This window comes from Marinifilum sp. D714 (assembly GCF_030851345.1).
Lineage (GTDB): Bacteria > Bacteroidota > Bacteroidia > Bacteroidales > Marinifilaceae > Marinifilum.
The window spans coordinates 1-57,671 of sequence record NZ_JALPNU010000024.1 but is presented as its reverse complement, the minus strand read 5'-3'; the positions used below and the strand labels follow the sequence as shown (position 1 = coordinate 57,671).

The 57,671-nt window shown below is 36.4% G+C and carries 53 protein-coding genes and 2 tRNA genes (1 of these 55 running past the window's edge); 31 read left to right on the top strand and 24 right to left on the bottom strand.

Features of this window, described 5'->3' with window-relative positions; genetic code table 11:
- The 4 genes from pyrE to M0051_RS16570 form a co-directional block, all read left to right on the top strand.
- A protein-coding gene (pyrE, locus tag M0051_RS16585) for an orotate phosphoribosyltransferase (RefSeq protein WP_306742636.1) crosses the window boundary here: on the top strand, positions 1 to 398 show its 3' portion. It extends 235 nt beyond the left edge of the window; the window shows 398 of its 633 coding nt (coding positions 236-633); its start codon lies beyond the left edge, outside the window; the stop codon is at positions 396 to 398.
- Between the two features lie 86 nt (positions 399 to 484).
- Positions 485 to 982, top strand: a complete 498-nt coding sequence (locus tag M0051_RS16580) for a hypothetical protein (protein ID WP_110361056.1) — start codon at positions 485 to 487, stop codon at positions 980 to 982.
- 83 nt (positions 983 to 1,065) lie between these two features.
- Entirely contained in the window at positions 1,066 to 1,392 is a 327-nt protein-coding gene (locus tag M0051_RS16575; RefSeq protein ID WP_306742635.1) for a hypothetical protein, read from the top strand.
- A 108-nt stretch (positions 1,393 to 1,500) separates the two neighbouring features.
- Positions 1,501 to 3,837, top strand: a complete 2,337-nt coding sequence (locus M0051_RS16570) for a TonB-dependent receptor (protein ID WP_306742634.1) — start codon at positions 1,501 to 1,503, stop codon at positions 3,835 to 3,837.
- A 76-nt stretch (positions 3,838 to 3,913) separates the two neighbouring features.
- Here the strand turns inward: M0051_RS16570 and M0051_RS16565 are convergent, their stop codons facing one another.
- Positions 3,914 to 4,663 (bottom strand): biotin--[acetyl-CoA-carboxylase] ligase, encoded by a 750-nt coding sequence (locus M0051_RS16565; RefSeq protein WP_306742633.1) that lies wholly within the window; start codon positions 4,661 to 4,663, stop codon positions 3,914 to 3,916.
- A 213-nt stretch (positions 4,664 to 4,876) separates the two neighbouring features.
- Here M0051_RS16565 and rsfS point away from each other — a divergent pair, with 213 nt between their 5' ends.
- The 5 genes from rsfS (at position 4,877) to M0051_RS16540 (ending at position 9,559) form a co-directional block, all read left to right on the top strand.
- The gene (gene rsfS / locus M0051_RS16560) at positions 4,877 to 5,260 is read left to right on the top strand and encodes a ribosome silencing factor (protein WP_306742632.1); all 384 of its coding nucleotides are present in this window, start codon (positions 4,877 to 4,879) and stop codon (positions 5,258 to 5,260) included.
- Positions 5,261 to 5,276: 16 nt separating this feature from the next.
- Complete coding sequence (gene ftsH / locus M0051_RS16555; protein ID WP_306742631.1) at positions 5,277 to 7,301, top strand: ATP-dependent zinc metalloprotease FtsH; 2,025 nt, start codon at positions 5,277 to 5,279, stop codon at positions 7,299 to 7,301.
- 225 nt (positions 7,302 to 7,526) lie between these two features.
- Complete coding sequence (locus tag M0051_RS16550) at positions 7,527 to 8,351, top strand: phosphatidate cytidylyltransferase (RefSeq protein ID WP_306742630.1); 825 nt, start codon at positions 7,527 to 7,529, stop codon at positions 8,349 to 8,351.
- 87 nt (positions 8,352 to 8,438) lie between these two features.
- Positions 8,439 to 9,215, top strand: coding sequence for an SDR family oxidoreductase (locus M0051_RS16545; RefSeq protein ID WP_306742629.1), 777 nt, complete (start codon positions 8,439 to 8,441; stop codon positions 9,213 to 9,215).
- A gap of 80 nt (positions 9,216 to 9,295) precedes the next feature.
- Positions 9,296 to 9,559, top strand: a complete 264-nt coding sequence (locus M0051_RS16540) for an SEC-C metal-binding domain-containing protein (RefSeq protein WP_306742628.1) — start codon at positions 9,296 to 9,298, stop codon at positions 9,557 to 9,559.
- 39 nt (positions 9,560 to 9,598) lie between these two features.
- Here M0051_RS16540 and M0051_RS16535 read toward each other — a convergent pair whose 3' ends face one another.
- Positions 9,599 to 10,036, bottom strand: a complete 438-nt coding sequence (locus tag M0051_RS16535; RefSeq protein ID WP_306742627.1) for a cytochrome c — start codon at positions 10,034 to 10,036, stop codon at positions 9,599 to 9,601.
- 225 nt (positions 10,037 to 10,261) lie between these two features.
- Here M0051_RS16535 and M0051_RS16530 point away from each other — a divergent pair, with 225 nt between their 5' ends.
- The 7 genes from M0051_RS16530 (at position 10,262) to M0051_RS16500 (ending at position 15,871) form a co-directional block, all read left to right on the top strand.
- Positions 10,262 to 11,044, top strand: coding sequence for an SCO family protein (locus tag M0051_RS16530; RefSeq protein WP_306742626.1), 783 nt, complete (start codon positions 10,262 to 10,264; stop codon positions 11,042 to 11,044).
- Positions 11,045 to 11,118: 74 nt separating this feature from the next.
- A complete protein-coding gene (locus M0051_RS16525; protein WP_306742625.1) occupies positions 11,119 to 12,729 on the top strand; it encodes a cbb3-type cytochrome c oxidase subunit I in 1,611 nt (536 codons plus the stop codon).
- The gene (locus M0051_RS16520; RefSeq protein WP_306742624.1) at positions 12,722 to 13,339 is read left to right on the top strand and encodes a cytochrome c oxidase subunit 3 family protein; all 618 of its coding nucleotides are present in this window, start codon (positions 12,722 to 12,724) and stop codon (positions 13,337 to 13,339) included. Before M0051_RS16525 ends, M0051_RS16520 begins: the two co-directional genes overlap by 8 nt.
- 10 nt (positions 13,340 to 13,349) lie before the next feature.
- Complete coding sequence (locus M0051_RS16515) at positions 13,350 to 13,637, top strand: cytochrome C oxidase subunit IV family protein (protein ID WP_306742623.1); 288 nt, start codon at positions 13,350 to 13,352, stop codon at positions 13,635 to 13,637.
- Between the two features lie 3 nt (positions 13,638 to 13,640).
- Positions 13,641 to 14,591 carry a cytochrome c oxidase subunit II gene (coxB, locus tag M0051_RS16510; protein ID WP_306742622.1) on the top strand — a complete coding sequence of 317 codons (951 nt, stop codon included), beginning with the start codon at positions 13,641 to 13,643 and terminating at the stop codon, positions 14,589 to 14,591.
- A gap of 1 nt (position 14,592) precedes the next feature.
- Entirely contained in the window at positions 14,593 to 15,459 is an 867-nt protein-coding gene (locus M0051_RS16505; protein ID WP_306742621.1) for a protoheme IX farnesyltransferase, read from the top strand.
- Positions 15,460 to 15,550: 91 nt separating this feature from the next.
- Positions 15,551 to 15,871: a cation transporter gene (locus M0051_RS16500; RefSeq protein ID WP_306742620.1), complete on the top strand. Its 321-nt coding sequence runs from the start codon at positions 15,551 to 15,553 to the stop codon at positions 15,869 to 15,871.
- A gap of 66 nt (positions 15,872 to 15,937) precedes the next feature.
- Here M0051_RS16500 and M0051_RS16495 read toward each other — a convergent pair whose 3' ends face one another.
- The 7 genes from M0051_RS16495 to M0051_RS16465 form a co-directional block, all read right to left on the bottom strand.
- A complete protein-coding gene (locus tag M0051_RS16495) occupies positions 15,938 to 16,513 on the bottom strand; it encodes a cytochrome c (protein ID WP_306742619.1) in 576 nt (191 codons plus the stop codon).
- A gap of 23 nt (positions 16,514 to 16,536) precedes the next feature.
- Positions 16,537 to 17,700: a quinol:cytochrome C oxidoreductase gene (locus tag M0051_RS16490; protein WP_306742618.1), complete on the bottom strand. Its 1,164-nt coding sequence runs from the start codon at positions 17,698 to 17,700 to the stop codon at positions 16,537 to 16,539.
- A 19-nt stretch (positions 17,701 to 17,719) separates the two neighbouring features.
- The gene (locus M0051_RS16485; protein ID WP_306742616.1) at positions 17,720 to 18,241 is read right to left on the bottom strand and encodes a DUF3341 domain-containing protein; all 522 of its coding nucleotides are present in this window, start codon (positions 18,239 to 18,241) and stop codon (positions 17,720 to 17,722) included.
- A gap of 4 nt (positions 18,242 to 18,245) precedes the next feature.
- Positions 18,246 to 19,625, bottom strand: a complete 1,380-nt coding sequence (gene nrfD, locus M0051_RS16480; RefSeq protein WP_306742614.1) for an NrfD/PsrC family molybdoenzyme membrane anchor subunit — start codon at positions 19,623 to 19,625, stop codon at positions 18,246 to 18,248.
- Positions 19,626 to 19,635: 10 nt separating this feature from the next.
- Complete coding sequence (locus tag M0051_RS16475) at positions 19,636 to 22,611, bottom strand: 4Fe-4S dicluster domain-containing protein (RefSeq protein ID WP_306742613.1); 2,976 nt, start codon at positions 22,609 to 22,611, stop codon at positions 19,636 to 19,638.
- A 57-nt stretch (positions 22,612 to 22,668) separates the two neighbouring features.
- Positions 22,669 to 23,820 (bottom strand): cytochrome c3 family protein, encoded by a 1,152-nt coding sequence (locus tag M0051_RS16470; RefSeq protein ID WP_306742611.1) that lies wholly within the window; start codon positions 23,818 to 23,820, stop codon positions 22,669 to 22,671.
- A gap of 391 nt (positions 23,821 to 24,211) precedes the next feature.
- A complete protein-coding gene (locus M0051_RS16465) occupies positions 24,212 to 24,979 on the bottom strand; it encodes a TIGR00266 family protein (protein WP_306742610.1) in 768 nt (255 codons plus the stop codon).
- Between the two features lie 166 nt (positions 24,980 to 25,145).
- Between M0051_RS16465 and M0051_RS16460 the strand changes: the two genes are divergently transcribed.
- Positions 25,146 to 26,063 (top strand): NAD(P)-dependent oxidoreductase, encoded by a 918-nt coding sequence (locus tag M0051_RS16460; RefSeq protein ID WP_306742609.1) that lies wholly within the window; start codon positions 25,146 to 25,148, stop codon positions 26,061 to 26,063.
- Positions 26,064 to 26,181: 118 nt separating this feature from the next.
- On the opposite strand, the gene M0051_RS16455 is transcribed toward M0051_RS16460, so the two are convergent.
- The 7 genes from M0051_RS16455 to M0051_RS16425 form a co-directional block, all read right to left on the bottom strand.
- Complete coding sequence (locus tag M0051_RS16455; protein WP_306742608.1) at positions 26,182 to 27,282, bottom strand: AI-2E family transporter; 1,101 nt, start codon at positions 27,280 to 27,282, stop codon at positions 26,182 to 26,184.
- A gap of 134 nt (positions 27,283 to 27,416) precedes the next feature.
- Positions 27,417 to 29,870, bottom strand: coding sequence for an endopeptidase La (gene lon, locus M0051_RS16450; RefSeq protein WP_306742606.1), 2,454 nt, complete (start codon positions 29,868 to 29,870; stop codon positions 27,417 to 27,419).
- A 172-nt stretch (positions 29,871 to 30,042) separates the two neighbouring features.
- A complete protein-coding gene (locus tag M0051_RS16445) occupies positions 30,043 to 31,233 on the bottom strand; it encodes a GlmU family protein (protein WP_306742605.1) in 1,191 nt (396 codons plus the stop codon).
- A 179-nt stretch (positions 31,234 to 31,412) separates the two neighbouring features.
- Positions 31,413 to 31,664 (bottom strand): type B 50S ribosomal protein L31, encoded by a 252-nt coding sequence (locus M0051_RS16440; RefSeq protein ID WP_171595720.1) that lies wholly within the window; start codon positions 31,662 to 31,664, stop codon positions 31,413 to 31,415.
- Positions 31,665 to 31,751: 87 nt separating this feature from the next.
- A complete protein-coding gene (locus M0051_RS16435) occupies positions 31,752 to 32,966 on the bottom strand; it encodes a GNAT family N-acetyltransferase (protein WP_306742604.1) in 1,215 nt (404 codons plus the stop codon).
- A gap of 32 nt (positions 32,967 to 32,998) precedes the next feature.
- Positions 32,999 to 33,760 (bottom strand): Bax inhibitor-1/YccA family protein, encoded by a 762-nt coding sequence (locus tag M0051_RS16430; protein WP_110361086.1) that lies wholly within the window; start codon positions 33,758 to 33,760, stop codon positions 32,999 to 33,001.
- A gap of 127 nt (positions 33,761 to 33,887) precedes the next feature.
- Positions 33,888 to 34,562: a DNA alkylation repair protein gene (locus tag M0051_RS16425; RefSeq protein ID WP_306742603.1), complete on the bottom strand. Its 675-nt coding sequence runs from the start codon at positions 34,560 to 34,562 to the stop codon at positions 33,888 to 33,890.
- Between the two features lie 121 nt (positions 34,563 to 34,683).
- Here M0051_RS16425 and M0051_RS16420 point away from each other — a divergent pair.
- Both M0051_RS16420 and M0051_RS16415 read left to right on the top strand, forming a co-directional pair.
- Positions 34,684 to 34,759 (top strand) — tRNA-His (locus M0051_RS16420).
- 24 nt (positions 34,760 to 34,783) lie between these two features.
- Positions 34,784 to 34,859: transfer RNA gene (locus tag M0051_RS16415), tRNA-His, on the top strand.
- 44 nt (positions 34,860 to 34,903) lie between these two features.
- Here M0051_RS16415 and mscL read toward each other — a convergent pair.
- Positions 34,904 to 35,332: a large-conductance mechanosensitive channel protein MscL gene (mscL, locus tag M0051_RS16410; protein WP_306742602.1), complete on the bottom strand. Its 429-nt coding sequence runs from the start codon at positions 35,330 to 35,332 to the stop codon at positions 34,904 to 34,906.
- 277 nt (positions 35,333 to 35,609) lie between these two features.
- Entirely contained in the window at positions 35,610 to 36,674 is a 1,065-nt protein-coding gene (locus M0051_RS16405) for a PorV/PorQ family protein (protein ID WP_306742601.1), read from the bottom strand.
- A gap of 123 nt (positions 36,675 to 36,797) precedes the next feature.
- Between M0051_RS16405 and M0051_RS16400 the strand changes: the two genes are divergently transcribed.
- The gene (locus M0051_RS16400; protein WP_306742600.1) at positions 36,798 to 37,541 is read left to right on the top strand and encodes a phosphatidylcholine/phosphatidylserine synthase; all 744 of its coding nucleotides are present in this window, start codon (positions 36,798 to 36,800) and stop codon (positions 37,539 to 37,541) included.
- Between the two features lie 67 nt (positions 37,542 to 37,608).
- On the opposite strand, the gene M0051_RS16395 is transcribed toward M0051_RS16400, so the two are convergent.
- The 6 genes from M0051_RS16395 to M0051_RS16370 all read right to left on the bottom strand — a co-directional run bounded on the left by M0051_RS16395 (position 37,609) and on the right by M0051_RS16370 (position 44,739).
- Positions 37,609 to 38,454 (bottom strand): CPBP family intramembrane glutamic endopeptidase, encoded by an 846-nt coding sequence (locus M0051_RS16395; protein WP_306742599.1) that lies wholly within the window; start codon positions 38,452 to 38,454, stop codon positions 37,609 to 37,611.
- Positions 38,455 to 38,464: 10 nt separating this feature from the next.
- Entirely contained in the window at positions 38,465 to 40,402 is a 1,938-nt protein-coding gene (locus M0051_RS16390) for a DUF3857 and transglutaminase domain-containing protein (protein ID WP_306742598.1), read from the bottom strand.
- A gap of 130 nt (positions 40,403 to 40,532) precedes the next feature.
- Positions 40,533 to 41,627, bottom strand: a complete 1,095-nt coding sequence (locus M0051_RS16385) for a chorismate mutase (protein WP_306742597.1) — start codon at positions 41,625 to 41,627, stop codon at positions 40,533 to 40,535.
- 223 nt (positions 41,628 to 41,850) lie between these two features.
- Complete coding sequence (cydB, locus tag M0051_RS16380; protein WP_306742596.1) at positions 41,851 to 42,984, bottom strand: cytochrome d ubiquinol oxidase subunit II; 1,134 nt, start codon at positions 42,982 to 42,984, stop codon at positions 41,851 to 41,853.
- Between the two features lie 2 nt (positions 42,985 to 42,986).
- Entirely contained in the window at positions 42,987 to 44,540 is a 1,554-nt protein-coding gene (locus tag M0051_RS16375; RefSeq protein WP_306742595.1) for a cytochrome ubiquinol oxidase subunit I, read from the bottom strand.
- A gap of 4 nt (positions 44,541 to 44,544) precedes the next feature.
- Positions 44,545 to 44,739 carry a DUF4492 domain-containing protein gene (locus M0051_RS16370; RefSeq protein ID WP_306742642.1) on the bottom strand — a complete coding sequence of 65 codons (195 nt, stop codon included), beginning with the start codon at positions 44,737 to 44,739 and terminating at the stop codon, positions 44,545 to 44,547.
- Positions 44,740 to 45,417: 678 nt separating this feature from the next.
- On the opposite strand from M0051_RS16370, the gene M0051_RS16365 reads away from it, so the two are divergent.
- The 11 genes from M0051_RS16365 (at position 45,418) to M0051_RS16315 (ending at position 57,359) form a co-directional block, all read left to right on the top strand.
- Positions 45,418 to 46,353: a 4Fe-4S dicluster domain-containing protein gene (locus M0051_RS16365; RefSeq protein WP_306742594.1), complete on the top strand. Its 936-nt coding sequence runs from the start codon at positions 45,418 to 45,420 to the stop codon at positions 46,351 to 46,353.
- 49 nt (positions 46,354 to 46,402) lie between these two features.
- Positions 46,403 to 47,743 (top strand): NrfD/PsrC family molybdoenzyme membrane anchor subunit, encoded by a 1,341-nt coding sequence (gene nrfD, locus M0051_RS16360; protein ID WP_306742593.1) that lies wholly within the window; start codon positions 46,403 to 46,405, stop codon positions 47,741 to 47,743.
- Positions 47,744 to 47,755: 12 nt separating this feature from the next.
- Positions 47,756 to 48,676, top strand: coding sequence for a cytochrome c (locus tag M0051_RS16355; RefSeq protein ID WP_306742592.1), 921 nt, complete (start codon positions 47,756 to 47,758; stop codon positions 48,674 to 48,676).
- A 171-nt stretch (positions 48,677 to 48,847) separates the two neighbouring features.
- Positions 48,848 to 51,319 (top strand): heavy metal translocating P-type ATPase metal-binding domain-containing protein, encoded by a 2,472-nt coding sequence (locus tag M0051_RS16350; protein WP_306742591.1) that lies wholly within the window; start codon positions 48,848 to 48,850, stop codon positions 51,317 to 51,319.
- Between the two features lie 5 nt (positions 51,320 to 51,324).
- Positions 51,325 to 51,525: a cbb3-type cytochrome oxidase assembly protein CcoS gene (gene ccoS, locus M0051_RS16345; protein ID WP_054717010.1), complete on the top strand. Its 201-nt coding sequence runs from the start codon at positions 51,325 to 51,327 to the stop codon at positions 51,523 to 51,525.
- Between the two features lie 4 nt (positions 51,526 to 51,529).
- The gene (gene ccoN / locus M0051_RS16340; protein WP_306742590.1) at positions 51,530 to 53,674 is read left to right on the top strand and encodes a cytochrome-c oxidase, cbb3-type subunit I; all 2,145 of its coding nucleotides are present in this window, start codon (positions 51,530 to 51,532) and stop codon (positions 53,672 to 53,674) included.
- 68 nt (positions 53,675 to 53,742) lie between these two features.
- Positions 53,743 to 53,943: a CcoQ/FixQ family Cbb3-type cytochrome c oxidase assembly chaperone gene (locus M0051_RS16335; RefSeq protein ID WP_120238477.1), complete on the top strand. Its 201-nt coding sequence runs from the start codon at positions 53,743 to 53,745 to the stop codon at positions 53,941 to 53,943.
- A gap of 16 nt (positions 53,944 to 53,959) precedes the next feature.
- Entirely contained in the window at positions 53,960 to 54,523 is a 564-nt protein-coding gene (locus M0051_RS16330) for a cbb3-type cytochrome c oxidase N-terminal domain-containing protein (protein WP_306742589.1), read from the top strand.
- Positions 54,524 to 54,598: 75 nt separating this feature from the next.
- A complete protein-coding gene (gene ccoG / locus M0051_RS16325) occupies positions 54,599 to 55,999 on the top strand; it encodes a cytochrome c oxidase accessory protein CcoG (protein ID WP_306742588.1) in 1,401 nt (466 codons plus the stop codon).
- Positions 56,000 to 56,029: 30 nt separating this feature from the next.
- Positions 56,030 to 56,476, top strand: coding sequence for a FixH family protein (locus tag M0051_RS16320; protein WP_306742587.1), 447 nt, complete (start codon positions 56,030 to 56,032; stop codon positions 56,474 to 56,476).
- A 157-nt stretch (positions 56,477 to 56,633) separates the two neighbouring features.
- A complete protein-coding gene (locus tag M0051_RS16315) occupies positions 56,634 to 57,359 on the top strand; it encodes a sulfite exporter TauE/SafE family protein (RefSeq protein ID WP_306742586.1) in 726 nt (241 codons plus the stop codon).
- Positions 57,360 to 57,671 lie beyond the last annotated feature (312 nt).

The window sequence follows — 57,671 nt, the reverse complement described above, 5'->3', positions numbered from 1 at the left end:
TTGCTCAGGGAGCTTTAGTTGCTGAAGAAATGAACAAGCCAATGGTTTACATTCGTTCATCGGCAAAAGCTCACGGAATGACCAACTTAATTGAAGGTGAAATTAAGCCAGGACAAAAAGTTGTAGTTATCGAAGATTTAATTTCGACTGGCGGTAGTAGCTTAAAAGCGGTTCAGGCTTTAAGAGAAGCTGGTTGCGAAGTATTAGGTATGGTAGCTATTTTTACTTATGGCTTCCAAAAAGCAGTTGATAATTTTACTGAAAACAACTGTAAGCTTGATACTTTAAGTGATTACAATATCATGATTGATCGTGCTCAAGAAATTGGATACATTAAAGCTGAAGATGTTGATCAATTGAAAGAATGGAGAAAAGATCCGGCAAGCTGGGGAGTTTAATCACTGGTTTTCCGATAAAAAAATAATTTTAGAAAAGAGAGTATTCCTATGGAGTACCCTCTTTTGTATTCTTAATACGAAGGCTAATGTCGACAACAAAAATTGTAAGTGAAGTACATAAGATTCCACATCTGGTAGGCGATGTTTATGGTTTCTTATCAGATTTTAGAAAAATTGCCAAAGTTTTTGAACTGGCTGCAGAAAATCCTCAGGTGCAAGAGCAAATTGAAGCTCAAACCAAAAAGAAGATGAACATTAAAGAACACATCGAACATTGGGAAGCAACTGAAGACAACTGTACATTTGTGATTAAAGGATTCGGTGAAGCTGGATTACAATTTGTCGAGAAAGAAGAAAATAAAACCTTAAAATTAACTGGATACGGAAGAAGTCCATTCGAATTTTATTTATGGATTCAACTAATTGATAAGGGCCCTTACGACACTAGAGTGCGACTAACCGTGCATGCTGAATTAAATGCTATGATGAAAATGATGCTGAAAAAGAAATTGGAAAAAGGCATCAATCAATTGGCAGAAGGATTGACGCAAATTCCTTTCAGTGCACTTCAGAATATGGAATAAGATCAAACTTGATCAAAAGAAGCTGTTGAATAACTCAACGGCTTTTTTTGTGCCTTCCATTTTTTTGAATAGATTTGTTTTAAATGAATCTAAATAGTAGACATAGAATTCTTGGTTTTTTACTTGCAATGGCATTTGTTCTGCCAATTGTAATTAAAGCCCAGCACATGATGTTCCCTAATCACGAGCATCATTGTCATTCTTGTACAAATCACACACCTGATGTAGCTGACATTTGTGCTATTCAGGATTTCGACTACTTCTATTTTGATTCTACTGATATGGTTCATATACCTGCTGTTAGTAGTATTGAACTGATATCCCACAAAGCAAAACAAACCATTAAAATTCAAACTCCTCCGAGATTTGATTTTAGCTTACGTGCTCCTCCTGAGTTTTTTGAAATATAAATGCCTTAAAAAACAAGTCTTAAATTATGCATTTGAAGTGAATCTATGTTGATATCACTTATCGACTTGTATTTGTGTTTTACCAAATCAAAAAACTCTTTTCAAATTATGATCAGATATTTTCTGGCAGTATTATTACTATTGCCTTTATACGCTTTCTCATCAGTAGAGATAAGCAACAACAAATTAAGTGGGACTGTTACAGATCAAAACAATGGCACTCCCCTACCTGGAGTAAGTATTTTTGTACCTGAATTACAAAAAGGTGCAGTTAGTAATTCTGATGGTACTTATGTATTGGAACATCTTCCACAAGGGAAGTTAACGGTTCAGTTTTCTTTTGTTGGTTACGAATCAATTATCAAAACCATTAACATTCAATCCGAAAACACTCAACTCAATGTTGATTTGGAATTTACCTCAGTAACCACACAAGACATTGTCGTTTCTGGTGGTTTTCCTTCTGCTCAGCACGAAAACTCAATTAAAATTTCAGTTCTTAACAAGGAAAAACTGGAACAATTGGTCAGTCCATCGCTTGGAGAAAAGCTATCCAGCATACCAGGTGTTGATGTAATCTCAAGAAGTCCGGCGGTAAGTACTCCTGTCATCAGAGGATTATCCTTAAACAACATCATTTTCTTAAACAATGGAGTTCGATTAGAAAATTTCCAGTTCTCAACCGATCATCCATTTTTGGTTAATGAACAAGGAGCAAATCATATCGAAGTAATAAAAGGTCCTGCCTCATTACTTTACGGATCGGATGCAATGGGTGGTGTGATTAATATCCTTCGCGAAAAACCTGCACCAGCCAATTCAGTCCAAGCTGATGTTTCTTCTGAATTTCATTCTGTATCCAGTGGGTGGAATCACAACATTGGCGTAAAAGGAAGTTCGAACAGTTTGTTCTGGATGCTAAGAGCAACAAAACAATCTCATCGCGATTACAAAGACGGAAATGGTGACTATGTACCAAATACCCGTTTCAATTCAGAAGGCTTACAATTGGGTTTAGGTTTGATTAAAGACTTTGGTAGCTTTAAACTTTATTACGACTACCTACAGCCTAAATTAGGTATGACAAACAGTGAAGCTTTAGAGGTAGTAAGTGAAGGCAATCGAAAGAACCACTATTGGTTTCAGGATTTAACTCAACACCTTATTTCATCGAGAAACAGATTATTTCTGGGTAATTACAAGTTGGAAGTAAATGCAGCATATCAATTCAATAACCGACAATTAAAAGGTAATCCTAATTCGGAGCATTTCCGATTGGTGGATATGGACTTAAAAACTTTCACCTACGACAGTAAGTTGTACTTCCCAACAGGAGAAAACACAGAGTTCTTGGTTGGAATTCAAGGCATGCATCAATCCAACAAAAACCAGGGAGCTCCAAATAGAATTATTCCTGATGCGAAAATTGATGACTTTTCTTTGTTCTCTTTGCTGAAAAAAGAAATTGGCAAAGCCGATATTCAATTGGGACTTAGATATGATCACAGATCTCTTTACGTTCCTGAACAAGAAGCGGGTGGACACTCCCACGGAGAACCAGAAGATGAGCATCATGAAGAGGAAGGTGATCACCACGAAGAAGAGGGAGAAGAACATCATGAGGAAGAAGGTGAGCATCATGAAGAAGAGGAAATGGTGCATATCAATCGTAAGTTTGATAACCTGAATGCTTCCTTAGGTGCAACATTTCATCTTTCTGAATCATTATTAATGAGAACCAACTTTGCTACAGGATACCGTGTACCAAATTTGGCTGAACTTTCACAACATGGTCTTCATGGTAACAGGTTCGAGGAAGGAAATGCCGACCTAGATGCTCAAAAAAGTTTCGAAACCGATTTGGGTCTGCATTATCATACAAGTAGTCACAATATCGATTTTTCACTTTTCTACAATAAGGTTTATGATTTTATTTACCTTGCACCAACTGACGAACCTGCACCTGAAGGAGATGGATTTGTTTATGCCTACGATCAACAAGATGCGAAATTGTATGGAGGTGAAATCGCAATAAATGTAGTTCCAGTAGATTACCTAAAAATTCATTCCGACTATTCAATGGTAATTGGTAAGCAAGATGATGGCGGAAGATTGCCATTTATTCCACAACACAAGTTGAATACAAGTCTGGAATTCTTTGGTAAAGGCAACAAGCAATTTAAGAATCCTTTTATAAAATTTGAATGGAAATATGCTATGGATCAAAACGATCCTGCTCAGTTTGAAACCAAAACTGCAGCCTATCATCTGTTTAATATTCAGACAGGAACTTCTTTTAAAATTGGAAGCTTTGATGCAAAACTATTGGCAGGTGTAAGCAATTTGTTTGACAAAACTTATACAGATCATTTGTCGAGTCTTAAACCTTTGGGATTTTATAATCCGGGTAGAAACGTGAATGTAAAATTGTCATTCAATCTATAAAAGAATCCGATATAATAAAGAAACCTGATAGACAAGAAATATCTATCAGGTTTTTTATTTGGTATTAAAGCTATACTTATTTAATAAAACTCACCTCTTTAAAATTGTAAATTCTCTCCTCGCCTTCTGCAATTATTCTCAATTGTCCCCATTCTGTAATTCCAACAATTTCTCCCTTAAACACACCATTTTCATCCTCATAAGTATGAGTTTCATTCATCCAGTAAAGTGTGTCTAAATAATCTTCTTCCAATTGGTTTTTATCACCATCCTTAAGTTGAAAATATCTATTCTCAATTTTATCCAACAATTTTGAAAGCTCTGCCTCTAAATTATACTCCTGATTTGTACAATTTGAAAGAGAAATTGGATTTGGAGCATCTGATACAAACTTGCTTTGGTTAATATTTAAACCAATGCCGCATATCGATGTACTCAGTACAGATCCCAATATGGAGTGTTCTATTAAGATTCCTGCAATTTTTTTATTTCCCACATAAATATCATTTGGCCATTTAATAAATACATCCTCCAAATATTCTTTCAAATAATCATATACACCAAGAGAAATTACCTTCGAAATATTAAATTGCTGAGAGATTGGCAAAAATTCTGGCCTCAGAATTATACTAATGGTAAGGTTTTTGCCACTTTCACTTTCCCAAGAATTTGTTTGCTGTCCACGGCCTTTTGTCTGATTTAATGTCAAAACGACAGTTCCGCATGCAGGATTTGCGGATTTTATCAATTCCAAGGCAAAATTATTTGTGGAATTTATTTCGTTTTTACGTACAATCAATTGGGGAGTAAATAATTTTTGCTGCATGTAATTGCTTGTTGGTTTATGATTTGTGGAATTACTATCTTTAAAAATAATACATTCCTGATCGACAAAAATAAGAAGAAAGATTAAACAATTATAACCCTTGAAAGGTTATAAAATCGGTAGATTAGTAAATTATATCACTTTCGACAAGCAATATGCAAAAGGAAGTTATTGAGAATAAAAAAAAATTATCTTTGTAAGTAAAATTAAAATATGACAAAAAAGCAGGAGTATAACTCAGAGGAGCTGGTTGAGGCAATTATTGAAGGATTGCAAGAGAAGAAGGCAGAAGATATTGTAAAAATAGATTTAAGAAATATCGACAGCTCGGTATGTAAATATTTTATAGTCTGTAATGGAACATCTACTACGCATGTTACAGGTTTAGCTGATTCCGTTGAAGATTACGTAAGAGAAAAAATTAACGAAAAAGTATGGAAAAAAGAAGGATTACAAAATGCACAATGGATCCTTTTAGATTACGCGGATGTTGTAGTTCATATTTTCCAAAAAGAATATAGAGATTTTTACCAATTAGAAAGTTTATGGGCAGATGCTCCAATAACCCGAATGGAGGATTCTCAGCCTAATCAATAACCTTTAACTAAAAAGAATGACAGAGAATAATAATCAAAATAAACCTCCTTTTTCAAAAGGGAAAAATGGAAACAATATGATTAAGCCTCCTAAATTCAATGCTTATTGGATTTATGGTTTAATCGCAGTAGCCTTTATTGCCCTTAACTTGCTGGATTTGGGACAAAATCCAAAAGAAACCAGCTGGCAAAAGGTGAAAAATGAAATGATTCGCAACCAGGATGTTGACAGAATTGTTGTGATCAGAAATCTTTTAGAAGTTAACGTTTACCTAAGAGAAGAAAGTTTAGACAAGTATCCTGATCTTTTCGAATCTAGTTTTGATTCACCATCCAAATCAGGTCCACATTACACATTCCCGATTGGTTCTATTGAGCAGTTTGCTGAGCAATTGAATAAAGCTCAGGAAAGAATTTCTGAATACGACAGGGTTGAACCTGAATATACCACTCACGAAAATTACTTTGGTGATTTTATAGGTTGGATACTTCCGTTTGCTCTGATTATCGGAATCTGGTTCTATGTTTTCCGTAGAATGAGCCGTGGTGCCGGTGGCGGTGGAGGAGGTGGTAACATCTTTAACGTTGGTAAATCCAAAGCTAAAGTTTTCGATAAGGAATCAAATATCAATGTAAACTTTAATGATGTTGCAGGTCTTGCCGAAGCCAAACAAGAAGTAGAAGAAATTGTGGAATTCTTGAAGCATCCACAACGATATACCAAATTAGGTGGTAAAATTCCTAAAGGTGCATTATTAGTAGGACCTCCTGGAACTGGTAAAACCTTATTGGCAAAAGCTGTTGCTGGTGAAGCAAACGTGCCTTTCTTCAGTATGTCGGGTTCTGATTTTGTTGAAATGTTTGTTGGTGTTGGTGCAAGCCGTGTTCGCGATTTGTTCAAGCAAGCCAAAGAGAAAGCGCCTTGTATTGTATTTATCGATGAGATTGATGCAATTGGTCGTGCTCGTGGTAAAAACCCAAATATGGGGTCTAATGATGAGCGTGAGAATACTCTGAACCAGTTATTAACAGAAATGGATGGTTTCGATACCAATTCAGGTGTTATCATTTTGGCAGCAACAAACCGTGCTGATATTCTTGACCGCGCCTTAATGCGTGCAGGTCGTTTCGATCGTCAGATTCATGTTGAATTACCTGATTTAAATGAGAGAAGAGAAATCTTTAATGTACACTTAAAACCATTAAAACTTGATCCAAAAATTGATCAGGAATTTCTTGCAAAGCAAACGCCAGGTTTCTCTGGTGCAGATATTGCCAATGTATGTAATGAAGCAGCTTTGATTGCAGCTAGAAAGAAAAAAGATCTTATTGAAAAACAAGATTTCCTTGATGCGATCGATCGTATTATTGGTGGTCTTGAAAAGAAAAACAAGATAATTTCTGTAGAAGAGAAAAAGACAATTGCTTATCACGAAGCTGGTCACGCAACAATTTCTTGGTTGCTGGAACATGCACATCCTTTGGTAAAAGTTACCATTGTCCCTCGTGGTAAAGCTCTTGGTGCTGCCTGGTATCTTCCTGAGGAAAGAAGTATTACTACCAAAGAGCAAATGCTTGATGAAATGTGTTCTACTCTTGGCGGTAGAGCTGCCGAAGAAATTACTTTTGGTAAAGTTTCAACTGGTGCTCAAAACGATTTGGAGAAAGTAACCAAGCAAGCAATTGCAATGGTATCGATCTTTGGTATGAGCGATAAGGTTGGTAATGTAAGTTACTACGATTCATCAGGTCAGTCTGATTACTCTTTCTCGAAACCTTACAGTGAGAAAACAGCTGAATTAATTGATCAAGAAGTAAAAACATTGATTGAAAGTAGCTATGAAAGAGCAAAGCAAGTTCTTCGGGACAATGAAGAAGGTCACAACAAATTGGCTGAACTTCTTTTAGAGCGTGAGGTAATCTTTAGTGAGGATCTTGAAGAAATTTTTGGGAAAAGAAATTTCGGAAAAGGAAAAGAGGTAGAAGAAAAAAAAATTGTTCCTCCAACAGCTGAAGATGATAATGAAAGTAAAGCAGTTTAAACTGCATTAATAAAATATTTGAAAGCTGGATGATAGATGTTCATCCAGCTTTTCTTTTTGACATATTTTAAAAATATGATGACAAACCATCTGTATGATGTCGTTAATATATCATCTCAGAAGATCTTACTCAAATAAGTCGTGAAAAAACACTACTTTTGAAGGCTGAAACACTAACTGAACAAATTGATGCTTTTGCATCAAAGAACAATTAATTCTTTTCACGTGGGGAACTTTTTAACAAGAACATTATTTGGAGCGATATTCGTAATTGTACTAATAGCAGGAATAGTTATTCATCCCTTTGCTTTTTTCGCAGTATTTATGGGCATTACACTTCTAGCTAGTTTTGAATTCTACAAACTAATTCAAAAAAACAATTGCGTTCCTCAAATTACCACAGGATTAATTGGAGCAGCACTCTTGTTCACATCATGCTTTGCCTATACTCATTTTAACAACTCCGCATTATTTGCCTTGTTTGTTCCTTTACTGGTACTTATCCCAATAATTGAGATGTACCGTAAGAAGGAAAATCCTTTTGGAAATATAGCCTATACATTTATGGGATTGTTGTATGTAGCATTACCCTTTTCTCTTTTAAATTTCATGGTTTTCCCTTTTGGAGATAATGAATTTCATTGGGAGATTTTAATGGGCATTTTTGTTTTAATTTGGGCGAATGACACTGGAGCCTATTTAGTTGGAGTAAACTTTGGTAAACACCGCTTATTCGAGAGAATTTCTCCTAAAAAATCATGGGAAGGAAGTATTGGTGGTGCAGTAATTACACTTGCCATCGCCTACTTAATTTCATTATACTCAAAAGAATTAACTACTGTACAATGGATTATTAGCGGAGCTATTGTTGTGGTATTCGGATCAATGGGTGATTTGGTAGAATCCCTACTAAAGAGAAGCGTTAACATCAAAGATTCAGGAAACTTAATCCCTGGTCATGGTGGGTTATTAGATCGATTCGATGCCATACTACTTGTTTCACCAATGATTTTTGTATTTCTTCAATTTATTAACGAGTTCTTCCGTTAAAAAACTCATAATCATCCTCTCTCAAGAATAAAATCCAAAAAGAAAAAGTTATTTTTAGTAGAAATTCAATCTAAAAATAATTTCTATATGGATTTAAATATTAAGGATCAACTTTTTATAGTCTGTGGCGCAACTTCTGGTTTTGGAGCCGCAGTATTAAAATATTTGGTTCAGGATGGAGCCAAAGTAATTGCAATTGCACGTAGCGATAAAAAACTAATTAAACTAGAGAATGATTATCTCAACTCCATTGAAAGTTTTTGCGCAGATATAACCGCTCCTGAAAGTATATCACTTTTATTAGATAAAATTAATAACAGGAAAATTTCTGGTGTATTTGTGAATGCTGGTGGTCCGCCGGCTATGAAAACCTTAGAAACGAAAATTGAAGATTGGGACAATGCCTATCATCAATTACTGCGTTGGAAAGTAGCCCTTACTCAAGCTCTTGTTCCTTTGATGCTAAAGGAATCTTATGGAAGAATGGTGTTCCTGGAGAGTTCATCGGTAAAACAACCTATCGACAATTTGGTTCTAAGCACATCCTTAAGACTTTCCGTGGTGGGATTTGTAAAAACATTATCACAGGAAATTGCTGATTCGGGTGTTACCTTAAATATTGTTGGACCTGGTTATCATGAAACTCTGGCTATCAATCGTTTATTGGACAAAAAAGCTGAACAAGAAAATATCACAATGCAGGAAGCCAAAGACAAAATTGCATCAGGAATACGAATGAAAAGAATGGGAAATCCTGATGATTTAGGACAATTGGCAGCATGGCTTCTTTCTCCAGCTTCGGGATACATCTCGGGCCAAACCATTAGTGTTGATGGTGGACAAATATTGGGTGTACACGGTTAAAATTATAATTTCATTTGCTTCCAATTAGGATAAACATTAACTTAAAGGAACCCAAAATGTAATCCTAAAACTCTTGTACAATGAAGAATTTACTCGACAACATTTTAAACTTCTTCAATTCGACTAATGAGGAAGAATTTTATTACGTAAAAATGGAGCGTAATGAAAAATGTTACTGCGATAGTGGCAAAAAATACAAGTCCTGTCATTATCCAGATCATCAAAAAAGAAGCAAGATTGCAGTTCGAAAAATAGATGAGAAAACAGGCGAAGAAGAAATTAAAATCTTATCGGTAAAAAAACTAAGAAAAGAACATTTTAGAGTAAGAACCAGTGTAAATTAAAATATTCTAAAAAGAGATCATTCAATAGAATGATCTCTTTTATTTTCTTTTTACTGCCTTAACCTGATCAAGAGTAACACTTCCATAACTATTTCCCCAAGAATTTAGTATGTAATTGAATACCAAAACCAATTCCTCATCAGTTAATCCAGAGGCAGGCATTAGGCTATTGTATTTCACTCCATTTACTTTTATGGGTTTATTACTTCCAAACTTCACCATATAGATGGCCTCTTCTAAATTCTCGCTTAAATAATTCGAGCCTGCCAAAGGCGGATAAAACTTTTCTATTCCTTTTCCCGACTTCATATGACAATTCATACACTTCGCTCGATATAAAACCGCACCTTTCTCTAAGTCAGTTTCTGGCAAACTTATCTTTTGATCAGTGCTTACTGTCTTTTTTTTACCAGATCCTCCACAAGCCGTAATTAGAAAGAATAAGGAAAAGACAAATATTAGGTTTATTAATTTCATGCTACAGATTCTTGTTTAGACCTAATAAAAATAATCAACACAAGTGATATTATCAAAATAAATCCACCATCTAAATAGCTAAGTGTCGTAAAAAAAGAAAGTTAAGCATAAAAAACTACAAAATTATTTTATATATTTATATAGAACCACTTAACCGGACGAGAATAATTTTATTGGATTATTGCCTATTTTCTCTCCTTAACCCTAAAATTTGGAGGAATAACTATGAAGTTAAAACTTGCTATTTGCCTTGCCTTTCTTCTTCAATCTTTTATTTCGGTTGGTCAAAATACTAAAGAGTTATATTATGACTTTGAGGTAGGTGTAATAGAACACCTTGAAGAATATATCCCTGAGGACATAATGATAACAAATGAAGCAGGTCAATTGGTTAATTTAAAAAAGCAAATCAATAAACCTACTGCATTAATATTTGTATACTACCGATGTCCTGGAATTTGTAGTCCTTTAATGGATGGATTGGCAGAAGTCATTGAAAAAAGTGATTTAGAACTTTCGGAAGATTATCAAGTAATCACGATCAGTTTTGATCCTACTGAAACCATAGACTTGGCCATTAAAAAGAAAAACAACTATAAGTCTTTGGTAAAAGGAAAAAACACCGAAGAAGGTTGGAGCTTCTTTACCGCTGACAGTCTTAACATAGCCAAAGCAACACAAAGTATGGGATTTCGTTACAAGAAAACCGGTAATGATTATACACATGCTGCTACCGTAATTGTATTGAGTCCGGAAGGCAAGATTACCCGATATTTAAATGGAACCTATTTTCTTCCATTCGAATTTAAACTGGCCATGCTTGAGGCTTCTAAAGGACAAGCAGGGCCTACCATCAATAAAATATTACAATACTGTTATTCATATGATCCTGTAGGACAGGCCTATGTTTTAAATATCACAAAAATTACAGGTACGATCATACTAGCAATGGGAATCATCATATTTCTATTACTAGTGATCAGAAAACCACGAAGAAAAAGAAGTTAACCACGAATTACACTACTTCAAAAACAGTAAATGTCGTGTAATCTGTAGCTAAAAATAAATTAATACCTACACATATGTCAGAAACCGTAAATCAGCACACCGAGGTGAGTTACCTTGAATACAAAGGACGATTCAAAGGACTGTTTGCCTGGATTTTCTCGACAGACCATAAACGCATTGGTCTGCTCTATTTGTACAGCATGTTAGTATTGTTTAGTGTAGCCGCCCTGCTTGGACTTGCCATGAAAATTGAGCTTATCGCTCCGGGCAAAACCATTATGGATGCTCAAACCTATAACAGTTTCTTTACGCTTCATGGTATTACAATGATATTCCTGATTGTGGTACCTGGCTTGCCTGCTGTTTTCGGGAACTTCTTCCTGCCTATCATGATTGGAGCAAAAGATGTAGCTTTTCCAAAATTGAATCTTCTTTCCTGGTGGATTTATATCATTGGAGCTTTCATTGCATTATCAGCTCAGTTTTTAGGTGATGGAGCTCCAGATACAGGTTGGACATTCTACGCTCCATATAGTTTCAGAACAGGAACCAATATGCTGCCTGCTGTAACGGGTGCTTTTGTTTTAGGTTTTTCTTCCATCGCTACAGGTATTAACTTTATTGTAACCGTACACAGAATGCGTGCTCCTGGAATGACATGGATGAAAATGCCGTTGTTTCCTTGGGCACTTTACGGAACATCCTGGATTCAAGTATTAGCAACTCCAATTGTAGGTGTTACCCTTTTAATGATTGTTTTGGAAAGAACCATGCAGATTGGTTTTTTCGATCCAGCATTGGGTGGCGATCCAATCCTGTACCAACATCTTTTCTGGATCTATTCTCATCCTGCAGTATACATCATGATTCTTCCTGCCATGGGAGTAATTTCTGAAATCATTCCAACGTTTGCCCGCAAAACCATATTTGGTTACAAGGCAATTGTGGTATCTACCCTGGCAATTGCGTTTGTTGGTTACTTTGTGTGGGGACATCACATGTTTACCTCGGGAATGAGTGGAACGGCCTTGTATACTTTCTCCATATTAACATTCTTTGTAGCCATACCAAGTGCCATTAAAATCTTTAACTGGGTGGCAACCCTTCACAAAGCATCCATCGATATTCAAACTCCATTTTTATGGGCGCTTTGCTTTTTGTTTGTTTTTATGGTTGGTGGATTATCGGGAATGGTATTGGGCGCATTATCTACCAATGTCCACCTACATGATACCGCTTTTGTTGTAGCTCACTTCCATTTTATTGTATTCGGTGGAACAGGATATGCCTTCTTTGGAGCCATTCATTACTGGTATCCTAAAATGTTCGGCAAAATGTACGACAAATCATGGGCAAATATTGGTTTGGCAATATTCTTTACTGGATTCAATACCCTTTACCTTCCAATGTTCTATTTGGGCATGACAGGTATGCCTCGCAGATATTACGACTACGTTGATGAATTCCATGGTCCAAACATCGTATCATCACTTGGTGCATTACTAATGATATCAGGTTTAATCATTATTATTACCAACCTTGTACGATCTGCTAAATATGGAGCTCCTGCCGAAGCAGACCCTTGGCAAGGCAAAACTCTGGAATGGACTGTGGCAAGCCCTCCAAGTCTTGAAAATTTTGAAAAAATTCCTACTGTAACTAAACACCCTTATGGATATGAATGATCATCAAGTGCACATAGACGAACATAGAGACGATGAAGGTGCTAAAACTGGTATGTGGATTTTCATTTTTACCGAACTTCTTTTATTTGGTGGGCTGTTCATTGCCTATTCGGTTTATCGATATTTAAATCCTTTGGCTTTTCATTTGGCTGCCGAAGAACTGGATACTACTCTGGGTACAATCAACACCGTTATTCTACTGGTGAGCAGTATGACCATTGCCATGTCGATTAGTGCTATGCAGTATAAGAACAAAAAGCTTACGCTAATATTTATGACAATCACACTTTTACTGGCTCTGGCCTTTATGGTAAACAAATACTTTGAGTGGAGTGGCAAAATTTCACATGGAATTTATCCAGGAAGTATGACTTTGCAAGAAGCAAGTAGAGGTGAGTTGCTGTTTTTTGGCTTGTACTACGCCATGACAGGATTACATGCACTTCATATTGTTATAGGAATGGCATTTATTGGCTATGTTATGCATCTGGTTATTAAAAATGAAGTACAACACGATAATTTTGCCATACTTGAGAACAGCGGACTTTACTGGCATCTTGTCGATTTAATTTGGATTTTCCTTTTCCCATTATTTTATCTCATTACCTAAATAAAGAACTATGGAAAAAGACCAACATACACACATCGTAAAATACAAAACATATTTATATGTCTTGATAGCACTGTTGATTATGACATTTATTTCTGTAGCAGTTACAGGAATAGATTTAGGACCATATACAGTTACAGCGGCATTGCTCTTGGCAAGTTTCAAATCAATTTTGGTTTTACTGATTTTTATGCATTTAAAATTCGACAAGAAATTTTACGGCATTATGGTAGCGAGTGTCTTTCTGCTACTTGCCTGCGTTATAGTTATTACATTCATGGACTACTTATACCGATAGCTTATGTTTTCGAAAGGAATAGCCGATGCTTCAAATTTTGTAAAAGGAGTTGATACCTCATTCATTGTGATTTTAGGAATTACCATTTTCTTCCTTGTAGCCATCACAATTGTAATGATATACTTTGTTTTTCGATATCGCAAATCTAAAAATCCTAAAGCAACACAAATCCACGGGAGTGTTAGTTTGGAAATATTGTGGACAGTAATACCAACAGCCTTAGTTATGGTAATGTTTTACTATGGCTGGATAGGATATAAACCTATGAAGGAAGCGCCTGAAGATGCCTTTGAAATTAAAACCATTGGGAGAATGTGGAACTGGCAATTCGAATATGAAAACGGGAAGAAAACCGATACACTGTATGTTCCGATCGACAGGGCCATCAAACTGGATTTAGTGGCATTGGATGTACTTCATAGTGTTTACATTCCAGCATTTCGATTGAAACAGGATGTTGTCCCAGGTCAAGAACACATGATGTGGTTTATCCCTGGTCGCGAAGGTGAATTCGATCTGTTTTGCACCGAATATTGCGGTTTGCAACATTCATACATGCAAACATCGGTAATTGTAATGCCACAGGAAAAGTTTGATTCCTGGTACATTGATACAACCCAAACCGTGACTTTAATATCGGATAAACCTGGTGCTTTGGGCAAACGAATTGTACAAAAAAATGGTTGTTTGGCATGCCATTCCATTGATGGATCTAAACTGGTTGGACCAACCTGGAAAGGCCTTTTTGGGAAGACTGAAGTCGTAAAAACCGGAAAGGAAAAAAGAGAAGTTATTGTTGATAGTGCATATGTATTGAATTCAATTTACAATCCGAATGATGATATCGTAGATGGATATCAAAAAGGATTAATGCTTTCCTACAAAAATGAGCTTACCGAGGAAGATATCGGAGAAATAATTGAGTTTATGAGAACCCTTAGCGAAGATAAATAATATGAATATACAATCCAAAATATCAGTCCTACTGGAACTTGGGAAGGTTAAAATTGCTATCCCAATTGCCATATCATGTTTTACAGGCTTTATACTTCACACCCCTGAAATTTCCTGGCAAATGTTCTATGTAGTATTTGGGATATTTTTAATTGTGATGGGTGCATCAGCCCTAAATCATATACAAGAATACAGGAAGGATGCGTTAATGGACAGGACAAAGTTCAGACCCATTCCATCGGGAAAAATAAGCATTTCCGAAGCGGTAAGGTGGAGCGCACTTTTTTTATTGACCGGATGTGGTTTTCTTGCCTGGGGAGGAAATCTTACCAGTCTATGGATCGCAATTCTATCTATTTTCTGGTACAATTTGGTTTACACTCCCCTAAAGCAATTTACAGCATTTGCAGTAGTTCCAGGAGCTTTAAGTGGGGCTTTCCCACCATGGATTGGTTGGGTGGCAGCAGGAGGAGATTTACTGGCACCTCCCATCCTGGCTCTCTCCTTCTTCTTTTTTATAGGCCAGATTCCACATTTTTGGCTCTTATTAATGTTGTATGGAGAAGATTATAAGCAAGCCGGTTTTAAAGTGTTGACTGATGTATTTACTTTCAGTCAGATTAGGAAAATTACTCTGGTTTGGATGTTGGCAACCATAGTTGTAGCCTTATTACTTCCAGTATTTAGAGTGATCTCATCCCAAATCCTAATTTGGTCCTTATTCATTATTTCCTTGTGGATCATACCAAATAGTTTCATATTGCTTAAAAAGACAGAACGAACCTATACCCGAAAACTATTTCTAAGGCTTAATCTGTATTTCTTATTGGTAATGATCATGATTGGTATTGACCGATTGTACTTGTAGTTTTTTTGTTATCAAATTGTTATTCGGTTTAATTTACTAGACATTTAATTCGATACTACTTAAATTTATAAATCAACTAAAGCAAAATACGATGAAAAAAATATTGATTCTAATACTGGCAGTAGGTTTGTTTGCCGCATGTCAGTCGAACACGAAAAAATCAGAACAACCTGATGAAGCAAACACTACTCAAACTGTAGAATATCAAAAAATGGAATTTGATGTAAGTGGAATGACTTGCACTGGTTGCGAAAACACCGTTGTAAACGGATTAAAGCAAATCAAAGGAGTAAAAGAAGTAAAGGCTTCTCACAAGAATAACCGCGTAACCATTATGGTTGAAAAAGATAAGGTGAATCGAGAGGAAATTGCCCAAAAGATTGAAACGGTAGGTTATACCGTAAATGAATGATACAAAGTTTACTGATAAAAAAAGAGACATCTCACCAGAAATGTCTCTTTTTTTATGTGATTAGCATTACTGCCCTATGTCTTTTCCTTGAAGTTCCACCTTAATGTATTCTATAATCTTCCATCTATCGTCAGGCTTAATTTGCGGCCCATGAGCTCCCATAACACCAAATCCGGTAGTAATTACATGAAAAAACTCTCCTCTTGGCGTAGTTTTCAATATATCCGTAACCAAACTTTTGGGAGCATATGGATACTTGCCACTTGTGTATAAAAATCCTTTCCCATCTCCTTTCTCTCCATGACAGTTGATGCAAAAAATGCCAAATAACTCCTTGCCTCTTTTAACATCCTCCATACTCATTTCTGTCATGTTCACTATATTTATACCTGCCCAGGTTCTGTTTTCCGGAGTCTTCTCGAAATCGTAAGGAATCATCTCTCGTGGAACAGTACCTTCAGGCGGTAATCTCAAGCTTTTTCCATCAGTAAAATTCGGATTAGATGAATAGGGCTCGTAAGCTCTTGAATCCTGCATATCCGGAAAATACGAATAGCCAGGATGGTTGTTATCCTTATCGCAGGAAAGCATTACACTTGCCAACAAAAACACAAAAACCGATACGTATCTATATTTTTTCATAGTCAATTCATTAAAATGATGAATCAGGTTTCGTAATGGAAACTTTCTTCTAGTAAAGGATCATTTTTCACCAACAATGGTGTTTTGGACAAGGAACTAAATACCACATATAGGAATCCTCCCAAGTACAAAGCGATAAAACCAATTTCGATTAAGCCAATCTGTGCAGTTTTGCCAATGGTTCCTGGAATTACAAGCATATAAATATTCAGCCAGTGTCCAATCAATACAATCACAGCCACAAAGCTTAGCCATTTTATATTTCGTTTCGAATCCCTTGTCATTAGGGCAAGAAATGGAAATAAGAAATTGATAATCAAAACTGTAAAAAACAAGAACTTGTGATCGTTTAATCGTGGTGCAAAGTAGGCCGTTTCTTCAGGAATGTGACTGTACCAAATCAACAGATACTGAGAGAACCACAGGTACATCCAGAAAATACTAAAAGCAAACAGGTATTTGCCCATATCGTGAATGTGTTCCTTGTTGATATATTCCAAGTAGCCTTGAGATTTAAGAAAAGCAATCAGCAATATAATAGTTGCGATTCCGCATACAAACATCCCAATAAAAATGAACCAGCCAAATAAGGTACTAAACCAATGTGCATCAATGGACATGATCCAATCCCAACTCATGGTTGAACTGGAGATCGCGAAAAACACCATAAATAAAGCTGCCAGGATTTTCCCTCGCTTATGGTATTTCAAATCTGGATTAATATCCTGATCAAGTGTATTCTTCCTCAGCAGGTAAGTCAAGCCAATCCATCCCAGGAAATACAAGGCCATCCGGGCAAAAAAGAATGGAATGTTTAGATAAGCTGCTTTTCCTTCAAGAATAGGATCGTGCAATCCTTCGTGCGACCAATGATACAAATCGTGCATCCCAAAATAGATCAGGAACATTAGAGCTGCTGATATGGGTAGAAATTTGGTCAAAGCTTCAGGAATCCTTTTTAAGGCCGTATACCAGCCTGCATATGAAATCTTGTGAAGTGCCAAAAAGACGCCTCCAAAAAGTGCAATAAACAAGAAATAAAGGTTGTTGATCAGAACATTGGCCCACAATTCCTGCCTGTTTGGCGATTCGATAAAATAGCCCAAAATCAGCAAGAGAATTCCAACGCCCACTATGGATAAGATTCCATATTGTGTTTTTCGTTTTAAAGTATATTTTTCTTCCATCTCTGTGTGATTTTGAAGGTTATTTGTCAATCTCTTTCACTTTAATATCTTGTGCCTCCTCCTTTAGCAGGATTTCTTTTACCAATTCATACAGATTTCCTGCCTCATCCAAATCGACAATGATCATGAATCGATCATCGGTTATTCTTTCATCGTGAATGGGGTTGTTTGCACCGGGTCCTAATTTCGATTGAATCAGGAAAGCAAATACCATCCCAAAAGCAGCAAACAAAACAGTCAACTCAAATGTGATTGGGATAAAAGATGGAATCGCAAAGTGCGGTTTACCACCTATAAACAGAGGATAATCCACAATAAATGCCCAAGCCTGAAAACCAAAAGCGATAATGCATCCTATTGCTCCTGAAATAAAACCTACTGTTGGTATTCTGGATCGCTTAAAACCTAATATTGGATCTAATCCATGAATTGGAAAAGGAGTCAAAACATCTTGTATAGAAACTTGCTTCTCTTTTAAGTCCTTTGCTGCCCTTAAAAGATTCTCCTCATCCTCGAAATATGCTGAAATGTATCTCCTCATGTCTCTAATGTTTTTCTTTGGTTTCAGGTTTATCTTTTTGATCTCCCGAACTCTTCAATACGCTCTTCACCTCGGCAATGGCAATTACCGGGAATACACGAATGAACAGTAGGAAACAGGTAAAAAACAAACCAAGTGTTCCTATAAAAATTCCGACTTCCACTATAGTTGGTTCATACATTGACCAACTTGATGGTAAATAATCACGGTGAAGAGAGGTTACAATGATTACAAATCGTTCAAACCACATTCCGATATTAATGAATATGGAAAGTATGAAAGTAAATACCAGATTTCTTCTTAATTTCTTAAACCACAACAATTGTGGTGATATCACATTACAGGTCATCATGATCCAATACGCCCACCAATATGGTCCTGTAGCACGATTTAGGAAAGCATACTGTTCGTACTCCACTCCAGAATACCAGGCGATAAACAGCTCGGTAATGTAGGCAATACCAACAATTGAACCTGTTGCAATAATGATCTTATTCATTGACTCGACATGACCAACGGTAATATAGTTCTCAAGGTTTAATACTTTTCTGGTTATAATCAGCAAGGTAAGTACCATGGCAAAACCAGAGAATATGGCCCCCGCAACAAAATAGGGCGGAAATATGGTTGTATGCCAGCCTGGTATCACCGAAGTAGCAAAATCGGTACTTACAATACTGTGAACAGACAAAACCAAGGGTGCTGCCAAACCTGCCAATATCAAACTGATAGACTCATGTCGCTGCCAGTGTTTTGCTGATCCGGTCCAACCAAAACTCAGTAGCCCGTATATCCATTTCTTGAATTTAGATTTTATTCTGTCACGAATTGTTCCAATATCGGGAATCAAACCAACATACCAGAATAACAATGACACCGTAAAGTATGTGCTAATGGCAAAAACATCCCACAACAAAGGAGAGTTAAAATTCACCCAAAGTCCACGCGTATTGGGATAAGGAAAAACGAAAAATCCCAGCAAGGGTCGTCCCATGTGAATTAATGGAAACAATCCGGCACACATTACTGCAAACAAAGTCATTGCCTCTGCGGAACGATTGATACTGGTTCTCCATTTTTGACGGAACAATAGCAAAATTGCTGAAATAAAAGTGCCTGCATGACCAATACCAACCCACCATACAAAATTGGTAATCCCCCATCCCCAACCAATGGTTTTGTTTAGTCCCCAGGTTCCTATTCCATTCCAAATGGTATATCCCATCATAGCCAGTCCAAGTAGTAAAGCAGAAACAGTTAATGTGATACCTGCATACCATGCCTTACCAGGCTTACCTTCGATAGGAGCGGATATTTCGTCCGTTATTTTCTTATAGGTCTTGTTCCCTGTTACAAGGGGTTCTCTTATAGGCGACACATACATAAGCGTGGATTTATGAGTGGTTCATTTTTTTATTTCTAATCTTTGTCAAATAGCTTACCGATGGCAAAGTGTGAATCTCTTCCAGTAAATGGTAGTTTCTCTTGCTAGAGGTTTCTTTTACCAGTTTACTTTCTTTGTCGTTTAAATCTCCAAAAATGATTGCTCCCGAAGGACAAGCCTGCTGACAAGCGGTCTTGATTTCTCCATCTTTCACTTTTCTGCCTTTAATTTTCGCATTCAGTTTCCCTTCCTGTATTCTTTGAACACATAAAGAGCATTTTTCAATTACACCTTTGGCTCTAACTGTTACATCAGGATTCAAGACCATCCTTTTTAAGTCAATAGTCATTTCAGCCACATCATGAAGGTTGTTCGGTATTGAATCGGCTTTGGTATAATCGAACCAATTGAAACGACGCACTTTATAAGGGCAATTATTCCCACAATACCTGGTTCCAATACATCGATTATAAGCCATTTGGTTTAATCCTTCGCTGCTGTGATTGGTTGCTGCCACAGGACAAACATTTTCGCATGGTGCATTATCGCAATGTTGGCACATTACAGGCTGAAAGGATACATCAGGATTGAATTCATCTCCAGAGAAATACCTATCTATTCGTATCCATGACATTTCATGTGCTCGAATTACCTCTTTCTTTCCAACTACCGGAACATTATTTTCCGACTGACAAGCAATGGAACAAGCCCCACATCCCACACAGGAATTTAGATCAACCACCAATCCCCAATGGTGATTTGGAAACTTTGGTTTTTCGTAAATACTTGCATTTTCATACGCATGATGCGATTCATTCCCTGCTGATGGATTCTTCTTGTATTCTTCCAAGCCAGCTTCACGAACAATGGCTCTTCCTTCCATAGAATGATGCGTTTGCGTCATGGCCAAATCATATTTTTCGCTAGTTTTTGCCAGCTTGACATCTCCTAAAAAATCATCATTGGATTGTAGTAAGAAGTTTACATTTACACCTACATTCTTCCCAACAACGCCGCAAACCTGACGCCCATAGCCAGTAGCAACTGCCACTGTATTGTATGCCTGTCCTGGTAGAACATACACTGGAAGTTTTACTTGCGAATTCAGTTCAACTACATCTCCGGTTTCCAACATCATTTCTTCGGCTTGCTTCGGCGAGACACATAAATAATTGTCCCAGCAAATTTTCGTTACCGGATCTGGCATTTCCTGTAACCACGGATTATTGGCCATCTTTCCATCGCCAATGGCAATGCTTTCGTACAATTGCAGTTCTACACCTTTGTTATCTGCTGTTTTTGCCAGTTGATTCACAAGGCTGCTTATATTAGCCAAGCTAAATTGCGTATCGAATACTGACTTTATACTCGGTTCAAATACACCTTGCTGCAGTGTATGGTTCCAGAAAGTCGTAAAATTTGGATATGCTTTTTGCATTGGGTACATGTTCCTTTCCCAGTGATTTTTTATAAAATTAAGATAGTTGCTATCCTCACCAATCCAACTCAATAAACTTGACTGAAACTGTCTTGTGTCGAAAAGTGGACGAATTCCAGGCTGCATCAAACTGTATCGATTGCTTTTGGGTTCAAAATCGTTCCAACTTTCCAGAAAATGGTTATCAGGAGCAAGCAAATTCATCAATGCAGTCGTTTCATTTGGAACCTCATCCATGGCCAGACTAAAAGCAATCTTTTTCAATGATTCTGCAAATTCTTTTCCCTTATAGAAATCGAAGACCGGATTCACACCATAGCTTATTATTCCCTTAATAATACCGGATTTCATATCTTCCAATAGTTGATCCATGTCGGAATCATTGGCTTTGAAAGTATGCAGTTGTTTGTCTACCCTTAAAGTAGAACCATAATTCTCCAATTCGAAATTAATGGCGTTTACAATCACCTGTACACTGGTATCCTTCGATCCTGACACTACCAGTGATTTCCCTTTATGCGACCATAAATCTTTTGCAATTTGCTTTATATTATCATTACTTTCCGAAACTGAATAAATCTCCTTTCCTGCCAGTTTTAAAACCTCATTATAAAGCTGCACAATCAGAAGGCTTTGCTCTGAAGGCTTTACAGGAATCCTTTTATCTGCATTACTACCAGTAAGCGACAATCTTGATTCTATTTGGATATGATGAGACATGGAAGTATTGCCATTGCATAGTTTTCTTTTCTTGGTATATTGCCTGATATGCTCCAAAGGCATTAACCATGTACCCAAAAAATCGGCATCAAAACTTACAATCATATCTGCATAATCAAATCGGTAATCGGCAACACCAGCTTTACCAAAGCACATTTCGTTTGCTTGAATTAGTGCCGATGCGGATTGACTATCATATTGTACCCATTTTACGTTTGGATATTGAGCGATGAACTTCTGAATAACACTAATGGTACTTGGACTGTATATACTCGAAGTGAGTAATACAACTTGTTCATTGGCGTTTTTAAGACGATTTAATTCCTTCTTAACTGCTTCATCCAGTTCTTCCCATGCTAATTTCTGATTTCCTTTCTTAGGATGTTTACATCGACTTGTATCATACAAATCCAAAACGGAAGCCTGTACTCTTGAGCTAGTCCCACCATTGGTTACCCCGGATAAATCGTTTCCCTCAATCTTAATGGGTCTTCCCTCTCGAGTTTTTATAAGGATGCTACAATAATCACTTCCTTTCGAATAACTCGACGCATAATAATTGGCTTTACCTGGAGTTACTTCTTCAGGTTTGATCAAATAGGGAATGGCTTTTTGAACTGAGTTCTCACAGCTGGCTACTACAGTACTAATGGCAAGGCTGAAACCACAAAGTTTCAAAAAATCGCGACGGTTGCTTTTGGAACCATTTTCATTCTTGTCAAAAATATCTAATATTTGCTCCAAGTTCCCTTTTGGCATTGGTTGTTGATCAGGAACAGGATTCTTTCCATTTTTAAGTTCGGGAAGGCTTTTCCAATATTTCTTCATAGGTAAACGATTATCAAGTGATACAAATTAAGGGGGTTGAGTTTTACTCTAAGTCTACTAGTAATGACATCGAGCACACTCCCTTCCTCCGATATCCGTTACTCTAACACTATCTATTGCACCCGAAGTAAGTTCCTCGTGTAGCTTTTTGAATGATTCAGAATAGTATCCATTTTCGCGAAAATCAACTGCTGTTTTATCATGGCAATCCAAACACCAGCCCATCGAAAGATCTTCGACTTGTTTCAGCACATGCATTTCTTCGACCAAACCATGACATTCCTGACAATCTCTCTTCCCAACATTTGCATGCTGAGCATGACTAAAGAAAACGTGATCTGGTAGTTTATGAATTCGAATCCATTCAACAGGGGCATTATTTTCAATGGCAGCATGAATCTTGTTTATTTCAAACTTTCCTGAGTTGGTTCCCTCACGCACAATTATATGGCAATTGAGGCATAGGTTCACATGAGGTATTCCTGCCGATTTACTTTCATCAACGGTAGTGTGACAATATCGACAATCAATTTTGTTATCGGTGGCATGTATTTTATGCGAGAATTTGATTGGTTGAATCGGTGCATAATTCTGCTTGCGACCTAATGCCATCGCGCCTTCTGCAAGCATCTGAATCTGGTAGCCAAACGCGAATACAAAAATCAGTACAGGAATAATTTTATATTTGATTTTCTTCGTAAAGAAGAGATCCACCAAAGCCAGGGTAATTAGTGCGCCCAAAAAGAAAAACACAATTAGGTTGTTCACCTTTGGTTTAGTTTCATAAAGAACACTGCTATTCAATTTCTGCAAATAGGATTTGATGTATCCTAACTCCTCATCTGAAAAGGAATAGTTTTGATGAGATTCCTCCATTTTTTTTCCCAATGGAGACATTAAAACCGAACGAAATTCAGCAATGGATTTATTGGCAAATGTTCCTGCAATAGCTTTGGCTGAAGGATTCCAGTTTAGTGTGTCGATATAATCGATATTGTGACATGAAACACAAGATTGCCACTCTACAGGAGTTCTGGTTAATCCTTTAAACAATCTTTCGCCTCTCTTTTCACTATTTAAAAAGTAATCGAAATGACCAGAATGATCATCTTTCGCTGTAGAATCAGCCTCACTAGCAAGAATTTGAAATGGGGCAAGCAGCAAAATAAATATGAACAAGGCACATGTTAATCTGTAGGGTTTACTCATAGGTCAGGCATTAATTACAGATAAGGTTATATAATAGCAATTCGCAATCGTGCAATGTCAAATTGACTGTTTCTTTACTCTTCTCCCCTACAATTCATCAACATTTCAAGAAACAATCCTGGCGAATCTTTTTTCTCAAATGACTCGCTCTCTACCAAATATAACAATTTAAACTATTAAATCACAGCCTTTTCACATAACAAACTGCAATAATTAGCACACCCAATAAAAGACTTTACTGTCTTTTATTAGTATTTCCTATGAATTCCTGTATTTCAAAAAAAATGAAAAAAACCAGTTTCTAAATAATTTTTGTGCTTAGAAGTGACTAAAAATAAAAAGATGCCTCATTAACATGAAGCATCTTATAAATTAATTTCTTAAACTTTTATTACTCCAATAACGAATCTAAAATTCCGCCACTGCTCTCTTTCGAAGCATTAGGTCCTCCTGTACTTAACTGGCTCACCAACTTACGAATTGGCATAGATTGAAGCCAAACTTTTCCTCTTCCGCTAAGAGTTGCAAGAAAAAGACCTTCTCCACCAAACAGCATCGACTTTAATCCTCCTGATTGCTGAATATCAAAATTTACTCCTTCCTGATAACCAACCACACAACCAGTATCCACGCGAAGTGTTTCTCCGTTCAACTCATGCTCAATTAAAGTACCACCTGCATGAATAAAAGCCTTACCATCTCCTTGCAATTTTTGTAGAATAAATCCTTCTCCACCAAAAAATCCAGATCCTAGTTTGCGATTGAAGTGCATACTAATTTTTGTTCCCAATGCAGCACATAAAAATGCATCGCGCTGCACAATTACCGATCCTCCCAATTTTTCCAAATCCAAAGGAACAATGGTTCCCGGGTATGGCGCTGCAAAAGCTACATGACTCTTTCCAACTCCATGATGAGTAAAGTGAGTGATAAAAATAGATTCGCCCGTAATTTTTCTTGATGCTGCACTTAATAACTTCCCGAACAAGCCTTTGTCAGGCTCCGAACCATCACCCATTTTTGCTTCGAATTCAATACCTTCTTTCATGTAAAGCATAGCACCAGCTTCGGCAATTACCGTTTCATTCGGGTCCAATTCAATTTCTACCAATTGAATATCGTGCCCTTTAATTGTATAATCAATTTCGTGTGATCTCATATTTTTTTCTTTTAAAGTTAACAGATTATTACAAAAAATCTCTTTACGAATATCATATTTTATTGCATTCATTCTTACTTAATCAAAAGAGAGTCAATACTTATTTGGCAGTAAAGCAAGATAATCTGTAACTTTAATAGGCTTTAAATAACTAAATATTGCTGTCATGAAAGTTTTAATTACCGGAGGAGCCGGATACATAGGTACCGAACTGTGCCGAAAATTGAATCAAAATTCTAAAGTAAGCCATATTACCGTACTGGATAATTTAAATCAGGATAATTACAACCTGTTCCTTCATTCTCAAATTAAGCCTGGAAAAGTAAAGTTTGTAAAAGGTGAACTTTTAGATTCGAGAACACTTGACAGTTTGATAAAAGATGTGGATGTTGTGTATCATTTGGCAGCTGAAAATACAGATGATGAGAAGCTACATCAAATACACGAACAAGTGAACAATTGGGGAACTGCCGAATTGATTTATGCTGTTGAAGACAGTGATGTTAAACAATTTATTTATCTCAGTTCAACTGAGGTATACGGTTATTCCAATCAAGAATATGATGTTTATTCCATGTTGGAACCAACTTCATCGCTTGGCAATTCGAAGTTACGAGGCGAACAACATGTAGAGCGCATTATGCCAAAAATCAACACTCAAATTATTCGCTTAGGAAATGTGTTTGGTTATGGTGTGAGCATGAAAATGAAAGGCATTCTAAACAGATTATTGTTCGATTCTCATTTTGTTGGCAAAATATGGATTCACGGCAGTGGCAATCAGAAATTACCCTTTGTTTCGCTCGACAAAACAACCAACATTCTGGATAATTTGTTGGGCGGAAGATTAGATTCTGGCGTTTATAATCTGGTAGAGTATAATAAATCGATTATGGAATTGGTGGAGAATATTCAAAAGAATCATCCCAATATAGAAATGATTTTCACCAATCAACATCTGGAATTACCTCAGCAAATTGTGAAAATTGATGAACGAATCATGAAATTATACAATGGAGAAAAATTGAGTTTTGAAGAAGAAATGATTGTTTTGAAGAATCACTTCGAAACTTCAAGTATTTAAAAAGTTTCACGCAAAATGCGCTAATAAATACAAATGCAAAGAACGCAAAGAGATGATCCATTCTTTGCGTTCTTTTTTATTAGAAAATCTTATCATTCGCTATGTAAAACCATTCCCTTTATATATTCTGTGTTAATTTCTTGACAAATCGATATTGATTAAAGAACTCTTTGGCAATCACGCGCATAATGGTATAAGATGGTATTGCCAGCATCATTCCAATTATTCCTGCCATACTTCCTGCCATTATAATTACAATGAAAATTTCAAGTGGATGTGCATTCACACTATTGGAGTAAATTAATGGTTGGAACAAAATGTTATCAATAATTTGAACACAAGCAAAAACCAATGCCATATATCCAAGCAATGGTAAAATTTCAGTATAAAAATCAGCATGTATATTGGTTGCAATTCCAATAATCATTCCGAATGTAGCTCCAATTATTGGCCCAATGTAAGGAATCACATTCATCATTCCTGCAAAAAGTCCAATTACCACTGCAGTTCCAAAAGGCAAACCAACTATACTTAAACCAATGGTAACCAAAAATCCAACCAATATTACTTCAAAAAACAAGCCCACAAAGTAACGCATCAATAAGTTTTTGATTGAATCTAATACGTGAAGTACCCCTTCTTCGTGTTTTGCTGGTGCCATTAAAACTACACCACTTGTAAATAAACTGCTATCCTTTAAAAAGAAAAAGGTAATGAATGATATGGAGAAGAGTGCAATAAATATATTTCCCAATGTACCTGCCAGAGAACCAAATATCGATGACACATCAGAAATCTTTACAAAAGAGGTGAAATTATCAATTACAACAGCTTTCAGGTTAAAATCATCTCCCTCCGCAGAATATTTTGCAATTAATGTTTCCAGATTTTTAATAGGCTCTTCCAAGCTGCGAGCTGCTGCATTTACATCAATGGTAGATAATTCTTCGGCCTGATCAGCAACCATTGGGATAAAGGTTCGAAAAAATATTACCATTACAAACCAAAGTAATATTAAGGTAATTCCTGCCGATAAAGCAGGTGGGCAGGTCCATTTCCTGATTTTTACCTTGTTCAAAAAATCGACAACAGGTCGACCAATAAAAGATAAAACCACAGAAATTAAGATGTAAGCAACAATATTACTAAAATACCATACCATTAATCCTAAAATAATTAGACCAATGGCTACCAAAATATATTTCCCTTTTCCGTTCATTCTTGAAAAGCAATTAAATGTGTAATATCAGTAAGGAATAACTGAACTTAAAAGTAAGAATTTTTATGAGACTAAGGTCTAATAAATGAAAAAGGCTCTCGATTTGAGAGCCTTTCTTCTAATTTTTATCCTGATTATATTTTCAGAGGGTTCTTCACTTTCTGCTTCATTAGAGCAATATCAAGAACTTCCATAATCTCATCTACAAAATGGAATTTTAATCCTTTCAAGTAAACATCCTTAATTTCTTCGATATCTTTTTTATTCTGATTACAAAGAATAATCTCCTTAATTCCGGCACGTTTTGCTGCAAGGATTTTTTCCTTAATTCCACCAACCGGAAGTACTTTACCTCTCAATGTAATCTCACCAGTCATGGCAATATTTTTCTTCACCTTACGCTGTGTAAAAGCTGAAGCCATTGCTGTTACCATGGTTACACCTGCTGATGGTCCATCTTTTGGAATTGCTCCTTCAGGAACGTGAACATGAAGGTTCCATTCATCAAAAGCTTCTTTCTTAATCTCCAACGAATCACAATGTGCTCGCAAGTATTCCTGAGCCAATAATGCCGATTCTTTCATCACATCACCAAGATTACCAGTTAAGGTCAGCTTTCCTTTACCTGCAGAAAGACTTGATTCAATGAATAGGATTTCACCTCCTACCGAAGTCCAAGCCAAACCAGTTACAACACCAGCATAATCGTTGCCCTGATATTTCTCACGGTTAAACATTTCTGCTCCCAAATACTCTTTCAAATCTTCTGATTTAAGATTGATGTCGTATTTTTCATCCATAGCAACCTTACGAGCCACTCTACGCATAATTTTAGCTATTCGCTGATCCAATGCACGAACACCAGACTCACGAGTGTACTTATCAACCACCTCAGCAATTACCTCTTTCGATATTTTAATGTGATCTGAAGTAATTCCATGATTTTCCATTTGCTTAGGAATCAGGTGACGACGAGCAATTTCAACTTTCTCTTCCTGAATGTATCCACTAACATCAATCATTTCCATACGGTCGCGAAGTGGTGCCGAAATAGATCCAACATTATTAGCTGTTGCCACAAACATCACTTTCGATAAATCGTAATCTACTTCAAGGAAATTATCGTGGAAAGCATTATTTTGCTCCGGATCCAATACCTCAAGCAAAGCAGAAGATGGATCTCCTCTAAAATCGCTACCTACTTTATCAATCTCATCCAAAATGAATACAGGATTCGATGATCCGGCTTTCTTCATGCCTTGAATGATACGACCTGGCATTGCACCAATATAAGTTTTTCTGTGTCCACGGATTTCTGATTCATCGTGCAATCCACCCAAAGACATTCTGACATACTTTCTGTTCAAAGACTCAGCAATCGATTTTCCCAATGATGTTTTACCAACCCCTGGAGGTCCGTAAAGACATAAAATTGGAGATTTCAAATCGCCTTTTAACTTAAGAACTGCCAAGTGTTCAATAATACGATCTTTCACTTTCTCCAAGCCAAAGTGATCATTATCCAAAACTTTTTGTGCATGCTTCAAATCGAAGTTATCCTCGGTATATTCATTCCAAGGTAAATCCAATAATTCCTGCAAATAGTTCAATTGAACTGAATATTCTGCTGCCGCTGGATTCAACCTTTGTAACTTCTTTAACTCTTTCTGGAAAGTTTCTTCAACCTCTTCAGCCCACTTTTTATCTTTGGCTTTTTCTTCCAGCTCCATTACATCCTGATCGTTCGGACTTCCGCCTAATTCGTCCTGAATGGTTTTCATTTGTTGGTGCAACAAATATTCTCTTTGCTGCTGATCCATATCAGTCTTCACTTTCGACTGAATATCATCTTTCAACTCCAGAACCTGAACTTCACGAACCAAATATTCAAGAAGTTTCATTGCTCTATCGCGAATATTATCAAACTCAAGCAATCTTTGCTTCTGATTATGCTTTATCTCCGAGTTACTTGAAATAAAGTTGATCAAGAATGATGAACCTTCGATGTTCTTAATTGCAAATGAAGCTTCGTTTGGAATTTGAGGTGATAACTTGATTACCTTAATGGCAATATCTTTAACCGAAGAAACCAAGGCTTTGTACTCGTTATCTTCCACCTCAGGACGCTGATCCTTGATGGTTTTAATACGACCTACATGAAATGGTTCTTCGCTAATAATCTCTTCAAGCTCAAAGCGCTTTTTCCCCTGAAGAATCACCGTAGTGGTTCCATCAGGCATTTCAAGAATTTTGATAATTTGAGCCACGGTACCAATTTTATTGATATCCTCAAAGTGTGGTTCTTCAACACTCAAATCAATTTGAGAAGCTGCTCCCAACATTCCTTTGTTGTTGTAGACCTCGCGAACCAACTTCAACGATTTTTCTCTACCAACAGAAATTGGAATTACAACTCCTGGAAATAAAACTGTATTTCGAAGAGGTAGTATTGGCAAAGTGTCAGGTACCTGCAACTCATCCAATGCACTTTCATCCTCATCGGTTATAATTGGAATAAAATCCGAATCTTCATCCATCATATTCGACAAAACTATATCACTAATATTGAATTCTATCTTACTACTCATTATCTCGTCTGCCTTTCTTACATTATATCTGTAAAGGAAGTAAGTTTTTATTAAACTGGTGTGACAAAATGTCGCTTCCTCTAAAAAAAAAATTGTTGCTATGTACTTGGCAATCCCTGTGCCAAACAAAAAAAGTCCTCACGATTATTTGTAAGGACTCTTCTTTTATTCTCTAAAATGATTTTCTATACTCTTTTGTCACTTCAAAAATGTGAGATAGAATCCTCTTTTCAACATCATCAAATTCTTTTCCCCTGCGTTTCATTACCAGATCAGCAACCTCAAAGGTTGCATTTAAACGATACTCTTTAAATCCATGATTCCCTCCCATAGAAAAAGACGGAATAAAATTGCGAGGGAACCCCGAACCAAATACATTTGCACTCACTCCAATTACCGTACCTGTATTTAGCATGGTATTGATTCCAAGTTTAGAATGATCACCCATTATAGTTCCACAAAATTGCAAACCTGTTCTTGCAAAGTTTTGGGTTACGTAGTTCCAAAGTTTAACCTGCGAGTAGTTATTCTTCAGATTAGAGTTATTGGTATCTGCACCAATATTACACCACTCACCAAGAACTGCATTACCCAAAAATCCATCGTGAGCCTTATTTGAATAACCAAACATTACTACATTATTCAACTCTCCTCCACATTTACAATAAGGTCCTAGTGTTGTAGCACCATAAATTTTAGCTCCTAAATTTAGAACCGAATGCTCACACATTGCCAATGGTCCGCGAACCAAAACACCCTCCATAATTTCAGCATCTTTGCCAATATAAATTGGTCCTTTTTTTGCATTTAATGTTGCAAACTCAACCGATGCCCCTTCTTCTACAAAGATATTCTCCTTGCCCAGTACATTCACTGTATCTGAAATGAGTTGAGATTCTCTTCCTTCGGTAAGCAAAGCAAAATCTTGGCGAAGGATTTTATCATTTAATGAGAAAATATCGTAGGCTTTATTAATTTGATCAAACTCTCCTGTGAATTCAAGAGTATTTAAACCTTCCAATTTCTCTTTTTGCACCTGTGCAATCTCATCAGCATTTAAACAAGCCGCAATCACAAGGTCATTTGCTATTAAGAAATCTCCCTCTTTTAAATTCTGAACGGCATCAATCAATTCCTTATTTGCTATAACAGATCCATTGATTAAAATGTTCGTATCATCCTTTTTTAAAGGATACTTCTCACTCAAATACTCTTGAGTTAAAAAGCTACATTCAGTATTTAATAAACGTTCCCACTTCTCGCGAATGGTAGTAATCCCTATGCGAATCTCGGAAACCGGACGAGTAAATGTAAGAGGAAGCAATTCGTTCCATGCTCCATCATCAAAAAGAATATAATTCATTGCAGTAGTAATAGTAAATCCCCAAAGGATTCGTGTGTTTCAAATTTTATGTATGGTCAAAAATACAAAAAAAGAGTCGAATAACTTGCTTTAATTATACATAGTAATTCTTCCTCAGAAATTTGCACAAAAAAAAAGCTCCGAATATCGGAGCTTTTCTTCTATAGTAATTTTTGATCTTACTTCTTGAACTTCTTGTAACGGTTCATGAACTTGTCTACACGTCCAGCAGTATCTACCAAAGTCATCTTACCTGTATAGAATGGGTGAGATGTGTTAGAAATCTCTAATTTTACCAATGGGTACTCAACGCCTTCAACTTCGATAGTTTCTTTAGTGTTAGCAGTAGACTTCGCTAAAAAAACAGTTTCGTTAGACATGTCTTTAAAAGCTACCAAACGGTAGTTTTCCGGATGTATTCCCTTTTTCATTTTAAATATCCTTTAAATTTCTTATAATCTTCTTCCAATGGAGTGCAAAGGTAGATATTGTAATTTATTTTGCAAAGAATTATTTAATTATTCTGCACTTTCCTTCGCTTTTTTCCTCCTTGCCTTATCTCCTCTGTTTTCCAGAGGGATAATAGGTGTTCTATTAAAAGGCTTATTTCGGTCAAAAAGGTATCTGTAGGTGAAATGAGTCTTCATTTTAACTCCGCCAACCGATTCGTAAATGGAAATCATTTTTGGATTGAAATCACCCACCCACGACAATTCCAATTCATTGTAATGAGGTTTGCGTTTCATCACCTTGTCCATATGCCAGAAAATTGCCGACTCTACACCAAACCTTTGGTATTTCGGTACAACTCCCATAATGGTAATACGGGCACGGGTAATTGTTTTTCTTTTCAGATAATACAAGAATTTTAACTTGTTCCAAAGGTTAAACTTCCCATTCATCTTTATCAGGATCTGATTGATATCAGGCATTGCAACAAAAAATGCAATTGGTTTTCCCTCGTGATAAGCAAACCAAATGAACTCCTCCTCAATCACTCCTTTTCCTTCTCTGGCAATCTTTCTAAGATCTTCCGGATCTATTGGTGAGAAATTATCATGAAATTTCCAGGCTTCATTGTATACTGCAATGATATCCTGTACATACTTTTCTGTATTATCATATCTGAAATGCTCAAAAGTAAAACCGGGTTTCTTTGCAATCCATTCGGCTATTTTCCAAAATCGCTCCGGGAATTTCTTTCTTAAATCAAGATGATAACTGTATTGCTCGAAGAATACTTTAAATCCATACTCTTCAAAAAACGCTTTGTAATACTTCTGATGATATGGCATTCCATATCCTTGCGGAATGAATCCATCCACCAGCAATCCCCAATGGTTGTCGTTTTCACCAAAGTTAACCGGACCATCCATGGCTTCCATACCATTATCTTTTAGCCAACTTTTTGCTGTATCAAACAAAAGGAAGGCTGCCTTTTTGTCATTGATACATTCGAAAAATCCACATCCACCTGTAGGCTGATCATAAGTATGAGCTTTCTTCTCATTTATAAAAGCGGCGATACGACCAATGGTAACTCCTTTTTCATCTTGCAGGATCCAGCGAATTGCTTTGCCGTGAGAAAAGAAAGAGTTATTGTCTGGACTAAAAATCCCTTCAATTTCAGCATCCAACGGGCGAGCATAGTTTGAATCATTTTGATATAGCTTTCCAGCCAGATTCAAAAACTCTGTTCGGTGCTTCTGATTTGTAACTTCAATAATATTCACAAGAAACTTCTTAAATGGATATCCAAAATTAATTAATCGCGATTGGCAATTTTAGCCAACAATCTTAATAGTTCAACATACAGCCAAATTAATGTTACCATTAATCCAAATGCGCCGTACCATTCCATATATTTTGGTGCTCCCGATTGAGCTCCTTTTTCAATAAAATCAAAATCCAATACCAGGTTTAATGCTGCAATTACAACAATCACCAAACTAATACCAATGCTCATTAAACTTGAACCGTAATAGAATCCATTTCCAATTCCAAACATGTTCATGATCCAGGTTACAAGGTAGAATAACATTACACCACCAGTAGCAGCAACAATTCCTGCCTTAAATTTTTGAGTTACTTTGATTAAACCTGTTTTGTAAGCAAATAACATGGCAAACAAGACTCCGAAAGTTAAACCTACAGCTTGCATTACAATACCAGGATATGCAGCATTCATTAATGCAGAAATTCCACCTAAAAATAAACCTTCGAACAATGCATAAAAAGGTGCGGTATAAGGTGATGCTTTTGGTTTAAACACAGTTATCAATGCCAATATTAAGCCTCCAATTGCTCCTCCGATCATCCAAGGATAAACCGATGAAGTAATTTCGCCAGTACTTGTTACAGAAACCATTCCCCAAGTGAAACTTGCAGCAGCTACTACAAAAAACAGCAACATTGCAATTTTATTCACCGTACCATTAATGGTCATCGTCTCACCATAAACTTCTGCTCTTGAAGTTTGAAATATTTTCTCACTTAATACTGGATTAGAACTCTTTGTTAATGCCATATATTTTAGTTATTTATCTACAATAATTTTATACTTATGATATAATTTAGAGCTTCAAATTTACTCTGTTTAATTCTGATTTCCTATATTTTTAGCCCATAAGCATCTTAAATATTCTTAAAATAAACTACAATTCAATCTCGTATTGCAAATCATCCCATACTTCCTGCCAATTTTCATCCTTGGCACGTAAGTCGTGAACCTTATCGCAAATTGTATCCGCTATCTCTTTGTTAACGCGAACCATTTTACCCAAACTTCTTTTCAATTGATTTCTCAGATAATATTCATCAATATTGCTTGGAATCATTTCTACAAATTTGAACAAATCGTTTACTTTCACCTCGTCCTTTTTCATTGCCAGGCGACCAGAAATGATCACTGCGCACAATACCCTTCGGTAATTTTCTGATTGTAGCCATTCAGGTATCAATTCATAAACATTTGGCATATTCATGAACAAATTCATGCTTACCTGCTCTATCAGCTCATTGGAATCCATTTCATCGAACCAACGATTGATTTGATCCTCATTCACCTTTTCAGGTTCCTCCAACAAGCTGGCCAAAATTTTTGTTTCGCGAAATGCTTTTGTCCAAAGTTTATGTGCCAGCAAATGATCTTTTGAATACCCACCTGCCAACTCTCGTAGGTTAACGATTGTTGCCCCTAATGATTTCTGATAGTTCAAACCATATTTTTTCATCTCATGATGGGTTTCACCATTGCGTAAAATTTGAACTTTTTTAAATATTTCTTGAAAAACAGCTTCTGTTTCCTTATCGTCGATAAAAAATTCCATTTTTTTTAATTTGTTAACTGCCTACAAAGGTAGACTTTATAATTCTTTGGGAATATTTTTTCCATTTTTATTTGGATGATATGTCAGGATTTCTCTATATTTGCACCGCTAACGCGAAAATGGTGGATGTAGCTCAGTTGGTTAGAGCGCTGGATTGTGGTTCCAGAGGTCGCCGGTTCGACCCCGGTCTTTCACCCTACTTATTTTTTATTACATTACATGGTGGATGTAGCTCAGTTGGTTAGAGCGCTGGATTGTGGTTCCAGAGGTCGCCGGTTCGACCCCGGTCTTTCACCCTAAAAGAAAAGCAAGTTCTATTTGAGCTTGCTTTTTTTGCTTTCTTATTTTTCACTTCTCTGCTTTAACAGATCTCTAATTTCAGTAAGCAACTCTATATCTTTGGGTGTAGCAATCGTTTCATCTTGCACATCCTCCCCTTTTCGCCTGATGTTATTAATCACCTTTACCACTGCAAAAATGACCAAAGCAATAATGAGAAAATCCAAAGTAACCTGAATAAAGTTCCCATATTTCAATTCCACCAATTCCTGTATGATTTCTCCATTGGAATCCAACTGTTTTTCTTGCAAAACAATGCTAAGCGTCTGAAAATTGACCTTTCCAATTACCATACTAAATGTTGGCAATAGCACATCATTCACCAGCGATGATACAATTTTATTGAAAGCAACCCCTATAATGATTCCAATAGCCATATCGAACATATTACCTTTAATGGCAAATTCTTTAAACTCCTTTAGTATCTTCATTTCAATTTCATTAAGATCTTTATTCGCAGTTTATAAGATATGAATATATTTCCTAATTATTGCTGATATACTCAAAACTAATAAGCCATAAGTGATCGAATAAACTCTTCTATATTTTGGGTAAAGAGCGAAATTGAGAATGGGGTAAATTTCATAAAATCAAAGAATAAATCATATTATATTGTTAAAACTTGAAAGCCATTGTAAGTTAAGTACACAAACGGATTGCACAAATTATTGATCGATAAAACGCCCTTATCATTCTATTAACTAACCACTAATCAAACGAATAAGCCAAAGAAAATACATTGGAATATCGGGCGATGGATTGATCGCCAACATCGGTTAATGCATAATCCAATCGGAAATTCTTGTAGTTGATTCCCAGGCCCAAGTTGGGTTGAAAGGTCCAGCTTTTGCTGTTGTCGAAATCTGTTTCTTCCTGAAAATTATTTACCCCTGCACGCAGGAAAATGAACTTTTTAAAAGAAGCTTCTATTCCCATGTGTGGATCGATACTTATGGGATCGCCCTGTACCAATACATTTCGTTTGCCATCGAAAGTAAGATCGGTATTGAACTCGGCCAATAGGGCAAACTTTTCAGACAATTGAAACTCCCTGCTTACACCCAAAATCAGTTTTGGCAAAGTTAGCTCGGTTGAATTCTCCGGTATTTCGTTGCCGGTTACCGCAAACACCTCTTCCAACTGATCGGTTTTAAACACCCATGAATTGAAAGTACTTGTGGCATCGCGCAAAAGTGCTCCAAATTTCCATGAGGATGTGCTGTAGTTTGCTGCCAAATCGATACCAAATCCATAAGCCGAAGCAAAATCGCCGGTATGGCGGTAAATTAGTTTTACATTCCCCCCTACATCTAATCCTTTGATCCCCGTTTCTCTGGCATAAGAAATCAGTAAGGCATAATCGGCAGAGGTAAAAGTTGTAATGCGGTCGTAACGCAGGTTTCCATCCTTATCGATTAGTTCCAAAGTGTTCGGGATATCATCTACCCCAAAACGGATAAAACTGAAAGCTATGGCACTTTCTTTATTTAGTTTTACAGCCAATCCAGCATAATCGTAGGCCGATAATCCACCAAAATACTCGGCATGCATGGCTGCCACATCGTATTTATTATTGATTTTAACCAATGAGGCTGGATTCCAATAGGCCGCTTCAACATTCGATTGAGAGGCAACACTGGCATTTCCCATGGCAAAAGATCGGGCACCAACTCCTATGGAAAGGAATTCGTTACTGTAGGTAGGAGCCGAAGTTTGCGCCATCGATAATGCACAAAATCCTAATAGTAAAAAGAGTGTGAGTAATACTCGCATATTGTACAATTCTAGAATCGTAAAAATAACATGCTTTTTTTAATCTGTAGCATAATTGGGGTGTAAATAAGCAGAATCGAAAAATTCACTTATTTTTGTGAGTCTAGAAACAAAACAGAAAGCATGAGCATTGTAAAACACATCCCAAACACCATTACCTGTTTAAATTTATTTTCGGGCTGCACAGCAAGTTTACTGGCCGTTGAAGGTCATTTGGAATTGGCTGCTGCCTTTGTACTAATTGCAGCTGTATTCGATTTTTGCGATGGACTATCTGCCAGATTATTGAAAGCATATTCTCCAATGGGTAAGGAATTGGATTCTCTTGCTGATATGGTAAGCTTTGGTTTTACACCTGGAATTATTGCTTTAGCATATTTAAAATATGCCGTTTTAGGTGATGTTCATGCAGATTTTAATCCAGCTGAACTGGACGCATCTCAAATTGCCATTCTTTTGTCGGCTTTTCTTATTCCTGTTTTCTCTGGATTAAGGTTGGCAAAATTTAATATTGACACTCGACAGACAGAATCATTTATTGGTGTTAACACACCTACAAATGCCATGTTTTGGGCATCTATTCCATTGGTGCTATATTATGGCGATTATCCTTTTTTACAAGAGTGGCTAAGCAATCCTCTGTATATTATCATTGCCATTGTAATCACATCTTTACTATTGGTTTCAGAAATACCAATGTTTGCCTTAAAAGTGAAAAACCTAAGTTGGCAGGATAACAAAATCAGATACTTGTTTTTAATGAGTTTGGTTTTATTGGCTGTATTGGTAAAGTGGCTTGTAATTCCACTTGTAATTTTTGTTTACATCTTGTTTTCGATAATTGATAATCTTACGAAGAAGAAATAAAAAACCATATAATTAAAAACGCCGCAAATTATCTTTGCGGCGTTTTTAATTTTTAGTCTTTTTTCTGTTATTGGTTGTATTCTGATTCCTCTATTGGCTCTTCATTCTTCTTAAAATAATTTTCGAAATATCGATATGCCAACCATACGATTAAAATAGCAGCTATAAACAATCCGATTCTCCCTGTAGTTTCTAGTCCTATTATCTCTGTCCATGTAGTCGCATCGGGATTCGATTTGCTAAGGAAAAAAGCCGTTCCATTATTTACAGCATGAATAAGCATACAAAGTACAAGCGATTTTGTTTTCCAGTATAGATACCCCATTACAATCCCTATTGAAAAAGCTACTACAAATTGCCATGGATTAAAATGTATAATCCCAAAAAATACTGCCGACCAAATAATTGCTTTCCAAGGATTATAGTTTTTCAGTAATCCATCCAGCACAATTCCTCTCATTAATAACTCTTCTAAAATAGGTGCTGCTATAGCTACTGTTACAAATCCCCAAATATTGTCCTGCATCATGTTCTTAAATAAATCCATTAACCACTCTGGAGCAGGAACCCAACTTATGATTTCAACATTTATTACCAACATGCTTAATGTTACAATTACCACCATAGGCAGAATTACCAAAGGGAATGGATTAAATGCAATAATGCTTTCATTCTTAGGATTTTTCTTTTTAAAACTTAAAGCAATAAAAATCATTATTCCTAATGGAACAACATAACTAACAAAACTCATTGGGCCTTGCAAAGTATCTCCCAACGCAATTTGTATTAATCCAGCTGGTATACCATACCCAATCATAACTAGCAATAAAATTCCAATTATCCCCCATGATTGCTTAATGCTTGGGTATGCCAATTTTTCCGTCGTAACAGCCTCTTGCTGCTGTGTGTTCATTTCTTCCATTTTATTTTTCTGATAATGTATTGTTCTTTTGAATTACTACCTGTTGCTTTATGGAGGATAGCATATGAGTAAATAACTCTCTCAACTCTCGGTAATACTCTTTACTGAATTGTGTTTTCTTAATCTCAAATAGAGTTCTCATTTGCAAAACATTTCCCTGGTTTTGAGTTGTAATCAAATATTTTCCAAATCCATTTGATAGTCTTATGACTTTTGATTTTGGAGCATCCTCAACACGATAGTCCTTCGGAAGTTTAAGGTTGATCAGAATCGATTGATACCGATAATAATTAAAATCAATGCGATACTGTCTATCCTCTTTTATAAATGGATTTTCTGTAATAACATTAGGGAATGGCTCAAAATAGATCATATCGCTTTCGAAATCCATGTCGGTCATCGGCAGTTTACATGTAATTTCCAAAGGCTTGCTTACCTTATCAACATTTACGATTTGAACTGAATCTTTATTCAATTCTACTTCCGATTCATCAACCATGGCTTTCAGAAATTCTTCCAAGCCATATTTCTTGATCGATTTCCTTGATTTTTCCGCATAATAACCACTCTCTATAATTTTAAACATACAGCTTGGTTCATCTTTATTTGTAAAATCATAGTTTAAAACCAAATGTTGGCGAGATTTTGTAAAGGCCAATACTTTTTCCCAACGCACTTTATTTTTTTCAATCACCAAAGCAAAATAATTCAAGTCTTTTTCTCCCAATAACTGATATGGTCTATGAAGCGAAGTAGCATTTAAAAATAGCTTCTTTCCAAATATTTCCACATAGGCTAAAGCCTGATTGAACTGACTCATCAAAGGATAGCTCTTTTGTAAAAGTCCTAAGTTATTGGTGCGAGTTAAAGCAGGTTCGGCCTTTATTCCAGCTTCTCTTAAAAGCAAAACCAACAGGTAATTTATTTCAGAATTTGATGCTACCTTTTCTTCTAAAATCCTTGGAGCAGTTTTTTTAGGGTATAAACGATACTCTCCATCCCACTTTACATGAGTTCGAACATAGTCATATATCTTCTCTAGTTTTTCCCAATTGTTTTCACCTCCAACTAAGATTTGATCCACAATTTTTCTAGCATAAGCTTTTCTACCAAAAAAATCGAATGCTTCTAAATATTCGCGGGCCAATTTATCCCATGTCGATTTTACTGTAACAAATTCAATACCTCCAGCTATTCCATCGGCATTTTTATAGTATCCCGTTAATTGAAAACGAATTTGCTCAACAAAATCCATATAGTTATTCACATACGGCTCTTCTTTTATCGAACTTAAATTGGTTAATATCCACTCATTACTGGTTACCGATGGATATTTTGCTCTTAACCTTTGTCCAAAACTCACCTGGTTGTACCTAAATGAATCTGGAATATTTGCCTTTATGGAACTATATAATGTTGGAATATCATTTTGAAAATACCAAGTATCCAGATAAGAGTAAAAATTGGAAACTAGCGCATATTTATATTCTATTATTGACCCTACCTTTACATTTGGCATTCCAAATCGCACAGCTCCGTAGCTTTCATTCAAATCAACATCGAAAACTGATTTTCCATCCAAATCAGTTACTTCTTTGCCTTTATTCTCATCAAAATTTATGGTATGTCCCTTGACTGAAGTGATTTTTTCCAATCCATCTTTTCGCCAATATGGAAGTTCTACATTGGCTTTATCCAAACCTTCTTCCTTAAGAATTTTAATTCTTACATGATGATGGTAAATGATTGATCTATAACTCACATCAACCACGCAGGTTTTGCTTAAAATAACGGCAACCGCATCCGTTTCGTAAGAGCATTCTGACAATAAGATTTCATCTTTTGAGAATTTCCCATACTTTATTCCTTTCGCATGAGAACAATAACCCACCAACAACAGGCAGGTTATAAGTAGGTAAGATTTAACTAAGATTTTCATAAGGTGATTTTTTGATCACCTTAAACTAAATAAAATAACAAACTTTATGAACATATATCCACAAAGAATGATTAAACCATAATAATATAGATTCTGTAAAAATAAAAAAAGCTGTTACTAGTACTTTAATTTACTTTCTATTCATTACTTCATTCTGTCTAAGAATGGCTTCTTTGTGAATCATTCTTAGCAATTGCGTTGTAAACTTCTCTGATAACCCCAAACTTTTTGCAAGATCAACACCACGCTCTCGAACCTTTTCCCATCGCTGAAGTTGAAGAATTGTCATATTCTTTTCCTTTTTGTATTCGCCTATCTCTTCAACAATATTCATTCGCTGCGCAAGCAATTCAATCAATTGTGCATCTACCGAGTCAATTTGACTTCTAAATTTTACAAGCTGGTCAATCTCCTCATCTCCCACTACATGTAATCTACAAACCAAACCTCTCAATAATTCATTCAAATCTTCAGGTGTCAGTTGTTGATCGGCATCACTTAATGCTTCTTCAGGACAAATATGACTTTCTATCATCAAGCCATCCATATTTAAATCCATCGCCTTCTGAGCCATTTCGTGGATGTATTTCCTACTTCCTGCGATATGACTTGGATCGCAAATAATAGGCAAATTATGAAAGCGAGATTTTAATTCAATAGGAATCTCCCATTTGGGGATATTACGTAGTATGGTTTTTTCAAATGGATAAAAGCCTCGATGAATTGCTGCAAGCTTTGAGATTCCTGCTTTATTTATGCGCTCTAAAGCACCAATCCAAAGGTTGATATCTGGATTAATGGGATTTTTAACCATTACTGGTATATTCATCCCTTGCAACGCACTTGCCAATTCCTGAACGGAAAATGGATTTGATGTTGTTCGTGCACCAACCCACAAAATATCAACATTGTGGCGCAAACACATTTCAACATGTTTTGGCGATGCCACCTCTACCATGGTTAACAGTCCAGTTTCTTGCTTTACGGTATTCAGCCACTGCAATGCATCCACACCTCTACCTTCGAAAGAATTTGGCCTGGTTCTAGGTTTCCAAACTCCTGCTCGAAATATCTGCACCTGTTCTGTAGCGCTTAAAGCCTTTGCTGTTGATACCAATTGCTCTTCAGACTCTGCACTACAAGGTCCACTAATTACTATTGGATGTGTATCCAATTTCTTACTGAACCAATTATGTATAGGTTTGATATTATCCAATCCACTCATATCTTAAAAATTAGGATGCACAAAAATACATTTTTAGTTGATATCTTAAAACACATATAAAATAATCGGCAATCATTAAACGATTGCCGATCAAATTATCTTACTCTTCAAGCTTCGATTCAAACTTTTTTAAAGCATATCTTACAGCTTTATAACTTACATATATTAAGAGTGGCCATGTAAGAAGCCATATTATTGATGATAAATACATGATTCTCTATTTTTAGTACAAATGATCTTCATTTCTTAATTCTTCCAAGTCTAATTTTTTATTGTTGATAGCTCTCCAAGCCCAAACAATATAAGCTATTACAAAAGGAACCATTAAGGATACATAGCTCATTGCCGTTAAAGTGTAATGAGATGACGATGCATTCTGAATGGTTAATGAAGATTGCAAATCAGCATTAGATGGATAAAAAGCCGTATGATTAAATCCTGCCAACAAGAAAAGCGCAAATACTACCAGAATTGTTCCTCCGCCGGTAAACCAAATTCCTTTGGTATATTTTTCTGCTAAATATGATTTAATTAGGCCAAACAACACCAAAACAACACCTGCAAGGAATAAAATCAGCACCAATGGCATTGCCAAAAAGTTGTGTAGGTATTTGTATGCTTCCATACTTACGGTTCCAGTTTCTGCATCAACCGCAAAACCATCCATAAACAATAAGCGAATGGCAAAAAATAAGAAAACCACTAAAAATGGAATTCCACAATACAACAATTGCTTTTTCGATCGATTAAAAATTGCGTCATGCTCTATACTATTCATGAAATACAAGCTTCCCAACAAACGCGCCAAAAAGAAAACCGTTAAGCCCAAAGCTACATTGTGTAGGTTTAAAACGGCCTCCAATCCACCATAAGGATTTGCCCATTTTGATTGGTTCAATTCATTAACGGTAAATTCTGCTCCATTAAAGAAAGTTCCTACGGCAGTGCCAATTAAAATTGTTCCCAGCAAACCGTTGATAAACAAAAACACCTCGAAAGTTTTTGCTCCCCAAACATTTGATGGTTTGGAACGAAACTCGTATGCTACTGCCTGAATGATAAAACAAAATAGAATGGCCATCCATACCCAATAGGCACCTCCAAAAGAGGTAGAATAAAACAATGGGAATGATGCAAACATTGCTCCTCCGAATGTAACCAGGGTGGTAAATGTAAACTCCCATTTTCTTCCCAAAGCATTAATCAAAAGAGTTCGTTCTTCGTCAGATTTTCCCAATCTGTATATTAACGTTTGGCCTCCTTGAACGAACATTAAAAAGACTAAAATACTTCCTAAAAGTGAGTCAATCACCCACCAATATTGTTGTAATGCTAAATGTGATAAATTTTCAAACATGATTAATGCCCTCCATGATTTGGTCCAAGTTTTATTTGTTTCAACATGATTTTAATCTCAGCAATTAAAAGCCCTGTGAAAACAATCAAAAACAAAAAGAAAGTGATCTGAACAGATTTTGTATCAATATTTGATACTGCAGTTAGTGTAGGCATCAAATCTTGAATTACCCATGGCTGACGTCCCATTTCTGCAACAATCCACCCACTTTGTGATGCTACATAAGCCAATGGAATACTCCAAATCGCAGATCGTAAAAACCATTTTTTACTAACAATTGATTCTTTATAAACGAACAATAAGGCCAATGTAAACAGCAGTAAAAACCACATTCCCAATCCTACCATGATGTGAAAGCTATAGAATGTTATCGAGATTGGAGGTACAGTGTTGTATGGATCATCAAAATAACCATAACCAAAATACTTAAAGTTCTCGTTCAGCTCTTTTAAAGAGGTTTGTGCCAAAGCATCATTCTTATCTTTCTGAGCTTGTTTATAGTTTTTTAAAGCATGAATGGCCTTGCGTCCCATTTCTATTTTGGTTGCTACCGGCGGATGAACAACTCCGTCATTATCCGTATATCCATTAATTACATCATTTACCCCAGCAACAAAGGCATCGCCATCCATATATGCCATATAAGAAAGTAAATTTGGAATCTCCAGTTTAAAACTAAAATCCATCATATTGTCATTTCCACTTTCCGAAGTAGATGACATCACTCCTAAGGCAACCAATCCTGCCCCTTTCGAACCATCATATAAACCTTCCATAGCGGCAAACTTCATTGGCTGGTCACGGACAATTTCCCGTGCTGAATTGTCCCCGGTCATTACTGTAAATAAGGAAGTAATTAAACCAAATACAGCTGCAACCACAATACTTTTCTTGGCAAAAGTCACATTCAACTTTTTCAATAAATACCATGCACTTACACCAATTACAAAAACTGCTGCTAAAGTATATGCCGATGAGATGGTATGTAAAAATTTATTAATTGCTGTTGGTGAGAAAAGAACATCCCAAAAATTTACCATTTCGTTTCTGGCAGTATCAGGATTAAATTTCATTCCTACCGGATTTTGCATCCAACCATTGGCAACCAAGATCCACAAGGCTGAAAGATTTGATCCTACCGCAACCAACCATGTAGATATCAGGTGAAACTTCTTGCTTACTTTGTTCCATCCAAAAAACATCACTGCAATGAAAGTCGACTCCATAAAAAAGGCCATAATTCCTTCTACAGCCAAAGGAGCACCAAAGATATCACCAACAAACCAGGAATAATTCGACCAGTTGGTTCCAAACTCAAATTCGAGAATAATTCCAGTAGCAACACCAATTGCAAAGTTGATTCCAAACAATGTCATCCAAAATTTTGTGATCTTTTTCCATTCTGGATTACCGGTTTTCACATAAATGGTTTCCATTATGGCTATAATGAAAGCCAAACCCAATGTCAATGGTACAAATATCCAATGATACATTGCCGTTAAAGCAAATTGAGCTCTGGACCAATCGACCAATGACATGTCGAAGTTTTCAATCATATTACTATTTTTTAGGATTAGTTAATTGTTCAATCACGTAATCACCGCGATCCTTATCGTTAGTGTATTTTGATTTCAGAAAATTTGGAAAAAAGAATAGCTTTAAAACAAAAAACATAATAAATAGTTTTAAGAATATAATCAACCACACTTGCCTACTCCAGGGTTTTTGCCCGGCAAATCCCTCGTAATAAAACATCCATATTTTTTTCAGCAACAACAGTAGTTTCATAAATAATCCGTGATTTAATGCTTTTCTAATCTTTTGTAATTCACCCCACTAATAAAAGAGCATTTTGTCTCTTATTGCTTATCAATAAACTATTCAAATGTATACTATATTCCTAAGCATTCAAGCATTCCTACATAGATACTTTTTATATTAGCATTTAAAAAATCAATAAACATTTAATAAACAGGGAATTGTACCTTGTGTGAAATTTCTCACATCTATCTACTAATCTTGATTTTAGCAATAGAACAATACAAATTTTCCATCTAAAATGGCATGAAATGAATCATTTCACTAAATATTGCTTTCTAACTTCCAAAACAATCGCATAATCCAATAATAACCACACATTCAGAATATTAGATCGAACATTAAAAAAAATGAATTAAAATAATAAAAAAGCTATGACCAATAATGAAGTCGAATAGCAACTACAGGTTTTCGATATATTTCTTTATATTTGAGTTACAACGCAAACGTTGGTGAAACATAAAAAGATTAAACAAAAAGCCTTTAAGGTCAGCAAAATCAAGAGTTATCTGTTGTTATTTAGAATGATTTTAAAGAGTTAATGTTGCACTCAATTATTCCAGTTAATTAGATGGTATAATTGACATTTTATTTGAAAACTAACCTTATATCATAATGAAAGAAGAAACATCAAACAACAGCAGAAGAAAATTCCTGAAAAGTTTTGGTATTTCAGTTGGTGCTGCAGGTGTTGTTAGTAGCTTTTCTCTAATTGGAGCAGCTAAAGCAGCAGCAAAAAAACCAGCAGAGATGGTGAATTTGCTTACACAAGACGGACAACTTGTGCAAGTAGACAAAAACCAATTGCGACCTACGGTTAATGAACCTCTTGATGAACTTCAAAAAAGAGGTCGTGAAGGTATTCCTGGTAAATCATTTGTAATGGTTATTGATCTAAGCAAGTGTCGAAATGCTCGAAAATGTATGTCGGCTTGTCAGAATCACCACCAACTAAGAGCAGATCAGCACCATATCAATGTACTTCAAATGCAGGATGCTGAGCATACAGCTCCTTACTTCATGCCTAAACCTTGTCAGCATTGCGACAATCCTCCTTGTACAAAAGTTTGTCCTGTTGATGCAACTTTCAAGCGTCAGGATGGTATCGTGCTTATCGACAACGAGAGGTGTATTGGTTGCCGATTCTGTATTGCAGCTTGCCCGTACTCTGCACGTATTTTCCAATGGACAGAACCTAAAGATTCTGAGAAGTACAAAGACCTTACTTATAATATTGAAGCCAACGTTCCTCAGAAAAAAGGTACTGTGAGCAAGTGTTTGTTTAGTGCAGACCGATTGCGTGAAGATAAACTTCCTTCATGTGTATCTGCCTGTCCGAATGGAGTATACTACTTTGGAGACAGAAATGAAGATGCCGTGACCAACGGAACTACTGGCGAAACAGTTCGTTTCTCAAAATTAATTGAAGAAAACGCTGGCTACACTTTAATGGAAGAGTTGGGTACTAAACCTCGAGTATATTACCTTCCTCCAAAAAATAGAGCCTTTGAGTTTAATGGCGACTTGTTAAATGAGGAAAATCTTCACTAAATATCAAATAAAACAATAGATAATTATTTGCCCTAAATAACTAAATCTTATGAATGACTTACCTAAACAGAAAGAAACTACTCTTTCGTTTGAAAAAATAAAAAAAGACATTCTACATCCAATGCAAAACCACAAAGGTCTTGAACTTTGGATTGTATTTTTGATCACAGTAATTAGTGTTTGCGGTTGGGCCTATTACATTCAGTTGAAAGAAGGCTTAGGTGTAACTGGAATGCGTGATTACGTTTCATGGGGATTGTACATTGCCAACTTTGTGTTCTTTGTAGCGGTTAGTTTGGTTGGAATGTTAATTTCCTCAATTTTAGGATTACTCCGAATCGACTGGATAACTCCAATCTCCAGAATTGCCGAAATCATAGCCGTTGCCTTTGTGGCGGTTGCAGGTTTGGTAATTGTTTTGGATATGGGTCGACCAGACAGAGTATTAAACGTAATGATTCATGGTCGTTTTCAGTCGCCAATTCTTTGGGATGTAACGGTAATCACTACTTATCTAACAGTAAGTGCCTTGTTGCTAATTTTACCAATGATTCCTGATTTGGCAATCTGTAAAAAAGAGCTTACTAAGGCTTCTCCAATCATGAAGAAGTTGTACAATATCCTTTCTCTAGGATATATCAATACACCAGAACAACACAAGCACCTTCATAAAATGATTCGAACTTTAATGGTTCTTATTGTTCCGATTGGTCTTGCAATTCATACAGTAACATCATGGTTGTTTGCAGCAACATTACGCAATGGTTGGGATACAACAATCTTCGGACCTTATTTCGTGGCTGGTGCATTTGTTGCAGGCTCTGCGGCTTTAATTATTGCCATGTATTTCTTTAGAGTAAACTACAGACTACAGGATTACATCACTGATTTGCAATTCGACAAGATGGGTAAGCTTTTGGTAGCTGTTTGTTTGGTGTACTTGTACTTCAACTTAAATGAATTTCTGGTTCCTGGTTATAAAATGAAAACAGGTGATGACGTTCATCTAAAGGAATTATTCTATGGAAACTGGGCAATCATGTTCTGGGCTTCTCAATTATTAGGAAATATTATTCCAATTATCCTTTTGGTGAACAAGAAATTCAGAAAACCTTTACCAATCATGATTATTTCATTATTTGTATTGGCCGGAGCTTGGTTCAAGCGTTATGTAATTGTAATTCCTACAATGCTTCATCCTCATCTGCCAATTCAAAATGTTCCTGAAAATTTTGTGCATTACTATCCTTCTGCGATCGAAATTTCAGTTACAGTTCTAAGTTTCGCATTGGTACTATTGATTATCACTGTACTATCAAAAATTTTCCCTGTTGTACCAATTGTTGAAACAGCAGAGAGCAAAGGAATTGAAGTTAAAATTGATGCCTAAACGAAAAGAATCATGAAGAATACAATTAAAAATATAGCTGCTTTGTTCCTGATTTTTGTTTTCTCAGGCTCAATTGCAAATGCTCAGGGTTGGACCGTTCCAAACTCTGCTAAAAAGAAACAAAATCCTTACGAGGCTACTTCTAAAAATATTAGTTCCGGTAAGAAAATATACAATCTACATTGTAAGTCTTGTCATGGTGATCCAACAATGGCAAACATGATTCCCTTGGCTCCTGTTGCTCCAACAGATTTGGGTTCACAAAATTTCCTGGTACAATCTGATGGAGAAATTTACTACAAGGTAAATAAGGGACAAGGTGCAATGCCTACTTTTGAGAAAACCATTAGCGATGAAGACAAATGGATGGTGATCACCTTTTTAAGATCTTTTGACAAAAACAAAAAGATGAAACAACAGGTAGCTGAAGTGAAGAATCCAGAAGTTACTGATGTTAAATTTGAATTAAACGTTAATGAAGCCGACAAAACAATGTTGGCCAAATTAAGTGGTGTTACCAAGAAAGGAAAACGTGTAGGTCTACAAGGAATCGAAATGAGTTTCTTGGTAAAAAGAAGCTTTGGATACCTTGATGTATCAGGTGAAGACCCATACACAAACGAAAGTGGAGATGTTCAAATTCAGTTTCCAAAAGATCTTCCTGGCGACAGAGAAGGACAAGTGAACATGCTTGTGAAAGTAACTGATGATGCATTCTATGGCAAACTTGAGGAAAAAAGAGTTGTAACTCTTGGTGTACCAACTGATCCTGTAAATCCACTTGATGAAAGAGCAATGTGGGGAACGAGAGCAAATGCTCCAATCTGGATTATTGTGACTTTTGTAGGTGGTGTTTTAGCAATCTGGAGTGTAATCTTCCTGGTATTGTTCCAGATGATTAAACTACCAAAATTGGCCAAAAACAAAGACTAATCTGTTTCTTCACTTTCTTCCTTTTGGGATTTTGAAGGCCTTCCCAACTTGTAAAGAAGATATCCAATACCAACTAGAAAGTGAAGAGCGGTTATCGCAACAACGATATAAATTAAACTTGAATCTGTTCTCATAGTCAGAATTTAAATTACGTTCTGCAAGATGGTAAATATGCAGCAAGAAGCAAAAAATCAAATTTGTGTGCACTGTGGCGACGACTGCGGTAAGCATCCTGTAATGTGGGATGATAAACCCTTTTGTTGCAATGGTTGTTCCACTGTATACCAGCTTTTGCATGAGAATGAATTATGTTCGTATTACGATTTTGAATCTAATCCTGGAATTAAAATCGAGAGCGGTAAATTTAAAGAGAAGTTTGCATTTCTTGAAGAAGAAGAAATTGCCAATCAACTGTATGATTTCTCCGAAGGAAATATCCGTAAACTTACATTGTACGTTCCTGCTATTCATTGTAGCTCCTGTATTTGGTTGCTCGAAAATTTAAATATTCTCAATTCGGGAGTTTTAAAGTCGGTGGTTAATTTTGTGAAGAAAGAGGTAAGCTTGACCTTCGATTCTGATCAGGTTAGCATTCGCCAGTTGGCAGAATTGCTTTCTTCCATTCACTATGTACCTGAAATTACTTTAGACAAGCTTCAACAAAAGCAAAACAAGGATGCCAACAAAAAATTGCTTTACAAAATAGGTATTGCAGGCTTTTGTTTTGGAAACATCATGCTTTTAAGTTTACCTGAATATGTTCCTGGTAGTGAATATTTGGAAACGCATTTCAAAAACTTTTTTGGAATGATGAATTTCTTCCTGGTTCTTCCGGTATTTCTGTATAGCGGTAATGATTACATGATTTCAGCTTACAAAGCAATCAAACATCGTTTTGTAAATATCGATGTACCAATTTCCTTGGGAATTATAACTTTATTCATTCAAAGTTCTTATGAAATATTCTCTGGGACTGGCGCCGGATTTATGGATTCCCTTACGGGCTTGATATTTTTCCTTCTCATTGGCAAATGGTATCAAAACAGAACTTATCAGGCTTTATCTTTCGAGAGAGATTATCGCTCCTATTTTCCAGTTGCAGTTAGTAAAATGGAAAATGGCCAAGAGGTAAGTACACCAATTGAAAAATTGAAAAAAGGCGATATCATTCTAATCAGAAATCAGGAACTGATTCCTGCAGATAGTATTCTGACCAAAGGAGATGCTCAGATTGATTATAGCTTTGTAACAGGAGAATCGAAACCTGTTTTTAAAGAAGCTGGCGATCAGATTTTTGCCGGTGGTAAACAAATGGGTAGTGCCATTGAACTGACCATCGAAAAAGATGTGGTTCAAAGCCGATTGACTCAGCTTTGGAATCAGTTTGATGAAGAAAATAGTGAGGCCTCAAAACTGAATTCATTAATTGACAGAATCAGTAAGCACTTTACTCTAATTATTATTGCCATTGCGGCATTAAGTGGAGTTTACTGGCTATTTAATGACACCAGCAAGGCCATTTTCGCATTTACATCCGTATTGATTGTAGCTTGTCCTTGTGCATTGGCATTATCTGCTCCTTTTGCTTTGGGCAATACCATGCGATTAATGGGACGATTGGGAATCTATTTGAAAGGTTCTCATGTTGTTGAGAAAATAAATTCCATTACCAGTATTGTTTTCGATAAAACCGGAACCATTACTCAGGCTGATGAAGTGAAAATTTCTTTTGAGGGCGAAAAGTTGACAGCTGAAGATTATGTAGCCGTAAAGTCTTTAACCAGACATTCAACTCATATCTTAAGTTCCTCGATTTACGATCATCTTAAAGATATTAGTCCGGAGAATGTTGAGGATTATCATGAGCTACCTTCTATGGGAATATCTGGTATGGTGAATGGACGCGAAATTAAGTTGGGTTCAGCAAAATTCATTTCAGAAGGAATTTCAGAAAGCAAATCGCTAACAACAGAAGTTTATTATTCGGTTGATGGAAATGTGAAAGGTCACTTTACTTTAAGCAATCAATACAGATCAGGTTTATCAGACTTGATTAAAAATTTATCATCGAAATATGATTTGCATGTTCTTACCGGAGATAATGATGCAGAAAGAGAAAACCTGGAAAAGATTTTCCCAGCCTCATCTAACCTTCGATACGATCAATCGCCAAATGACAAGTTGGAATATATCAACCAATTGAAAAAAGAAGGCAAAAAAGTATTGATGATTGGTGATGGATTAAACGATGCCGGAGCTTTAAAGTCAAGCGATGTGGGAATTTCAATTGCAGATGATGTTTACCATTTTTCACCTGCATGCGATGCGATTTTGGAATCCTCAAAATTCTCTGAACTGACTCGATTCTTATCGATAACAAAAAAGAGTATTTGGATTGTAAAATTAAGTTTCCTACTGTCGTTCTTGTACAATTTTGTAGGCCTTTACTTTGCCATACAAGGGATTTTATCTCCGATTGTAGCAGCATTGTTAATGCCAATTAGTTCCGTTTCGATTGTAGCTTTTACAACTATTACTACCAACTTAATCGCAAAAAATAAAGAATCAGAAAATAAAATTACAAACAATAAAAATATAGAGCAGAAAGACTTTGTATCAGCAAAATCTGTTCAACTAAATTAATTAACATGAGTGTTTTGTTCGTTTTAATCGGTGTGAGTATGCTAGTTGCGGGAGGATTCCTAATTGGATTTCTATGGGCCGTTAAAAAAGGGCAATACGATGACTCCTACTCTCCTTCAGTAAGAATTTTATTCGAAGACAAAGAGAAGAAGGCAGAAGAATTATTAGATCTAGAAAATACAGCTAAGAAGAACCATAAATCTTAATTTAATGGAAACACAACATTTTTCGTACGATAACAAAATCGTTAAATATTTTGCCTACGCAACTATTATTTGGGGTGTAGTCGGAATGTTGGTGGGGTTATTGGCAGCCTTGCAGCTTGCTTTCCCTGTTTTTAATTTTAATTTAGAATACACCACTTTCGGACGTATTCGTCCAATTCACACCAATGCGGTAATTTTCGCATTTGTTGGAAATGGTATTTTTGCCGCAGTTTACTATTCGTTGCAGCGATTGCTAAAAGCCAGAATGTTTAGCGATAAACTAAGCTGGGTTCACTTTTGGGGATGGCAGGCAATTATTGTTTCTGCAGCCATTACTTTTGTGCTGGGTATTACTACCAGTAAAGAGTATGCCGAATTGGAATGGCCAATCGACATCGCAATTACCATTATTTGGGTGGTATTTGGATGGAACATGTTTGGTACAATTCTAAGACGTAGAGCTGATCACCTATATGTTTCCATTTGGTTCTACATTGCAACTTTTGTTACCGTTGCAGTGCTTCACATTGGTAACTCAATCGAGCTTCCTTATAGTTGGATTCAGTCATACCCAGTTTATGCTGGTGTTCAGGATGCTTTGGTACAATGGTGGTACGGACACAATGCTGTAGCATTCTTCCTAACTACTCCTTATTTGGGATTGATGTACTACTTCTTGCCTAAAGCCGCAAATCGTCCGGTATATTCATACCGTTTATCGATTATTCACTTCTGGGCATTGGTATTCCTTTATATCTGGGCTGGTCCTCACCACTTGTTATATACTGCACTTCCTGATTGGGCTCAATCACTAGGAGTAGTATTCTCAATCATGTTGATTGCTCCATCGTGGGGTGGTATGTTCAATGGATTGCTTACGCTTCGCGGTGCTTGGGATAAAGTTCGCGATAGTGCAACCTTGAAATTTATGGTGGTTGCCGTAACTGCTTACGGTATGTCAACTTTCGAAGGTCCAATGATGTCATTAAAATGGGTGAACTCATTAACACACTATACCGACTGGACAATTGCTCACGTTCACATTGGAGCAATGGGTTGGAATGGATTCTTAACTTTTGGTATGCTTTACTACCTATTCCCAAAAATGTGGAAGACCAAGTTGTATTCAGAAAAATTGGCAAATGCTCATTTCTGGATGGGAACTTTAGGTATGATTTTCTATGCATTGCCATTGTACTGGGGAGCTGTAGTTCAAACCCTCATGTGGAAAGAATTTACTCCTGACGGATTATTGGCTTACCCTAACTTCCTGGAAACCGTTACTCAGATTCTCCCAATGTATCACGTACGTGTACTAGGTGGATTACTATACTTTACTAGTTTGTTCTTGATGGTTTATAACCTATTTAAGACTGCTGCATCAGGTAAATGTGCAGATAATGAAGAAGCTTCGGCTCCTGCATTACATTCACCTAAGAAACGTGAAAAAGGTGAAGGCTTACACCGTTGGCTAGAGAGAAAACCTGTTCAGTTCATGGTACTTTCTACTGTGGCTATTTTAATTGGTGGTGCTTTCGAGATCATTCCAACTTACTTGATTAAATCAAATGTGCCAACCATTGAAAGTGTGAAACCATATACACCACTTGAGCTACAAGGTCGTGATATTTATATCCGCGAAGGATGTAATACGTGTCACTCACAAATGGTTCGTCCATTCAGATCTGAAACGGAGCGTTATGGTGAGTATTCTAAAGCTGGTGAGTTTGTATACGATCATCCACATCTTTGGGGATCGAAACGTACTGGTCCGGATTTGGCTCGCTCGGGAGTACCTGGAGGTAAAATGTACAAGACCAATGTATGGCATTATAACCACATGTTGGATCCACAAAAGATGAATGCACAATCAATCATGCCGAAATATCCTTGGTTGATTAAAGATGAATTGGATATTTCATCAACCCCAGCGAAGATCAGAGCAATGACCACACTTGGAGTTCCTTACGATGAAGCTCCATATCCAGCTAATTACGATCAGGTGGCAAACGATGATTTGAAAAAACAAGCCAAAGAAATTGCTGCTGATTTGAATGCAAATGGAATTGATGTTACAAGCGACAAAGAGATTATTGCTTTGATTGCTTACCTACAGCGTTTGGGTAGAGATATATCAGTAAAAGAATAAAAAGATAAGAGGTTAAAGTTCCCTTTTAAAGAGGGGACTTTTAACACCTCATCTAAAATCTAAGAAATATGAAATTAGTTAGTCATTACTTACAAGGCATATCAGATGTGGGATTCTTTCCAAGCATCTCATTACTGATTTTCTTCCTGTTTTTTGCAGGAATGGTTTGGTGGGCTTTTAAGAAAAGTAACAAGGCCTATTTCGTTCAAATGGAAAGCTATGCTCTTGATGAAGATGATATGGATTCTTCTGAAATAAATAATAATTGACCCTAAATCTATACCAATGGATAACGATAAATATATTGAAGAAAACAAGCACTTGATTAGCGATCACGACTACGATGGTATCAAAGAATTGAATAATCCAATGCCAACATGGTGGCGGTACCTATTCTATGCAACCATTGTTTTTTCGGCAGTTTACATTTTCCGCTATCATGTATTCGGAGATGATTTACAGATTGCAGAATACAATAAGGAAATGGCCCTGGCAGAAGCAAACAAACCAAAACCTAAGTTTGATGAAAATGCATTGGTTTTAATGACGGATGCAGACAATCTTGCCAAAGGAAAAGAAATCTACGACAAGAACTGTATTGCATGTCACGGTGCAGTTGGAGAAGGAAATGCGATTGGACCGAACCTTACTGACAAATACTGGCTAAACGGAGGTTCTTTGCAGGATGTTTACCAAATTATTAAGGTGGGTAAGCCTCTAAAAGGAATGTTAGCCTGGCAAAACCAACTTTCACCAGAACAAATGCTACAAGTTGCTAGCTACACCATGAGCTTACAAGGAACTAATCCTCCTAATGCAAGAGAAGCTCAAGGCGAACTGGTAGAATAATAAATCATATAAAAGAGTCATCAGAGACCCCTGATAGACTCTTTTGCTTTTTAGATTACAACAACAAACAAAACAATGGCTCCTGAAAATCCTTACAACACTTATCGTGATCAGTTGGCAACACTGAATGATAGTGGAAAAAGAAAATGGGTTTACGCCCAGAAACCTAAAGGTAAACTTTATAACTATAGAAATATTGTAAGCTATACATTACTTGCGTTAATGTTCGGCTTACCATTTGTAAAAGTTGGTGGCGAGCCTTTGTTTCTTTTAAATGTTCTGGAGCGAAAGTTTATTCTGTTTGGTGTAAGATTCTGGCCTCAGGATTTCCACATCTTTCTTTTTTCGATGATTACTCTATTTGTTTTCATCGTATTTTTCACAGTTAGCTACGGTAGAATTTGGTGTGGATGGACCTGTCCGCAAACTGTTTTCATGGAGTTCATCTTTCGAAAAATAGAATACTTAATCGAAGGGTCACATCAGGAACAAAGAAAACTAGATGCTCAATCCTTTAACTTTGAAAAGTTCTGGAAGAAAGGCTTGAAGGCAATTCTATTTTATGCTATCTGCTTTCTTATCACAAATACATTTCTGAGCTATATCATTGGAATAGATGAATTATGGAAAATCATAAACGATCCGATTTCTGAACACAAAGTTGGATTTACCATAGCACTTGCATTCTCAGGTGTAATGTACTTTGTATTTGCAAAATTACGCGAACAAGTGTGTTCAATGATTTGTCCTTACGGCAGATTGCAGGGTGTTTTATTAGATTCCAATACCATTGTTGTAGCCTACGACTATAAACGTGGTGAGGAACGCGCTCCACTTGAGGCCGGTGAAGATCGTGAAGCCGAAGGCAAAGGTGATTGCATAGATTGCTATCAATGCGTTGATGTTTGTCCAACCGGAATAGATGTTCGTGATGGAACACAATTGGAATGTATCAACTGTACTGCCTGTATTGATGAATGTAATTCGGTAATGGAATGGGTCGGAAAACCTAAAGGTTTGATTCGTTTCGATTCTGAGAAAAATATCGCCGAAGGCAAGAAGAACAATTGGCCAATTCGTAAAATTGCTTATACAATAGTACTTACAGCATTAATCGGTGTTGTGATAGGATTGTTTGCCTCAAGAAGCGATTTGGAAGCAATTATTCTGCGTACGCCTGGCTTAATGTTCCAGCAGCAAGACAATGGTAAAATCAGTAATATGTATAACTTTAAGGTGGTGAACAAAACTACCGAAGAAATGCCAATTCACTTTAAAATTATGGATCACGAAGGTGAGATTAAGGTAATTGGTGAAGAATTAAAAGCTGATGCAAGCTCAATAAGAGAAGGTGTATTTTTTGCCATTCTCCCTAAGTCGGAAATTAAAGGCGATAAAGTACCAATTAACATTGGAGTATATGCAGATCAGAAATTAATTGAAGAGGTGGAATTAACTTTTGTTGGGCCAAATTAATGGACTGATAAATATATAGAGAGTTATAAGATGAAGAAATTGAATTGGGGAACAAAACTGGGAATCATGGCATCGATATACGTTATTGGTGTATTGATTTTTGTTGGATTTAGTACTACTCAAAAGATAAATCTGGTATCGAAGGATTATTATCCTACTGGGGTGAAGCATCAGGATAAAATCAATAAAATTAAAAATGCACAGCAGTTAGAAAACCCTATTAGAATTGAACAGGTAGGAGAAAATATTGAAATCACATTTCCTGCCAATATGAAATCTGGTGTAGAAGGTGATATTATTGTGTACCGACCTGCCGATTACGATTTAGACTTAAAATACAAGTTAGCCCTAAACGATAGTGGCGTTTATGTTTTAAACACAAACAAGTTGCTTAAAGGCAGATACACTATTAAATTAGATTGGGTTCATAATAAAATTCCTTACTACAAGGAAGAGGCGATTTATTTGAGTAAATAAAAAATTTAACCACTAAGGTTAACTAAGTTTAACACAAAGGAAAGCTATACTAATCAAATTCATTGTAGGTTTATAAAATCAAACTTTCTAAGTGAAAATTACTTAGTGTTACTTTGTGAAAGTACTTTGAGATTACTTCGTGGTAAAAAACTTGAAAATGGTATATATATCAGCATTAACACTAGGACTTTTAGGCAGCTTCCACTGTGTTGGAATGTGCGGTCCTATAGCATTGGCAATTCCATTAAAAACAGATTCGTGGTTAGCCAGAATCTTTGGTGGCGTTTTATACAATTTAGGTAGAGCAATTACCTATGCGGTAATGGGAGCGGTATTCGGACTTCTGGGGCGCGGATTGGTGATGAGCGGCTTTCAGCAATGGGTATCCATCATTATGGGAGCCATCATGATTCTTTCGGTAATCACACCATCTATCTATAAAAATAGATTCAATGCCGATAAAGGAGTATTCTCATTCGTAGGCAAATTAAAAATGTCATTGGGAAAACTGTTTGCTCAGCGAAGCTATGGCTCATTGTTAATGATTGGATTATTAAATGGTTTATTGCCTTGTGGATTGGTATACTTTGCCATTGCAGGTGCTATCGCAACTGGTTCTTCTGTTAGCGGTAGTCTGTTCATGTTTATATTCGGACTGGGAACTTTACCAATGCTTTTGGCAATTTCTCTTATCGGAAACATGATTACACTGGAACTGCGCAAAAAAATAACCAAACTGATTCCGTATGCAATTGTTTTTATTGGCGTGCTATTCATTCTTCGTGGATTAAGCCTGGGAATTCCATATTTAAGTCCGCCAGAAAAAGCCATGACAGTGCCTGTTGAAGAAGCTCAACAAGAAAAGCCTTCTTGTTGTCATTAAACAAGCTAGTGCCTCAATGTAATATATTTGGCATGCATAAAGACTTCTGGTGCCTGGGGTAAACCAATTCAATGTTAGGGAGCCATATTAAATGACTTTCATTTGGCTTACCCTGACAGATGTAAGTACATTAAATTTAAATAAGGTTTATACAAAATTTGAGACACTAGTCTGAAATATGCCAGCAACAAAGAGTAAGCTTAAAGAAATAGGCAGGATGTCTTCCCCTGAAATAGCTTGACACAAAAAGTCAAGAGCATGAAGAAAGGAAAAGAAGCCATGTTAACCGATAACATGCAGGGATTTATTCAA

Bases quoted from the DNA above. Each gene is read 5' to 3' on its own strand.
- M0051_RS16470 (WP_306742611.1), bottom strand. From the start codon at position 23,820: ATGAGTAAACCCTACAGATTAACATGTGCCTTGTTCATATTTATTTTG.
- ccoN (WP_306742590.1), top strand. From the start codon at position 51,530: ATGGAAACACAACATTTTTCGTACGATAACAAAATCGTTAAATATTTT.
- M0051_RS16545 (WP_306742629.1), top strand. From the start codon at position 8,439: ATGGATTTAAATATTAAGGATCAACTTTTTATAGTCTGTGGCGCAACT.
- M0051_RS16570 (WP_306742634.1), top strand. From the start codon at position 1,501: ATGATCAGATATTTTCTGGCAGTATTATTACTATTGCCTTTATACGCT.
- M0051_RS16580 (WP_110361056.1), top strand. From the start codon at position 485: ATGTCGACAACAAAAATTGTAAGTGAAGTACATAAGATTCCACATCTG.
- M0051_RS16370 (WP_306742642.1), bottom strand. From the start codon at position 44,739: ATGTTTTATTACGAGGGATTTGCCGGGCAAAAACCCTGGAGTAGGCAA.
- M0051_RS16465 (WP_306742610.1), bottom strand. From the start codon at position 24,979: ATGAGATCACACGAAATTGATTATACAATTAAAGGGCACGATATTCAA.
- M0051_RS16535 (WP_306742627.1), bottom strand. From the start codon at position 10,036: ATGAAATTAATAAACCTAATATTTGTCTTTTCCTTATTCTTTCTAATT.
- M0051_RS16425 (WP_306742603.1), bottom strand. From the start codon at position 34,562: ATGGAATTTTTTATCGACGATAAGGAAACAGAAGCTGTTTTTCAAGAA.
- M0051_RS16515 (WP_306742623.1), top strand. From the start codon at position 13,350: ATGGAAAAAGACCAACATACACACATCGTAAAATACAAAACATATTTA.
- rsfS (WP_306742632.1), top strand. From the start codon at position 4,877: ATGACAAAAAAGCAGGAGTATAACTCAGAGGAGCTGGTTGAGGCAATT.
- mscL (WP_306742602.1), bottom strand. From the start codon at position 35,332: ATGAAGATACTAAAGGAGTTTAAAGAATTTGCCATTAAAGGTAATATG.
- M0051_RS16455 (WP_306742608.1), bottom strand. From the start codon at position 27,282: ATGAACGGAAAAGGGAAATATATTTTGGTAGCCATTGGTCTAATTATT.
- M0051_RS16460 (WP_306742609.1), top strand. From the start codon at position 25,146: ATGAAAGTTTTAATTACCGGAGGAGCCGGATACATAGGTACCGAACTG.
- M0051_RS16445 (WP_306742605.1), bottom strand. From the start codon at position 31,233: ATGAATTATATTCTTTTTGATGATGGAGCATGGAACGAATTGCTTCCT.
- M0051_RS16530 (WP_306742626.1), top strand. From the start codon at position 10,262: ATGAAGTTAAAACTTGCTATTTGCCTTGCCTTTCTTCTTCAATCTTTT.
- M0051_RS16385 (WP_306742597.1), bottom strand. From the start codon at position 41,627: ATGAGTGGATTGGATAATATCAAACCTATACATAATTGGTTCAGTAAG.
- nrfD (WP_306742593.1), top strand. From the start codon at position 46,403: ATGAATGACTTACCTAAACAGAAAGAAACTACTCTTTCGTTTGAAAAA.
- M0051_RS16440 (WP_171595720.1), bottom strand. From the start codon at position 31,664: ATGAAAAAGGGAATACATCCGGAAAACTACCGTTTGGTAGCTTTTAAA.
- M0051_RS16405 (WP_306742601.1), bottom strand. From the start codon at position 36,674: ATGCGAGTATTACTCACACTCTTTTTACTATTAGGATTTTGTGCATTA.
- lon (WP_306742606.1), bottom strand. From the start codon at position 29,870: ATGAGTAGTAAGATAGAATTCAATATTAGTGATATAGTTTTGTCGAAT.
- ccoG (WP_306742588.1), top strand. From the start codon at position 54,599: ATGGCTCCTGAAAATCCTTACAACACTTATCGTGATCAGTTGGCAACA.
- M0051_RS16335 (WP_120238477.1), top strand. From the start codon at position 53,743: ATGAAATTAGTTAGTCATTACTTACAAGGCATATCAGATGTGGGATTC.
- M0051_RS16395 (WP_306742599.1), bottom strand. From the start codon at position 38,454: ATGAACACACAGCAGCAAGAGGCTGTTACGACGGAAAAATTGGCATAC.
- M0051_RS16475 (WP_306742613.1), bottom strand. From the start codon at position 22,611: ATGAAGAAATATTGGAAAAGCCTTCCCGAACTTAAAAATGGAAAGAAT.
- M0051_RS16495 (WP_306742619.1), bottom strand. From the start codon at position 16,513: ATGAAAAAATATAGATACGTATCGGTTTTTGTGTTTTTGTTGGCAAGT.
- M0051_RS16400 (WP_306742600.1), top strand. From the start codon at position 36,798: ATGAGCATTGTAAAACACATCCCAAACACCATTACCTGTTTAAATTTA.
- M0051_RS16490 (WP_306742618.1), bottom strand. From the start codon at position 17,700: ATGGAAGAAAAATATACTTTAAAACGAAAAACACAATATGGAATCTTA.
- M0051_RS16505 (WP_306742621.1), top strand. From the start codon at position 14,593: ATGAATATACAATCCAAAATATCAGTCCTACTGGAACTTGGGAAGGTT.
- M0051_RS16540 (WP_306742628.1), top strand. From the start codon at position 9,296: ATGAAGAATTTACTCGACAACATTTTAAACTTCTTCAATTCGACTAAT.
- M0051_RS16525 (WP_306742625.1), top strand. From the start codon at position 11,119: ATGTCAGAAACCGTAAATCAGCACACCGAGGTGAGTTACCTTGAATAC.
- M0051_RS16375 (WP_306742595.1), bottom strand. From the start codon at position 44,540: ATGATTGAAAACTTCGACATGTCATTGGTCGATTGGTCCAGAGCTCAA.
- M0051_RS16330 (WP_306742589.1), top strand. From the start codon at position 53,960: ATGGATAACGATAAATATATTGAAGAAAACAAGCACTTGATTAGCGAT.
- coxB (WP_306742622.1), top strand. From the start codon at position 13,641: ATGTTTTCGAAAGGAATAGCCGATGCTTCAAATTTTGTAAAAGGAGTT.
- ftsH (WP_306742631.1), top strand. From the start codon at position 5,277: ATGACAGAGAATAATAATCAAAATAAACCTCCTTTTTCAAAAGGGAAA.
- M0051_RS16315 (WP_306742586.1), top strand. From the start codon at position 56,634: ATGGTATATATATCAGCATTAACACTAGGACTTTTAGGCAGCTTCCAC.
- M0051_RS16500 (WP_306742620.1), top strand. From the start codon at position 15,551: ATGAAAAAAATATTGATTCTAATACTGGCAGTAGGTTTGTTTGCCGCA.
- M0051_RS16575 (WP_306742635.1), top strand. From the start codon at position 1,066: ATGAATCTAAATAGTAGACATAGAATTCTTGGTTTTTTACTTGCAATG.
- nrfD (WP_306742614.1), bottom strand. From the start codon at position 19,625: ATGTATGTGTCGCCTATAAGAGAACCCCTTGTAACAGGGAACAAGACC.
- ccoS (WP_054717010.1), top strand. From the start codon at position 51,325: ATGAGTGTTTTGTTCGTTTTAATCGGTGTGAGTATGCTAGTTGCGGGA.
- M0051_RS16350 (WP_306742591.1), top strand. From the start codon at position 48,848: ATGCAGCAAGAAGCAAAAAATCAAATTTGTGTGCACTGTGGCGACGAC.
- M0051_RS16485 (WP_306742616.1), bottom strand. From the start codon at position 18,241: ATGAGGAGATACATTTCAGCATATTTCGAGGATGAGGAGAATCTTTTA.
- M0051_RS16320 (WP_306742587.1), top strand. From the start codon at position 56,030: ATGAAGAAATTGAATTGGGGAACAAAACTGGGAATCATGGCATCGATA.
- M0051_RS16390 (WP_306742598.1), bottom strand. From the start codon at position 40,402: ATGAAAATCTTAGTTAAATCTTACCTACTTATAACCTGCCTGTTGTTG.
- M0051_RS16565 (WP_306742633.1), bottom strand. From the start codon at position 4,663: ATGCAGCAAAAATTATTTACTCCCCAATTGATTGTACGTAAAAACGAA.
- M0051_RS16520 (WP_306742624.1), top strand. From the start codon at position 12,722: ATGAATGATCATCAAGTGCACATAGACGAACATAGAGACGATGAAGGT.
- M0051_RS16430 (WP_110361086.1), bottom strand. From the start codon at position 33,760: ATGGCATTAACAAAGAGTTCTAATCCAGTATTAAGTGAGAAAATATTT.
- M0051_RS16355 (WP_306742592.1), top strand. From the start codon at position 47,756: ATGAAGAATACAATTAAAAATATAGCTGCTTTGTTCCTGATTTTTGTT.
- M0051_RS16365 (WP_306742594.1), top strand. From the start codon at position 45,418: ATGAAAGAAGAAACATCAAACAACAGCAGAAGAAAATTCCTGAAAAGT.
- cydB (WP_306742596.1), bottom strand. From the start codon at position 42,984: ATGTTTGAAAATTTATCACATTTAGCATTACAACAATATTGGTGGGTG.